51 protein-coding genes are annotated in these 56,467 nt (G+C 69.1%); 30 read left to right on the forward strand and 21 right to left on the reverse strand.

The features are described from left to right. Window positions 1-281: 281 nt before the first annotated feature. Window positions 282-1,106 (reverse strand): purine-nucleoside phosphorylase, encoded by an 825-nt coding sequence (locus ACFQ6S_RS31520; protein ID WP_383417286.1) that lies wholly within the window; start codon window positions 1,104-1,106, stop codon window positions 282-284. 131 nt (window positions 1,107-1,237) lie between these two features. Then, window positions 1,238-1,675 (reverse strand): gamma-glutamylcyclotransferase, encoded by a 438-nt coding sequence (locus ACFQ6S_RS31525; protein WP_383417289.1) that lies wholly within the window; start codon window positions 1,673-1,675, stop codon window positions 1,238-1,240. 96 nt (window positions 1,676-1,771) lie between these two features. Between ACFQ6S_RS31525 and ACFQ6S_RS31530 the strand changes: the two genes are divergently transcribed. Both ACFQ6S_RS31530 and ACFQ6S_RS31535 read left to right on the forward strand, forming a co-directional pair. After that, entirely contained in the window at window positions 1,772-3,220 is a 1,449-nt protein-coding gene (locus ACFQ6S_RS31530) for an NAD(P)H-quinone dehydrogenase (RefSeq protein WP_383417292.1), read from the forward strand. Between the two features lie 166 nt (window positions 3,221-3,386). Continuing rightward, the gene (locus tag ACFQ6S_RS31535) at window positions 3,387-4,346 is read left to right on the forward strand and encodes a DeoR/GlpR family DNA-binding transcription regulator (RefSeq protein ID WP_383417295.1); all 960 of its coding nucleotides are present in this window, start codon (window positions 3,387-3,389) and stop codon (window positions 4,344-4,346) included. Window positions 4,347-4,378: 32 nt separating this feature from the next. On the opposite strand, the gene ACFQ6S_RS31540 is transcribed toward ACFQ6S_RS31535, so the two are convergent. Both ACFQ6S_RS31540 and ACFQ6S_RS31545 read right to left on the reverse strand, forming a co-directional pair. Beyond that, window positions 4,379-4,927 carry a TetR/AcrR family transcriptional regulator gene (locus ACFQ6S_RS31540; RefSeq protein ID WP_383418250.1) on the reverse strand — a complete coding sequence of 183 codons (549 nt, stop codon included), beginning with the start codon at window positions 4,925-4,927 and terminating at the stop codon, window positions 4,379-4,381. 203 nt (window positions 4,928-5,130) lie between these two features. Continuing rightward, entirely contained in the window at window positions 5,131-6,903 is a 1,773-nt protein-coding gene (locus ACFQ6S_RS31545) for an acetyl/propionyl/methylcrotonyl-CoA carboxylase subunit alpha (protein ID WP_383417298.1), read from the reverse strand. A gap of 398 nt (window positions 6,904-7,301) precedes the next feature. On the opposite strand from ACFQ6S_RS31545, the gene ACFQ6S_RS31550 reads away from it, so the two are divergent. After that, window positions 7,302-7,793 (forward strand): hypothetical protein, encoded by a 492-nt coding sequence (locus tag ACFQ6S_RS31550; RefSeq protein ID WP_383417301.1) that lies wholly within the window; start codon window positions 7,302-7,304, stop codon window positions 7,791-7,793. Here ACFQ6S_RS31550 and ACFQ6S_RS31555 read toward each other — a convergent pair. Both ACFQ6S_RS31555 and mmpB read right to left on the reverse strand, forming a co-directional pair. Further along, entirely contained in the window at window positions 7,762-8,382 is a 621-nt protein-coding gene (locus tag ACFQ6S_RS31555; RefSeq protein ID WP_383417304.1) for a Maf family protein, read from the reverse strand. The genes ACFQ6S_RS31550 and ACFQ6S_RS31555 overlap by 32 nt on opposite strands. Before the next feature lie 31 nt (window positions 8,383-8,413). Continuing rightward, window positions 8,414-8,542 carry a morphogenic membrane protein MmpB gene (gene mmpB / locus ACFQ6S_RS31560; protein ID WP_093747104.1) on the reverse strand — a complete coding sequence of 43 codons (129 nt, stop codon included), beginning with the start codon at window positions 8,540-8,542 and terminating at the stop codon, window positions 8,414-8,416. Window positions 8,543-8,662: 120 nt separating this feature from the next. Between mmpB and ACFQ6S_RS31565 the strand changes: the two genes are divergently transcribed. After that, window positions 8,663-9,793 carry an SGNH/GDSL hydrolase family protein gene (locus tag ACFQ6S_RS31565; protein WP_383417307.1) on the forward strand — a complete coding sequence of 377 codons (1,131 nt, stop codon included), beginning with the start codon at window positions 8,663-8,665 and terminating at the stop codon, window positions 9,791-9,793. Here the strand turns inward: ACFQ6S_RS31565 and ACFQ6S_RS31570 are convergent. Beyond that, complete coding sequence (locus ACFQ6S_RS31570) at window positions 9,790-9,999, reverse strand: acyl-CoA carboxylase epsilon subunit (RefSeq protein WP_383417309.1); 210 nt, start codon at window positions 9,997-9,999, stop codon at window positions 9,790-9,792. The genes ACFQ6S_RS31565 and ACFQ6S_RS31570 overlap by 4 nt on opposite strands. A gap of 17 nt (window positions 10,000-10,016) precedes the next feature. Continuing rightward, window positions 10,017-11,639, reverse strand: a complete 1,623-nt coding sequence (locus ACFQ6S_RS31575; RefSeq protein ID WP_383417312.1) for an acyl-CoA carboxylase subunit beta — start codon at window positions 11,637-11,639, stop codon at window positions 10,017-10,019. Window positions 11,640-11,749: 110 nt separating this feature from the next. Between ACFQ6S_RS31575 and ACFQ6S_RS31580 the strand changes: the two genes are divergently transcribed. Together ACFQ6S_RS31580 and ACFQ6S_RS31585 are read left to right on the forward strand one after the other, a co-directional pair. After that, on the forward strand, window positions 11,750-12,610 hold the full coding sequence (locus tag ACFQ6S_RS31580; RefSeq protein ID WP_383417315.1) for a biotin--[acetyl-CoA-carboxylase] ligase: 861 nt from the start codon (window positions 11,750-11,752) through the stop codon (window positions 12,608-12,610). A gap of 158 nt (window positions 12,611-12,768) precedes the next feature. Continuing rightward, entirely contained in the window at window positions 12,769-13,899 is a 1,131-nt protein-coding gene (locus ACFQ6S_RS31585) for an adenylate/guanylate cyclase domain-containing protein (RefSeq protein ID WP_383417318.1), read from the forward strand. Between the two features lie 55 nt (window positions 13,900-13,954). Here the strand turns inward: ACFQ6S_RS31585 and ACFQ6S_RS31590 are convergent, their stop codons facing one another. Then, entirely contained in the window at window positions 13,955-14,545 is a 591-nt protein-coding gene (locus ACFQ6S_RS31590; protein WP_383417321.1) for a hypothetical protein, read from the reverse strand. A gap of 270 nt (window positions 14,546-14,815) precedes the next feature. On the opposite strand from ACFQ6S_RS31590, the gene ACFQ6S_RS31595 reads away from it, so the two are divergent. The 3 genes from ACFQ6S_RS31595 to hutH all read left to right on the forward strand — a co-directional run bounded on the left by ACFQ6S_RS31595 (window position 14,816) and on the right by hutH (window position 18,697). Then, window positions 14,816-15,619, forward strand: a complete 804-nt coding sequence (locus tag ACFQ6S_RS31595; protein ID WP_383417324.1) for an enoyl-CoA hydratase/isomerase family protein — start codon at window positions 14,816-14,818, stop codon at window positions 15,617-15,619. A 278-nt stretch (window positions 15,620-15,897) separates the two neighbouring features. Then, window positions 15,898-17,043 (forward strand): diguanylate cyclase domain-containing protein, encoded by a 1,146-nt coding sequence (locus ACFQ6S_RS31600; RefSeq protein WP_383417327.1) that lies wholly within the window; start codon window positions 15,898-15,900, stop codon window positions 17,041-17,043. A gap of 85 nt (window positions 17,044-17,128) precedes the next feature. Then, on the forward strand, window positions 17,129-18,697 hold the full coding sequence (hutH, locus tag ACFQ6S_RS31605; protein ID WP_383418252.1) for a histidine ammonia-lyase: 1,569 nt from the start codon (window positions 17,129-17,131) through the stop codon (window positions 18,695-18,697). 55 nt (window positions 18,698-18,752) lie between these two features. On the opposite strand, the gene ACFQ6S_RS31610 is transcribed toward hutH, so the two are convergent. Both ACFQ6S_RS31610 and ACFQ6S_RS31615 read right to left on the reverse strand, forming a co-directional pair. Further along, a complete protein-coding gene (locus tag ACFQ6S_RS31610; RefSeq protein WP_383417330.1) occupies window positions 18,753-19,514 on the reverse strand; it encodes a hypothetical protein in 762 nt (253 codons plus the stop codon). A gap of 42 nt (window positions 19,515-19,556) precedes the next feature. Beyond that, window positions 19,557-19,895, reverse strand: coding sequence for a hypothetical protein (locus ACFQ6S_RS31615; RefSeq protein ID WP_383417333.1), 339 nt, complete (start codon window positions 19,893-19,895; stop codon window positions 19,557-19,559). Window positions 19,896-20,004: 109 nt separating this feature from the next. Between ACFQ6S_RS31615 and ACFQ6S_RS31620 the strand changes: the two genes are divergently transcribed. The 7 genes from ACFQ6S_RS31620 (at window position 20,005) to ACFQ6S_RS31650 (ending at window position 29,552) form a co-directional block, all read left to right on the forward strand. Next, the gene (locus ACFQ6S_RS31620; protein WP_383417336.1) at window positions 20,005-20,358 is read left to right on the forward strand and encodes a hypothetical protein; all 354 of its coding nucleotides are present in this window, start codon (window positions 20,005-20,007) and stop codon (window positions 20,356-20,358) included. Between the two features lie 219 nt (window positions 20,359-20,577). Further along, window positions 20,578-21,822, forward strand: coding sequence for an Ig-like domain-containing protein (locus ACFQ6S_RS31625; protein ID WP_383417339.1), 1,245 nt, complete (start codon window positions 20,578-20,580; stop codon window positions 21,820-21,822). Between the two features lie 158 nt (window positions 21,823-21,980). Continuing rightward, window positions 21,981-23,459 (forward strand): ABC transporter permease, encoded by a 1,479-nt coding sequence (locus ACFQ6S_RS31630; protein ID WP_383417342.1) that lies wholly within the window; start codon window positions 21,981-21,983, stop codon window positions 23,457-23,459. Window positions 23,460-23,697: 238 nt separating this feature from the next. After that, the gene (locus tag ACFQ6S_RS31635) at window positions 23,698-24,381 is read left to right on the forward strand and encodes an ABC transporter ATP-binding protein (RefSeq protein ID WP_383417345.1); all 684 of its coding nucleotides are present in this window, start codon (window positions 23,698-23,700) and stop codon (window positions 24,379-24,381) included. A gap of 197 nt (window positions 24,382-24,578) precedes the next feature. Further along, on the forward strand, window positions 24,579-27,887 hold the full coding sequence (locus ACFQ6S_RS31640) for a S8 family serine peptidase (RefSeq protein WP_383417347.1): 3,309 nt from the start codon (window positions 24,579-24,581) through the stop codon (window positions 27,885-27,887). Between the two features lie 306 nt (window positions 27,888-28,193). Next, the gene (locus tag ACFQ6S_RS31645) at window positions 28,194-28,733 is read left to right on the forward strand and encodes a YceI family protein (RefSeq protein WP_383417348.1); all 540 of its coding nucleotides are present in this window, start codon (window positions 28,194-28,196) and stop codon (window positions 28,731-28,733) included. A gap of 48 nt (window positions 28,734-28,781) precedes the next feature. Continuing rightward, complete coding sequence (locus tag ACFQ6S_RS31650; protein WP_383417351.1) at window positions 28,782-29,552, forward strand: group II truncated hemoglobin; 771 nt, start codon at window positions 28,782-28,784, stop codon at window positions 29,550-29,552. A gap of 19 nt (window positions 29,553-29,571) precedes the next feature. On the opposite strand, the gene ACFQ6S_RS31655 is transcribed toward ACFQ6S_RS31650, so the two are convergent. The 3 genes from ACFQ6S_RS31655 to ACFQ6S_RS31665 form a co-directional block, all read right to left on the reverse strand. Continuing rightward, window positions 29,572-30,339, reverse strand: a complete 768-nt coding sequence (locus ACFQ6S_RS31655; RefSeq protein WP_383417353.1) for an SDR family oxidoreductase — start codon at window positions 30,337-30,339, stop codon at window positions 29,572-29,574. Window positions 30,340-30,425: 86 nt separating this feature from the next. Continuing rightward, window positions 30,426-30,809 carry a VOC family protein gene (locus ACFQ6S_RS31660; RefSeq protein WP_383417356.1) on the reverse strand — a complete coding sequence of 128 codons (384 nt, stop codon included), beginning with the start codon at window positions 30,807-30,809 and terminating at the stop codon, window positions 30,426-30,428. 219 nt (window positions 30,810-31,028) lie between these two features. Next, complete coding sequence (locus ACFQ6S_RS31665) at window positions 31,029-32,069, reverse strand: NAD(P)-dependent alcohol dehydrogenase (protein WP_383417358.1); 1,041 nt, start codon at window positions 32,067-32,069, stop codon at window positions 31,029-31,031. 179 nt (window positions 32,070-32,248) lie between these two features. Here ACFQ6S_RS31665 and ACFQ6S_RS31670 point away from each other — a divergent pair, with 179 nt between their 5' ends. After that, window positions 32,249-33,190 (forward strand): helix-turn-helix domain-containing protein, encoded by a 942-nt coding sequence (locus tag ACFQ6S_RS31670; protein WP_383417360.1) that lies wholly within the window; start codon window positions 32,249-32,251, stop codon window positions 33,188-33,190. Window positions 33,191-33,211: 21 nt separating this feature from the next. Here the strand turns inward: ACFQ6S_RS31670 and ACFQ6S_RS31675 are convergent, their stop codons facing one another. Next, window positions 33,212-33,679 (reverse strand): SRPBCC family protein, encoded by a 468-nt coding sequence (locus ACFQ6S_RS31675; protein WP_383417363.1) that lies wholly within the window; start codon window positions 33,677-33,679, stop codon window positions 33,212-33,214. A gap of 126 nt (window positions 33,680-33,805) precedes the next feature. On the opposite strand from ACFQ6S_RS31675, the gene ACFQ6S_RS31680 reads away from it, so the two are divergent. Then, window positions 33,806-34,603, forward strand: coding sequence for a nitrilase-related carbon-nitrogen hydrolase (locus ACFQ6S_RS31680; RefSeq protein ID WP_383417366.1), 798 nt, complete (start codon window positions 33,806-33,808; stop codon window positions 34,601-34,603). Between the two features lie 25 nt (window positions 34,604-34,628). On the opposite strand, the gene ACFQ6S_RS31685 is transcribed toward ACFQ6S_RS31680, so the two are convergent. Further along, a complete protein-coding gene (locus ACFQ6S_RS31685; RefSeq protein WP_383417369.1) occupies window positions 34,629-35,072 on the reverse strand; it encodes a hypothetical protein in 444 nt (147 codons plus the stop codon). 244 nt (window positions 35,073-35,316) lie between these two features. Between ACFQ6S_RS31685 and ACFQ6S_RS31690 the strand changes: the two genes are divergently transcribed. The 5 genes from ACFQ6S_RS31690 (at window position 35,317) to ACFQ6S_RS31710 (ending at window position 40,933) form a co-directional block, all read left to right on the forward strand. Continuing rightward, complete coding sequence (locus ACFQ6S_RS31690; RefSeq protein ID WP_383417370.1) at window positions 35,317-37,275, forward strand: caspase family protein; 1,959 nt, start codon at window positions 35,317-35,319, stop codon at window positions 37,273-37,275. Between the two features lie 10 nt (window positions 37,276-37,285). Next, window positions 37,286-37,552, forward strand: a complete 267-nt coding sequence (locus tag ACFQ6S_RS31695; RefSeq protein WP_383417373.1) for a hypothetical protein — start codon at window positions 37,286-37,288, stop codon at window positions 37,550-37,552. Between the two features lie 194 nt (window positions 37,553-37,746). Continuing rightward, entirely contained in the window at window positions 37,747-38,259 is a 513-nt protein-coding gene (gene msrA / locus ACFQ6S_RS31700; RefSeq protein ID WP_262007061.1) for a peptide-methionine (S)-S-oxide reductase MsrA, read from the forward strand. A 107-nt stretch (window positions 38,260-38,366) separates the two neighbouring features. Continuing rightward, window positions 38,367-39,149 (forward strand): metallophosphoesterase, encoded by a 783-nt coding sequence (locus ACFQ6S_RS31705; protein ID WP_383417376.1) that lies wholly within the window; start codon window positions 38,367-38,369, stop codon window positions 39,147-39,149. Window positions 39,150-39,313: 164 nt separating this feature from the next. Beyond that, entirely contained in the window at window positions 39,314-40,933 is a 1,620-nt protein-coding gene (locus tag ACFQ6S_RS31710; RefSeq protein ID WP_383417379.1) for a phosphodiester glycosidase family protein, read from the forward strand. 29 nt (window positions 40,934-40,962) lie between these two features. Here the strand turns inward: ACFQ6S_RS31710 and ACFQ6S_RS31715 are convergent, their stop codons facing one another. Further along, complete coding sequence (locus ACFQ6S_RS31715) at window positions 40,963-42,081, reverse strand: hypothetical protein (RefSeq protein WP_383417382.1); 1,119 nt, start codon at window positions 42,079-42,081, stop codon at window positions 40,963-40,965. A gap of 142 nt (window positions 42,082-42,223) precedes the next feature. Here ACFQ6S_RS31715 and ACFQ6S_RS31720 point away from each other — a divergent pair, with 142 nt between their 5' ends. Beyond that, a complete protein-coding gene (locus tag ACFQ6S_RS31720; RefSeq protein ID WP_383417384.1) occupies window positions 42,224-43,378 on the forward strand; it encodes a cystathionine gamma-synthase in 1,155 nt (384 codons plus the stop codon). A gap of 16 nt (window positions 43,379-43,394) precedes the next feature. On the opposite strand, the gene ACFQ6S_RS31725 is transcribed toward ACFQ6S_RS31720, so the two are convergent. From ACFQ6S_RS31725 to ACFQ6S_RS31735, 3 genes are all read right to left on the reverse strand, one after another. Further along, window positions 43,395-43,643, reverse strand: coding sequence for a hypothetical protein (locus ACFQ6S_RS31725; protein ID WP_383417387.1), 249 nt, complete (start codon window positions 43,641-43,643; stop codon window positions 43,395-43,397). Next, complete coding sequence (locus ACFQ6S_RS31730) at window positions 43,640-44,152, reverse strand: sigma factor-like helix-turn-helix DNA-binding protein (protein ID WP_383417390.1); 513 nt, start codon at window positions 44,150-44,152, stop codon at window positions 43,640-43,642. Before ACFQ6S_RS31730 ends, ACFQ6S_RS31725 begins: the two co-directional genes overlap by 4 nt. Before the next feature lie 204 nt (window positions 44,153-44,356). Next, window positions 44,357-44,863, reverse strand: a complete 507-nt coding sequence (locus ACFQ6S_RS31735) for a MarR family winged helix-turn-helix transcriptional regulator (protein ID WP_383418254.1) — start codon at window positions 44,861-44,863, stop codon at window positions 44,357-44,359. Between the two features lie 163 nt (window positions 44,864-45,026). Between ACFQ6S_RS31735 and ilvA the strand changes: the two genes are divergently transcribed. The 6 genes from ilvA (at window position 45,027) to ACFQ6S_RS31765 (ending at window position 55,710) form a co-directional block, all read left to right on the forward strand. Next, complete coding sequence (gene ilvA / locus ACFQ6S_RS31740; protein WP_383417393.1) at window positions 45,027-46,256, forward strand: threonine ammonia-lyase; 1,230 nt, start codon at window positions 45,027-45,029, stop codon at window positions 46,254-46,256. A gap of 185 nt (window positions 46,257-46,441) precedes the next feature. Further along, on the forward strand, window positions 46,442-47,422 hold the full coding sequence (locus ACFQ6S_RS31745) for an ATP-binding cassette domain-containing protein (RefSeq protein ID WP_383417396.1): 981 nt from the start codon (window positions 46,442-46,444) through the stop codon (window positions 47,420-47,422). Between the two features lie 145 nt (window positions 47,423-47,567). Beyond that, on the forward strand, window positions 47,568-48,368 hold the full coding sequence (locus tag ACFQ6S_RS31750) for an ABC transporter permease (RefSeq protein WP_383417399.1): 801 nt from the start codon (window positions 47,568-47,570) through the stop codon (window positions 48,366-48,368). A 1,155-nt stretch (window positions 48,369-49,523) separates the two neighbouring features. Then, entirely contained in the window at window positions 49,524-52,754 is a 3,231-nt protein-coding gene (locus ACFQ6S_RS31755; protein ID WP_383418256.1) for an NACHT domain-containing protein, read from the forward strand. Window positions 52,755-53,035: 281 nt separating this feature from the next. Further along, window positions 53,036-55,090: a recombinase family protein gene (locus ACFQ6S_RS31760; RefSeq protein ID WP_383417402.1), complete on the forward strand. Its 2,055-nt coding sequence runs from the start codon at window positions 53,036-53,038 to the stop codon at window positions 55,088-55,090. Continuing rightward, window positions 55,042-55,710 (forward strand): ABC transporter permease, encoded by a 669-nt coding sequence (locus ACFQ6S_RS31765; protein ID WP_383417405.1) that lies wholly within the window; start codon window positions 55,042-55,044, stop codon window positions 55,708-55,710. Before ACFQ6S_RS31760 ends, ACFQ6S_RS31765 begins: the two co-directional genes overlap by 49 nt. Before the next feature lie 80 nt (window positions 55,711-55,790). Here the strand turns inward: ACFQ6S_RS31765 and greA are convergent, their stop codons facing one another. Next, complete coding sequence (gene greA, locus ACFQ6S_RS31770) at window positions 55,791-56,291, reverse strand: transcription elongation factor GreA (protein WP_383417407.1); 501 nt, start codon at window positions 56,289-56,291, stop codon at window positions 55,791-55,793. Window positions 56,292-56,467: the final 176 nt, after the last annotated feature.

The raw sequence follows: 56,467 nt of genomic DNA on the forward strand, positions 1-56,467 counted from the left end.
GCCTGTGCGGGGGCGGTGGGGGTGCCTGTAGCGCCTGCGGGTGCGTTCTGGGTCGGGGCCGGGGTGGGGGGTGTCCGTCCTCGGTCGGGCGGTTGCCGTCGGGCAGGGAGTGGGCGTTTGTTGACGCCCGCCGCTGCGGGCGGACACCCCCCACCCCGGCCCCTTGCCGCCGTACGCGACTGCGAGTCCGTCCACCTCGCGGTGCAGGCGACACAAAACTTGCTGGGGGCGCGGGGAACTGCGCGACCAGCCACGATGGACCCGCAGCTGCGAACGGCCCTCTACAGGCGGTCGAGAACCTGCGCCAGCAGGGAACCCATCCGCGTCGCACTGTCCCGACCGGCCTGGAGGACCTCCTCGTGGTTGAGGGGCTCGCCCGTCATGCCTGCCGCGAGGTTGGTGACCAGGGAGATGCCCAGCACCTCCGCGCCCGCCTCGCGCGCGGCGATCGCCTCGAGGACCGTCGACATGCCCACCAGGTCCGCACCGATCACGCGGGCCATACGGATCTCGGCCGGCGTCTCGTAGTGCGGGCCGGGGAACTGGGCGTAGACGCCCTCCTCCAGCGTGGAGTCGATCTCCTTGCACAGGGCGCGCAGGCGGGGGGAGTAGAGGTCGGTGAGGTCGACGAAGTTGGCGCCGATGATGGGGGAGGTGGCCGTGAGGTTGATGTGGTCGCTGATCAGGACCGGCTGGCCGGGGCGCATGCCCTCGCGCAGGCCGCCGCAGCCGTTGGTCAGGACCATCGTCTTGCAGCCCGCCGCCACGGCCGTGCGGACGCCGTGCGCCACGGCGGCCACTCCGCGGCCCTCGTAGTAGTGGGTGCGCCCGAGGAAGACCAGGGCGCGCTTGTCGCCGATCCGGTAGGAACGGATCTTGCCGCCGTGCCCTTCCACCGCCGGCGGGGGGAACCCGGGCAGCTCGGTGACCTGGAACTCGGCCTCGGGTGCGCCGAGGGCGTCCACGGCCGGAGCCCAGCCGGAGCCCATCACGAGGGCGACGTCGTGGGTCTCGGCGCCGGTGAGTTCGCGCAGGCGCGCGGCGGCGGCGTCGGCGGCGGCGTGGGGGTCGCCCTGGATGTCGTCCGGAAGAAGAGATGCGTTCACGCGACTGAGGGTAGCCGGTTTGGGCCTACGCGCGTAGATGACAGAGCTCACGGGATGGCGATCGTTGTCTTGTCGTTTCCAACGAAAAGAGCGACCGGAGGGGCTGGAGGGGTGCATGAGGCCGGAGGGCCTCAGCAGGGGCGCTTGCGCAGCTCCATCACGTAGTCGTGGGGTGCCCCGGCCGACTCCGCCGCGTCCGCGATCTCGCCCAGGTAGCGAGCCGACGGCAGGCCGCCCTCGTAGGCGTTCAGGACGTACGCCCAGGCCTGCTCCTCGCCCTCCAGCGTGTGCACGCGGACCCGGAGGCGGCGGTATATGCCCAGCCCCACGCCCTCCCAGCGATCGAGGGAGTCCTCGTCCATCGGGGCGACGTCGTACAGGGAGACGAAGACCTGTTCCATCGGGTCCTCGACGAGCGTTGCGAGCGCGCCCTCCCAGCCCAGCTGTTCGCCGCCGAACGTCAGTCGCCATCCGTTCAGCCAGCCGGTGGCGCGCAGCGGCGAGTGCGGGGCGCGGCGGGTCATCAGCCGCGCGTCGAGATTGCCGGCGTACGCGGCGTAGAGCGACATGGGGAGAGGGTACGGCAGTCGAATCGTGTGCCCCTCCCGTAACGGTGGTGTCTCGGGCGGGGCCCCAGGCGGTACCACGGTGAGGCGTGCGGGACAATGGAGTACGTGACTCGGATCGTGATCATCGGTGGCGGACCCGGCGGATACGAGGCGGCCCTGGTGGCCGCCCAGCTCGGCGCGGAGGTGACCGTCGTCGACTGCGACGGTCTGGGCGGGGCGTCGGTGCTCACCGACTGCGTGCCGTCCAAAACCCTCATCGCCACGGCCGAGGTGATGACCACCTTCGACTCCTCCTACGAGGAGCTGGGGATCATCGTCGCCGACGACACTCCGCACATCGACACGCCCGCGCGTGTCGTGGGCGTCGACCTGGGCAAGGTCAACCGGCGTGTGAAGCGGCTCGCGCTCGCGCAGTCGCACGACATCACCGCCTCCGTCACACGTGCCGGCGCCCGGGTCATGCGCGGCCGCGGGCGACTGGAGGGCATGCAGGGCCTCGACGGATCCCGCAAGGTCGTGGTGCGTGCCGCCGACGGGAGCGAGGAGACGCTCAGCGCCGACGCCGTGCTCATCGCCACGGGCGGGCACCCCCGTGAGCTGCCGGACGCCCAGCCCGACGGCGAGCGGATTCTCAACTGGACCCAGGTGTACGACCTCAACGAGCTCCCCGAGGAGCTCATCGTGGTCGGCTCCGGTGTCACCGGAGCCGAGTTCGCCGGTGCCTACCAGGCGCTCGGGTCGCGGGTCACCCTCGTCTCGTCCCGGGACCGGGTGCTGCCGGGTGAGGACCCGGACGCCGCCGCCGTACTGGAGGACGTCTTCCGGCGCCGCGGCATGAACGTCATGGCCCGCTCGCGCGCCGCCGCCGCCAAGCGCGTCGGCGACCGGGTCGAGGTCACCCTCGCCGACGGGCGTGTCATCAGCGGCAGTCACTGCCTCATGGCCGTCGGCGCCATCCCGAACAGCGAGGGCATGGGTCTGGAGGAAGCCGGCGTCAAGCTGCGCGAGTCCGGGCACATCTGGACCGACAAGGTGTCCAGGACGACCGCGCCGGGTGTGTACGCCGCCGGTGACGTCACCGGTGTCTTCGCGCTCGCCTCGGTGGCCGCCATGCAGGGCCGTATCGCCATGTACCACTTCCTGGGCGATGCCGTGGCCCCGCTCAACCTGAAGACCGTGTCCTCCAACGTCTTCACCGACCCCGAGATCGCCACCGTCGGCTACTCCCAGGCCGATGTGGACGGGGGCAAGATCGACGCCCGGGTCGTCAAGCTGCCGCTGCTGCGCAACCCGCGCGCCAAGATGCAGGGCATCCGGGACGGCTTCGTCAAGATCTTCTGCCGGCCGGGTACGGGCATCGTGGTCGGCGGTGTGGTCGTGTCGCCGCGCGCTTCGGAACTGATCCATCCGATCTCGATCGCGGTCGACAACAATCTGACGGTCGAACAGATCGCGAACGCCTTCACCGTGTACCCCTCCCTTTCGGGCTCGATCGCCGAGGTGGCACGGCAGCTGCACACGCGGAAGTCCGGCGGCGAACTCTGACGGCCGGAAGTGACTCCCCGCTGGTCACGGGGAGTTGTCGAGCATGCGTACGGCATAGGCGACGGGACTAGGCCCTATACCACTCCTTGCCCTCGCGTGCGAACAACTTCTGTTATTCGGCGCAAACTGCTGAAACCAGACGGTCGTTGGGGTTACTGTCAGTTTCGTGTTCGCTGCAGAACGTCGCCAATTGATCCTCGAAATGGTGCGAGCGAACGGGGCCGTGTCGCTCCGTGAGCTCGCCCGCGTCGTCCAGACCTCCGAAGTGACCGTACGGCGGGACGTGCGCGCACTGGAGGCAGAAGGACTCCTCGACCGCCGGCACGGCGGTGCGGTATTGCCGGGCGGGTTCACGCGGGAGTCCGGCTTTCCGCAGAAATCACATCTCGCGACCGCCGAGAAGACGGCCATCGCCGACCTCGCCGCGAATTTCGTGGAGGAGGGCGAGGCGATCGTCGTCGGGGCGGGAACCACCACGCAGGAGCTGGCCCGCCGGCTCGCACGGGTGCCCGGACTGACCGTCGTCACCAACTCCCTGCTGGTGGCGCAGGCGTTGGCCCATGCCAACCGGGTCGAGGTCGTGATGACCGGCGGGACGCTCCGCGGGTCGAACTACGCGCTGGTGGGCAGCGGAGCCGAGCAGTCCCTGCAGGGGCTGCGGGTGTCCCGGGCCTTCCTGTCCGGGAGCGGGCTCACCGCCGAGCGTGGGCTCTCCACGTCCAACATGCTCTCCGCGTCCGTCGACCGGGCCCTCGTCCAGGCCGCCGCGGAGGTCGTCGTCCTCGCCGACCACACGAAGCTCGGCACGGACACGATGTTCCAGACCGTGCCCACGGATGTCATCACGCGGCTCGTCACCGACGATCCGCCGGCCCATGACGACCGTGCCCACACCGAGTTGCAGGCCCTTGCCGATCAGGGGGTGCAGATCGCCGTGGCCGGGGCGAGCGGCGCGCCGGGGGGTGACGAGGTCCCGGCGCGGCGGCAGCAGCGTGCGCTGCCGGGACCGAGGCGGGGGCAGGTCCCTCCGGGGGGTGGGCCGGGGTTGCGGACGGCCGCCACGGTGCTCGGGGAGCAGGGGGCTGAGCGGGAGCGGGCTCGCGTCGCGGATCTGCGGCGGCGCTAGATTCGCCGATTCGACGTCGGGGCCCCGCGCCCCTAGGCGGGCTTCAGTCCCCGGAGTGTCAAGTGCAACAGCCTGTCCGCCAGTTCCGGGTCCTCCGGGGTCTCCCCTGCCGCCAGTGCGATGGCGTGGGTCAGCTGAAGAAGATCACCGATCGCCACGTCAGGGCGGACGGACCCCGCCTCCTGAGCACGCGCCAGTAGCGCGCCGCCCGCATCCCTGATCGGGCCGCTGCAACGGGCCAGGGCCGAGGTGTTGTCGTGTGAGACGGACATCAGGGAGCGCGCCAGTCCGCGGTACTCGCCCGCGTGCGTGACCATCTCGCGTAGCCATGTCACCAGTGCCGTGCAGGGCTCGGGGGCGTTCAGGAGTTCCCGGGAGCGGGCCAGCAGGTCGCCGGCCGCGTCCTCGAAGACGGCGCTCAACAGGGCGTCGCGGTTGGGGAAGTGGCGGTAGAGCGTGCCGATGCCCACGCCCGCCCGGCGCGCCACGTCCTCGAGCGATGCGTCCGTGCCGTGCTCGGCGAAGGCGGCACGGGCCTCGGTGAGCAGGCGCTCGTGATTGCGGCGGGCGTCGGCGCGCATGGCGCGCGGCGGGGCCGGCGCTGCCGCCGCGCTCCGGTTCCCCGCGGCCTCGCTCGAAGTCGCGCTCACCATGGCTCTCACCTGCCCTCTCGCCCGCCCGGTGTGCATCCAGAATGCCACTGAGGGAAAAACGAGGCGCCCGGCGGACTGTCTGCTCCAGTCCGCCGGGCGCCCCGGGTGCCGTATGGCTTGTGCCGTGTGCGTCAGTCCTTGATCTCGCAGATCGCCGCACCGGAGGTGAGGGAGGCGCCGACCTCGGCGGACAGGCCCTTGATGGTGCCGGCCTTGTGCGCGTTGAGCGGCTGCTCCATCTTCATCGCTTCGAGTACGACGACGAGGTCGCCTTCCTTGACCTCCTGGCCTTCCTCGACGGCGACCTTGACGATGGTGCCCTGCATCGGGGAGGCGAGGGTGTCGCCGGAGGCGGCCGGGCCGGACTTCTTCGCCGCGCGGCGCTTGGGCTTGGCGCCGGCGGCCAGTCCGGTGCGGGCCAGGGTCATGCCGAGCGAGGCCGGCAGGGAGACCTCCAGGCGCTTGCCGCCGACCTCGACGACGACCGTCTCACGGCCGGTCTCCTCCTCCGCGTCGGCGTCGGCCGGGGCGGCGAAGGGCTTGATCTCGTTGACGAACTCGGTCTCGATCCAACGGGTGTGGACCGTGAACGGGTCGCTGGAGCCGGTCAGCTCCGGACCGAAGGCCGGATCGACGACGACCGCGCGGTGGAAGGGGATGGCGGTGGCCATGCCCTCGACCTGGAACTCCTCCAGCGCACGCGCCGCGCGCTGCAACGCCTGCTCGCGGGTGGCGCCGGTGACGATCAGCTTGGCGAGCAGTGAGTCCCACGCCGGGCCGATCACGCTGCCGGACTCCACCCCCGCGTCCAGGCGGACGCCGGGACCGGTGGGCGGGTTGAAGACGGTCACGGTGCCGGGGGCGGGCAGGAAGCCCCGGCCCGGGTCCTCGCCGTTGATGCGGAACTCGAAGGAGTGGCCGCGCAGGGCGGGGTCGTCGTAGCCGAGTTCCTCGCCGTCGGCGATGCGGAACATCTCGCGGACCAGGTCGATGCCGGTGACCTCTTCGGTGACCGGGTGCTCGACCTGCAGACGGGTGTTGACCTCCAGGAACGAGATCGTGCCGTCGTTGCCGACGAGGAACTCCACCGTGCCCGCGCCGACGTAGCCGGCCTCCTTGAGGATGGCCTTGGACGCGGAGTACAGCTCGGCGACCTGCGCCTCGGACAGGAACGGCGCGGGTGCCTCCTCCACCAGCTTCTGGTGGCGGCGCTGCAGGGAGCAGTCACGGGTGGAGACCACCACGACGTTGCCGTGGGTGTCGGCCAGGCACTGCGTCTCGACATGGCGGGGCTTGTCGAGGTAGCGCTCGACGAAGCACTCCCCGCGCCCGAACGCGGCGACCGCCTCGCGGACCGCGGAGTCATACAGCTCCGGGACCTCTTCGAGGGTGCGGGCGACCTTCAGGCCGCGTCCGCCGCCACCGAAGGCGGCCTTGATCGCGATCGGCAGACCGTGTTCCTCGGCGAACGCGACGACCTCGTCGGCGCCGGAGACCGGGTCGGGGGTGCCGGCGACCAGCGGGGCGCCGGCACGCTGGGCGATGTGCCGGGCGGCGACCTTGTCACCGAGGTCGCGGATGGCCTGCGGCGGCGGGCCGATCCAGACCAGCCCGGCATCGAGTACGGCCTGGGCGAATTCGGCGTTCTCCGACAGGAAGCCGTAGCCCGGATGGATCGCGTCCGCCCCCGACTCGCGTGCCGCCTTCAGTACCTTGTCGATGTCCAGGTAGCTGGTGGCCGGGGTGTCACCGCCCAGGGCGAACGCCTCATCCGCGGCGCGGACATGCAATGCGTCCCGGTCCGGGTCCGCGTAGACGGCCACGCTCGCGATCCCGGCGTCCCGGCAGGCCCGGGCCACGCGGACAGCGATTTCGCCACGGTTGGCGATGAGCACCTTGCGCACGATTGAGGCTCCCTCCTTGAAACAAGCCGAGTTTAGGGACTGCCGACACGACACTTCGACCCGTCCCCAGTGGTGAGCTTGCCCACACGGAGCGTGATTCCAGGCTCGCCCGACCTGCGAAATCCCTTGTCGCGCCACGGTACGCAGGTCTCTCCGGGGAAACCCTAGCTCTCTCCTGTGGTCAAGGTCTCTGTCATCACGTGCTGCGGGCCACTCGGTTTCTTTGTGGAATCCCTACGAATGGCCCAACGCATCTTTGCCATCTCCCGAACCCTTGTCCCGGGGTTTACCCGTTAGTAGCGTTCGCGATGTCTCGAACGTACTTGGGGTAACCGTCGTCGCGCTCGGATTGAGCTGTGGCGGCGCTCGAATAGCTCGGAAGTGGGTGGGGACCGGTGATGCGCAGGCCGGTGGCATGGGTCGTGGCGGTCGTGCTTCTCGTCGAGGCGCTCGGCATCGCGGGCCTGAACTGGTTCCTCGGGGTCGTCGTCGACCGCCAGGACATGTCCCTGGCGGGGCTGGATCCTGACGTGATGTCGCTGTCCTCGAAGATCGGCGGACTCGTCTTCGGCGGCTACTTCGCGCTGTGCGGACTGGTCGCCCTGCTCGTGGCGCTGCGCGATCGCGCCCCGGCCGGCCTCGGCCGCATCCTGCTGATCAGCGCGGCCGTGGTGCACGCCCTGCTGGGCGCGTTCGCCTGGGGCCTGGTGGGCTGGACGGCGTTCCTGTTCATGATGGTCGTCCTCGGCCTGATAGTGCTGCTGCTCATGACCTACGACGGTCAGAGCGCGCCGGAGGAGCCCGTCGACGCGGCTCCCGACGGAGGCAAGGGTGGCTCCCCGGCCGAGGGCTCCCCGATCAGTCCTCCGCCGGCGCCCACAACTCCGTGATGCCGATGCCCAGTTGGCCCAGCAGCCGCCGCACCAGCGGCAGGCTGATGCCGATCACATTGCCGTGGTCGCCGTCGATGCCGTCGATGAACGGGGCCGAGCGGCCGTCGAGGGTGAACGCCCCGGCGACGTAGAGCGGTTCGCCGGAGGCCACGTAGGCGGCGATCTCCTTGTCGGTCGGCTCGCCGAAGCGGACGATCGTGGAGGCGGTGGCGGAGGTGTACCGGCCGGTCGCGGTGTCGTAGACGCAGTGGCCGGTCTGGAGGGTGCCCGCCCGGCCGCGCATCGACTTCCAGCGGGCGGTGGCCTCCTCGGCGTCGGCCGGCTTGCCCAGGGCCTCGCCGTCCAGGTCGAGGACCGAGTCGCAGCCGATCACGATCGCGCCCTTGACCTCGGGCCGCGCCGCCACGACGGAGGCCTTCGCCTCGGCCAGGGCCAGCGCCAGCTCGGCCGGGGTGGGCGCGCTGACGGCGTCCTCGTCGACGCCGCTCACGATGACCTCGGGGGCCAGCCCTGCCTGGCGGAGCAGATTGAGGCGGGCGGGGGACTGGGAGGCGAGGACGAGCCGGCGGCGGGGCTGATCAGTCATGCGGTCAGCGTATCGGCGTGCCCGCCCGGACTCACCTCAGCCCGAGCACGATCATCGTCAGCACCATGGCCAGCGCCATGAGAACGCCCAGCCGCCGCAACATCTCCTGCATGTCGCGCAGTTCTTTGGGCGGCTCGTTCTCGGGGTCGGACCACAGCATGCCTTCCATCGTCGGTCGCGGATTCGGGGCGGCGCCTGAGTACGCATACTCAACTTCTCTCCAAATGGTGCTACGGTTCCATTAGCTAAAGGGATTCTGGTTCTGTTTGGGGGATGCATCATGTTCACCACTTCCTGGACCGCGGCACCTCAGCCGCCGAGCGAGGGCTTCACGCCCAACTGGTCCCGTGAGGGCTTCTGGCGTCAGTCGGTGCGGCAGGTCGTACGGCTGTCGGCGGGCGGTGGCCGGGTGCGGGTGCGGCTCTCCAACGCCTACGGCACCTCGCCGGTCCGGGTGGCGGGCGCGAGCGTGGGGCGTACGGCCGCCGGGGCCGGCGTACGGCCCGGGTCGCTCACGCCGCTGACCTTCGGGGGCGGCGCGCAGGTCGGGATACCCGCGCGCGGGGAGGTCGTCAGCGATGACGTCCGGCTCGCCGTCGCCGCCGGGGAGTCGGTGACCGTCACCCTGTACTTCGACGCCACGACCGGCCCCGCCACCTTCCACGCCCAGGCCTTCACGGCCGGCTACCGCGGCGAGGGCGACCTGACGGCGGAGAGCGCCGGCCCGGGCTTCGACGCCGTGACCGAGTCCTGGTACTTCCTGTCGGCGGTGGAGGTCGACGCCGGCCGCGCGGACGCCGTGGCGCTCTTCGGCGACTCGATCACGGACGGCTTCGGCTCGACGGTCGGCGCGCACCGGCGGTGGTCGGACGCGCTCGCCCGGCGCACGGGGCGGCCCGTGCTCAATGCGGGGATCGGCGGGAACCTGCTGCTCAACGACTCGGCCTGGTACGGCGAGAAGGGCGTCCACCGGCTGCGCCGGGACGTCCTCGACCACCCCGGCGTGGACACCCTCGTGGTCCTGCTCGGCCTCAACGACATCGGCTTCAGCGAGACGGACGAGCAGCCGACGTACAAGCCGGCGCCGGTGCTGGAGGCGGAGGAACTGATCGCCGGGCACCGGGAGTTGATACGACAGGGCAGGGCGGCGGGGCTGAGGATGATCGGCGCGACTCTGCTGCCGTTCGGGGGCTCGGACCACTGGGGCGAGCGCGCGGCCAAGGTGAGCCACGAGCTGAACGAGTGGATCCGGTGCTCGGGGCAGTACGACGCGGTGGTGGACCTGAACCGGGCGCTGGCCGATCCGGCGGATCCGGATCGGCTCAGGCCCTCGTACGACTTCGGCGATCACCTGCACCCGAACGACGCGGGGTACGAGGTGATGGCCGAAGTCGTCTCAGCGCACCTTTAACCAGGCCAGAAGGTACGGGCCCAGGTGGCCGGGCCCGGCTGAGGCAGGCGGTGCGCCGCGATGCGGGACGGGTCCGACCACCCGTCCCGCGGCTCGGGGGTGCCGGCCGGCGCCGCGGCTGCCGCCGCGGCGTGGGCGCGGACCACCGCCAGTGCGGCGGCCAGCTCCTCCGGTGTCGGGTTGCCCCGTAGGACCTTGATGTTCATGGCGGCTCCCAGCAGGCCTAGAGGGGGATGTTGCCGTGCTTCTTCGGAGGCAGGGATTCCCGCTTGGTGCGCAGCTGGCGCAGACCGCGTACGACATGGCGGCGGGTCTCGGACGGCATGATCACCGCGTCGACGTAACCGCGCTCGGCCGCCACATACGGGTTGAGGAGAGCGTCCTCGTACTCCTGGATCAGCCGCGCCCGCACCGCCTCCAGGTCCTCGCCGCTCGCCTCGGCCTCGGCGATGGTCCGCCGGTGCAGGATGTTGACCGCGCCCTGGGCGCCCATGACGGCGATCTGGGCGGTCGGCCAGGCGAGGTTGAGGTCGGCGCCGAGGTGCTTGGAGCCCATGACGTCGTAGGCGCCGCCGAAGGCCTTGCGGGTGATGACCGTGATCAGCGGGACCGTCGCCTCGGCGTAGGCGTAGATCAGCTTGGCGCCGCGGCGGATGATGCCCGTGTGCTCCTGGTCGACGCCCGGCAGGAAGCCGGGGACGTCGACGAAGGTGATCACCGGGACGTTGAAGGCGTCGCAGGTGCGCACGAACCGCGCGGCCTTCTCGCTCGCGTCGATGTCGAGACAGCCGGCGAACTGCATCGGCTGGTTGGCGACGATGCCGACCGGGCGGCCCTCGACCCGGCCGAAGCCGGTGACGATGTTCGGTGCGAACAGCGCCTGCGTCTCGAAGAACTCGGCGTCGTCCAGGATGTGTTCGATCACCGCGTGCATGTCGTACGGCTGGTTCGCGCTGTCCGGCACGATGGTGTCCAGCTCGCGGTCCTCGTCGGTGAGGTCGAGGTCCGCCTCCTCCGGGAACGCCGGGGGCTCGCTGAGGTTGTTGGACGGCAGGTACGACAGCAGCTGCTTGACGTACTCGATGGCGTCCTTCTCGTCCCCGGCCATGTGGTGCGCCACGCCGGAGGTCGAGTTGTGGGTGCGGGCGCCGCCCAGTTCCTCGAAGCCGACGTCCTCACCGGTGACCGTCTTGATGACGTCGGGGCCGGTGATGAACATGTGCGAGGTCTGGTCGACCATGACCGTGAAGTCGGTGATGGCCGGCGAGTAGACCGCGCCGCCCGCACAGGGGCCGACGACCAGGCTGATCTGCGGGATGACACCGGAGGCGTGGGTGTTGCGGCGGAAGATCTCGCCGTACGCGCCCAGCGAGGCCACACCCTCCTGGATGCGGGCGCCGCCGGAGTCGTTGATGCCGATGACCGGGCAGCCGGTCTTCAGCGCGAAGTCCATGACCTTGACGATCTTCTGGCCGTAGACCTCGCCCAGCGCACCGCCGAAGACGGTGAAGTCCTGCGAGAACACCGCGACCGGGCGGCCGTCGACGGTGCCGTACCCGGTGACGACACCGTCGCCGTAGGGACGGTTCTGCTCCAGCCCGAAGTTGGTGGAGCGGTGCCGGGCGAACTCGTCGAGCTCGACGAAGGACCCCTCGTCGAGGAGCAGCTCCACCCGCTCACGGGCCGTCAACTTGCCCTTGGCGTGCTGCTTTTCGACGGCGCGTGCGGAGCCGGCGTGCGTCGCTTCCTCAATGCGGCGCTGGAGATCCGCGAGCTTGCCCGCGGTGGTGTGGATGTCGATCCCAGGGGTCTCTCGGATCTCGTGACGCTCTTCCGGCTCGGACATCGGGATGGCGCTCCCTGCCTGCTCAAAAGGGGGGACGGTTACTCATCCGTAGAGTAGTGGGGGCCCTACCAATCGGCAGTGCGGTGTTTACCACACCTAGGGTGGCTTGCATGACGCCGCGAGATGCATCAGACGACAGTCGCTGGTCCGACCTGGAGCGCCCGCCGCTCAACGCCGCCGCGCTGCGCCGCGGGCTGCTGCGGGAGGGCGGGTTGTGGAGTGCCGTGGAGGTGGTGCAGAGCACCGGCTCCACCAACACCGACCTGGTGGACCTGGCCACCGCGGGCAAGGCCGCCGAGGGCACGGTCCTGGTCGCGGAGGAGCAGACGGCCGGCCGGGGACGGCTGGACCGGAACTGGACGGCACCGCCGCGCTCGGGCCTGTTCTTCTCCGTGCTGCTGAACCCGGCGGAGGTGCCGGTGCCCCGATGGGGCTGGCTGCCGCTGCTCACCGGCGTCGCCGTCGCGACGGGGCTGTCCCGGGCCGCGGGCGTCGACACGGCACTCAAGTGGCCGAACGACCTGCTGGTGACCGTCGGCGGCGAGGAGCGCAAGGCCGGCGGCATCCTCGCCGAGCGCGCCGGGGACGCCGGTGTGGTCATCGGCGTCGGCATCAACGTCACCCTGCGCGCGGACGAGCTGCCGGTGCCCCAGGCGGGCTCGCTGGCGCTGGCCGGGGCGGTGAGCACGGACCGGGACCCCCTGCTGCGGGCCATCCTGCGGTCCCTGGAGGACTGGTACGGACGCTGGCGGGCCGCGGTGGGGGACCCGTTGGTCAGCGGGCTCCAGGAGACGTACGCGGCGGGGTGCGCCACGCTGGGCAGAGTCGTACGGGCCGAGTTGCCGGGCGACCGGGCGATCACCGGCGAGGCGGTCGCCATCGACGGTGACGGGCGGCTGGTGCTGGCGACGCAGGAGGGGGTGCAGGAGCCCGTGGGCGCGGGCGACATCGTGCACCTGAGGCCGGCCTGAGCACATCGGCCCAGCGGACGGGCCATGAAAGGCACCGGACATCGCACCGGTTCCGACAGGGCACGTCGGCTTTCTCTTACGGAGTGAGCTGGCGCACACCTGCCGTAAAGTGAAGGCCGGTCGATTACTGACCGCGGCAGATCGGAAGGGCAGCAGGCGTGACCGTCGACGACACGGGCTCCGGCGCGGGCGCGGACGGCCGGGTGGACCCCCACGCCGCCGACCCCGGCGAGGATCCGCTCGCGCTGCGTCTGGAACAGCTCATCCTCGGCGCCGAGCGGCGCTACACCCCGTTTCAGGCCGCCCGCAGCGCCGGTGTCTCGATGGAGCTGGCGTCCCGCTTCTGGCGGGCCATGGGCTTCGCCGACATCGGGCAGGCCAAGGCGCTGACCGAGGCCGATGTGCTGGCGCTCAGGCGCCTCGCCGGTCTCGTCGAGGCGGGGCTGCTCAGCGAGGCCATGGCCGTGCAGGTGGCCCGGTCCACCGGGCAGACCACCGCCCGGCTCGCCGAGTGGCAGATCGACTCGTTCCTGGAGGGCCTGACCGAGCCTCCCGAGCCCGGGATGACGCGCACCGAGGTGACGTACCCGATCATCGAGCTGCTCCTGCCCGAGCTGGAGGAGTTCCTCGTCTACGTCTGGCGCCGTCAGCTCGCCGCCTCGGCCGGCCGGGTCATCCAGGCCGCCGACGACGAGGAGATGGTCGACCGGCGCCTCGCCGTGGGCTTCGCCGACCTGGTCGGATTCACCCGGCTGACCCGGCGCATGGAGGAGGAGGAACTCGGCGAACTCGTCGAGGCCTTCGAGACCACCGCCGCCGACCTGGTGGCCGCGCGCGGCGGGCGGCTGATCAAGACCCTCGGTGACGAGGTGCTGTACGCGGCCGACGACGCGGGGGTCGCCGCCGAGATCGCGCTGCGGCTCATCGAGACGATGGCCCACGACGAGACGATGCCCGAGCTGCGGGTCGGCATCGCGTTCGGCACGGTGACCACCCGGATGGGCGATGTGTTCGGCACGACCGTGAATCTCGCCTCCCGGCTGACGTCGATAGCTCCGCGTGACGCCGTGCTCGTCGACAGCGCGCTCGCGGAGGAGCTGATCCGAACGGGCGAAGCGCCGGCGTCGGAGGCGGAGGCGGCGGAGGCCGCGGCCGCCGCCGAGAAGGAGGGCGAGGAGCCGCCGGTGTACCGCTTCGCGCTGCAGCCGATGTGGCAGCGGCCGGTGCGAGGACTTGGTGTGGTCGAGCCCTGGCTCTTGACACGGAGGGCGCCCGCCGGGGGCGAGTGAACGCCGGTGGAGTGGCGTTCGACCGCGGTTTCGGGGCGTGGCAGGGCCGGTCGCCTCAGTCGTCCGCGGCCAGGGGGTCCACGCACAGGCCGATGACCGGGATGCAGACGGCGTTCTCGTCCGGGTGGGTCGGCTGGGCCGGCGGGGGGCTCGTCGCGGGCCGGCCGGGCGTCGGCCGTGCGGGCGGCGGGGTCGGCCGAGGCGCGGCGCCGGTCGTGGCCGGTGCGGGGGACGCGGGCGGCGGGGTGTCGGCCGAGGTGGGGATCGCGGAGCTCGGTGGTGGAGTGGCCGCAGTGGTCCCGGTCGGTACGGCGATCGTCGTGGCGGTCGGTGTCGTGCCCAGGCCGCCCATGGCGGAGGTGGCCGTCGGGGTCGCCGTCGGCCGGGTCGTCGGGAAGGTGGCCGCGGCGTTCGTCGCGCGGTCCGGTTCCGAGTTAGTGCCGGGGGCCGGGGCGGGGTCGGACTCCGGTGCGGCGAGGCCGGTGACGCCCGAGTCCGGAGTGAGGCGTACGAGGCTCAGGGCGCCGGCGGCCAGGGCCAGGCCTCCGGCCGCGAGGAGGACCTTGCGCGGACGAGGGCGGCGATGGCGGCCGCGGGCGCCGAAGAGGCGGTTGGTGGGGGCGTCGGGTGCCGGCGGCTCCGTCACCGCGGCTTCTTTTGCCGTCCCTCGTGCCTTCGGCCCGTCCACCGTCATGCTCATCGCGACCCCTCCCCATGCGCTCGCGCCCCCAATGCGCCGTGGTGTCGCGCACGCTATGCGCTGCCGTGGGCGGTAGGGCGGGGGTTGGGCGGGATGTCACTCGAACGGGGTGTCGGGACTGGACTCGGGAACCGGTCGTGGTGGGCCTTTCGCCGGCCGGGTCCGGCTGCGATGATCGGGGCGAATGTTGTTAACCCGCGTTAACCGGAGGGTGTCATGAGTGAGGAGCGGTACGGGGAGTTCGTGCTGGTAAGGCGGCACGGGGACGCCGGGCATGTCGCGGAGCTCGCCCTCGACCGGCCCAAGGCCATGAACGCGGTCTCCACGGAGATGGCCCGCTCGATCGCGCGGGCGTGCGAGGCGCTGGGCGCGGACCGGGACGTACGGGTGGTGGTGCTGACCTCGACGCATGAGCGAGCGTTCTGTGTCGGGGCCGATCTGAAGGAGCGGAACTCCTTCAGCGACGCGGAGCTGGTGCGGCAGCGGCCGGTGGCGCGGGGTGCCTATACCGGGGTGCTGGAGCTGCCGGTGCCGACGATCGCGGCCGTGCACGGCTTCGCGCTGGGCGGTGGCTTCGAGCTGGCGTTGTCGTGCGATGTGATCGTGGCCGACGGCACGGCCGTGGTGGGGCTGCCCGAGGTGTCCGTCGGGGTGATTCCCGGCGGTGGGGGCACGCAGTTGCTGCCCCGGCGGGTGGGGGCGGCCCGTGCGGCGGAGCTGATCTTCACGGCCCGGCGGGTCGAGGCCGCCGAGGCCCGTGCGCTGGGGCTGGTGGATGTGCTGGTGGAGGACGGGCGCGATCGGGAGGAGGCGCTGGCGCTGGGTGCGCGGATGGCGGCGAACTCGCCGGTGGGGCTGCGCGCCGCCAAGCGGGCGTTGCGGGTGGGGCACGGGCTGGATCTGCGGGCCGGGCTGGAGGTCGAGGACGCGGCGTGGCGGTCGGTGGCGTTCTCGGGGGACCGGGCGGAGGGCGTCGCGGCCTTCAACGAGAAGCGGAAGCCGGAGTGGCCGGGGGAGTGAGGCGGGGCTCGTAGGCCGTGTCCGCAAAGTCCCGCCTGCCCCGTGACGCCTGGCACGCACCCCCAGAGGGGGACCCCGCTCGCCGCACCGGGCGAAAGCCCGAATGCGTCCGCTACGAGGGCTCCCGCCCGGCACGCCGAGAGCACGCTCCCTCATCGCCGCTGCGGGGCCCGCCCTCCGGGCGGACGACGGGACTTGCGGACACGGCCCAGCCCGGTGGCCTCCCCGTTCGCCACGCCAGAGTCCCAAATCGGTGCAAACCTCCCTAACCTGGGGTGATGGGTGAGGACGCACGGCTCGCGGCCGTGGTGGCGCTGGCGCAGGGGATGGCGGCGGCGCACACCCCGCGCGAGTCCTGGCGGGCGGCGGCGCTCGGGGCGTGTCGGGCGCTCGCCGGGAGCTTTGCCGCGCTGTCGGTGTGGGAGCGGGAGCTCGGCCGGCTGCGGGTGCTGGTGAACGTGGGGGAGCGCACCCGGGGGGAGGAGGAGTTCCCGGGTGACGAGGCGTATCCCGTGCATCAGTTCCCGGAGATCACCGAGTTCCTGCACGAGCGCTGGGTCGCCGGGGGCGAGCCCGATGCCTGGGTGGAGACGGCCGAGGGGCCCGCCGCCGGGCATCCCGAGTACATCCATCAGCGGGTCGCCGCCCTGCGGCGTCGCGGGCGGGGGTGCTGTGTCGTGGCGCCGGTCATCCTGAACGGGCGGGCCTGGGGGGAGCTGTACGTCGCCAGGTCGGTCGGGGCACCGGTCTTCGACCGGGGGGACGCCGACTTCGCCACCGTGCTCGCCTCCGTCGTGGCCGCCGGACTCGCGCAGAGCGAGCGGCTGGAGGAGGCCCGGCGGCTGGCGTTCACCGACGCGCTCACCGGGCTCGCGAACCGGCGGGCCGTCGATGTGCGGTTGGAGGAGGCGATCGAGCGGCATCGCCGGGACGGTGTCGTCGTCAGCCTCGTCGTCTGTGACCTCAACGGGCTCAAGCGGGTCAATGACACGCGCGGGCATGCCGTGGGGGACCGGCTGCTCGAACGGTTCGGGTCGGTGCTGTCGTTGTGCGGGGCGATGCTGCCCGGGGCGCTCGCGGCGCGGCTCGGCGGTGACGAGTTCTGTCTGCTGGCGGTCGGGTCGCCGGCCGACGAGGTGGTGAAGGCGGCCGACGAACTGTGCCGTCGGGCCGGTGGGTTGGAGCTGGGGGAGGGAGTCGCCTGCGGGGTCGCCTCGACCGAGGACCCGATCGGGGCCGTGCGCTCGGCCCGGCGGTTGTTCCGGCTCGCCGACGCGGCGCAGTACCAGGCCAAGGCGTCCCGGGCCGACCGGCCGGTCGTCGCGGGGCGGGAGGGCCCGGACGATCCGGTGGTGCGGCTCGCCGACGAGCCCTTCGGGGAGGGAACGGCGGAGCGCAGGCGCTTCCGCGGGCGTCCGACGTGACGCCACCCACGCGCGGGGTAAGGGGTGTACTCCCCATCCACTAGTGACATCTTCGTCTTCACTGCGTACGCTCCTGAATATGGATATGCACACTGTGGTGGTGGGGACGTCCGGGGTCACCGCGTCCGACGTCCTTGCCGTGGCGCGTGGCGGTGCGCGCGTCGAGCTGTCGGCCGAGGCGCTCGCGGCCCTTGCCGCGGCCCGGGAGATCGTGGAGGCCCTGGCGGCCAAGCCCGAGCCCGTCTACGGCGTCTCCACCGGGTTCGGCGCCCTGGCGACCCGGCACATCAGCCAGGAGCTGCGGGCCCAGCTGCAGCGCAACATCGTCCGCTCGCACGCCGCGGGGATGGGGCCGCACGTGGAGCGTGAGGTCGTACGGGCGTTGATGTTCCTGCGGCTCAAGACCGTCTGCTCGGGGCACACGGGCGTCCGGCCCGAGGTCGCGCAGACCATGGCCGACGTCCTCAACGCCGGGATCACGCCCGTCGTCCACGAGTACGGCTCCCTCGGCTGCTCCGGCGACCTCGCTCCGCTGTCGCACTGCGCGCTCACCCTGATGGGGGAGGGGGACGCCGAGGGCCCGGACGGTGTCGTGCGGCCCGCCGGCGAGCTGCTCGCCGCGCACGGCATCGCCCCCGTCGAGCTGCGCGAGAAGGAGGGCCTCGCCCTCCTCAACGGCACCGACGGCATGCTCGGCATGCTGGTCATGGCCCTCGCCGACCTCGACACCCTCTACAAGTCGGCCGATGTCACCGCCGCCCTCAGCCTCGAAGCGCTGCTCGGGACCGACAAGGTCCTCGCCCCCGAACTGCACGCCATCCGCCCGCATCCCGGGCAGGGCGCCTCCGCCGCCAACATGCTGGCCGTGCTGAGCGGTTCGGAGCTGACCGGGCATCACCAGGACGACGCCCCCCGCGTGCAGGACGCCTACTCGGTGCGCTGCGCCCCGCAGGTCGCCGGCGCCGGGCGGGACACCATGGCGCACGCGCGGCTCGTCGCCGAGCGGGAGCTCGCGTCCGCCGTCGACAACCCGGTCGTCCTGCCTGGGGGCACCTCCCAGGCTTTTGGCTCTGGGGGAGGACGCGTCGAGTCCAACGGCAACTTCCACGGGGCGCCCGTCGCCTACGTCCTCGACTTCCTCGCCATCGCCGTCGCCGACCTGGCCTCCATCGCCGAGCGCCGCACCGACCGGCTGCTGGACAAGAACCGCAGCCACGGGCTGCCGCCGTTCCTGGCCGACGACGCGGGTGTCGACTCGGGGCTGATGATCGCCCAGTACACGCAGGCGGCGCTGGTGAGCGAGCTGAAGCGGCTGGCCGTCCCCGCCTCCGCGGACTCCATTCCGTCGTCCGCCATGCAGGAGGACCACGTCTCCATGGGCTGGTCCGCCGCCCGCAAGCTGCGCACGGCCGTGGACAACCTCACGCGCGTCCTCGCCGTCGAGCTGTACGCCGCCACGCGCGCCATAGAACTGAGGGAGGGCCTCGCCCCCGCCCCGGCCTCGCAGGCGGTCATCGACGCCGTACGGGCCGCCGGTGTGCAGGGCACGGGACCGGACCGGTTCCTGGCGCCCGACCTCGCCGCGGCCGACGCGTTCGTGCGCGGTGGCGAGCTGGTCACGGCGGCCGAGAAGGTCACCGGCCCGCTCCAGTGACCCGGCAAGGGGCCCTGTCGACTCGACAGGGCCCCGGTACGACGGCGTGGACGGGTTACTTCAGCTTCGCCGCCTGAGCGTCGATGACGGCGGCCGGGACCTTGTACGCCTTGTCCGTCATCATCAGGCCGAGGTTCATCGTGTAGTACGTGGCGATGGTGCTGCCGTGACGCACCACCTCGACGTGCGTGGTGCCGACGTCGCCGTCCTCCAGGTCGCTCTTCACGACGAACGCGATCGACTCGTCACCGGTGCCGGACCCCTTCTCCGGGGTGACCGCGGTGGGCTTCTGGTCCTCGCCCTGCATGACGAGCGGGAAGCCCTCGGAGCAGTTCTTCACCGCGTCCGACACGGACTTGAAGGTCTCCTCGGCGCCGGCACCGTCGTACGAGGAGAGCCCGACGACCGTCAGGGTCATGTCCATCGCGTCGGTGATCGAGTCCTCGATCTCGGACTCGCTCAACTCGTCCACGGGCTTGGAGGCGTTGGCGGTGGGCCGCTTCGTCTCCTGCTTCGCCATCGCGGCCGCGCCGGCGGCGGCGTCCCCCGGCGGCAGACCGCCCATGGCGTAGGCGAGCGGCCGGCACTGCTCGTCGGTGCTCTTGATCTGGTCCTTGGACGGCAGCTGCTTGCCCGACCCGTCCACCTTGTAACCCTCGACATCGCCGTCGGCGATGATCGCCTTCTTCAACTCCGCGGCGCTGAGCGCCTTCGCGTCCGAAGTGCCGGACTCCCCACCGCAACCCGTGACAAGGGCGAGCGACAGCGCGCTCACGGCAACCGTGGCGGCTACACGTACGCCCGATGATCTCTTCATGGGCGGACTATGAAGCGCAGGTCAAAGAGACGTCAAGCCAATTTAGAAGCCCAGGCGTTCGCGGCGGACCGAGTAGGTGATGAAGCCCGCGCCCAGGGTGAGGAACAGCGTTCCGCCGATGACGTACGGAGTGGTGTCGAAGCTTCCGGTGTCGGCGAGCCGGGTGTCGTCCGCCGTGGTGCCGTCCGTACTCTCGGAGGCGGCCCGCGCCTGCTGGGTGACCTGCGTCGTCGGGGTCGCCGCAGGGTCCGTTCTCGCCGGCTCGTCGCCTGTCGCGTTCGCGGAGGGCACGAACCACAGGGCGCCCAGCAGGGCCCCCGCGGCGGTGGCGGTCAGCAGCGATCGGCGAGCGGTGGACGACGATCGGTGAGCGGCGGACACGGAATATCGATCCCCTTGTGGCGCTGGCGAATTGGCCGTGTGGGGCGATGTTAGTGAAAGTCGCGGGTCACGGGAAAGTCACGGGAGAAATGAGCCGTACGCTCCGGGCATGAGTACTCCAGAAACATCACGTTTTGTACGGCTTCGCGTGGAACTCGTCCTCGAAGTGGACGACGCGGACGCCGTGACCAAGGCCGCCCTGCGGCGGATCGCCGACGACAGCACCGTGCCGGTCGACGAGCGGGCCCACGCGGAGAGCGCTGTGACGGAAGACACTGCGGAGGCCGTCGCGTATCTCGTCGATCCGTTCGACCTGGTCAGTGAGGTACCAGGGGTCGAGCTCGCCCAGGCCTCCTGGTCCAGCGAGCGCATCGAGTACGACCCGGATTCGCCGGACTGGGACCTCGACGAGGATGATGGTGAGGAGGACTTCGACGGCGAGGGGGCCGTGCGGGCCGGCTGAGGCGTCTTGGGAGAATCGTGACCCCGGGCGGCAACCACTGCCCGGGGTTTCGTCGTCTCATGGGAAGCGCTGACCGAGATCCGCACCACCTGCCCCGGCGAACGTGGTGTGCCCCACACATCCATGGAATGTGGAACGGGACGAACCGGTCGTAGCGTTGAAGATCTTACGGGGACTCTCGGGCGTTTTGGGGATTCGGGAAAGATGGAGAAGCGTGTGATGACGAACAGTAGGCGGCGCAAGGGCCTGACGGTCGCGTCCGCACTGCTCGGCGGTGTCCTGGTGCTCTCGGCCTGCTCCGGCGGCGACGACGCCTCCGCGAGCGACGGCGACACCTCGCAGGCCAAGGTCGACGAGGCGGCCGCGAAGAAGACCTCCGAGGCCCAGATCAAGATCACGCCAGAGGACGGCACCGACAACGCCTCCATCAACAGCTCCGCCGCCGTCACCGTGAGCAAGGGCTCGCTCACCGAGGTGACGATGACGACCGCCGAGGGCGCCGCGGTCGAGGGCGAGATATCCGCGGACAAGACCAGCTGGAAGCCCAGCGCCCAGCTGGAGCGCTCCACGACCTACAAGATCGCGGTGACCGCGAAGGACTCCAAGGGCCTGGAGGCGCATGAGAACGCCTCCTTCACCACGGTCTCCCCGGACAACAGCTTCCTCGGCTACTTCACGCCGGAGGACGGCTCCACGGTCGGCGTGGGCATGCCGGTCTCGATCAACTTCGACAAGTCGATCAGCAACAAGGCGGCCGTCCAGAAGGGCATCACCGTCTCCAGCACCAGCGGCCAGGAAGTCGTCTGCCACTGGTTCAACGACACCCGCATGGACTGCCGGCCCGACGACTACTGGAAGGAGGGCTCGACCGTCACCATGAAGATGGCCCTGGACGGCGTCGAGGGCTCCAACGGTGTCTACGGCGTCCAGGAGAAGACGGTCACCTTCACGATCGGCCGCAACCAGGTCTCGTACGTCGACGCGAAGACCAAGCAGATGAAGGTCACGCAGGACGGCAAGACGATCAAGACCATCCCGATCTCCGCCGGCTCCCCGGAGAACAAGACCTACGAAGGCACCATGGTCATGTCCGAGAAGTTCAAGGAGACGCGCATGAACGGCGCGACCGTGGGCTTCACGGACGACGACGGCAAGGGCGAGTACGACATCAAGGACGTGCCGCACGCCATCCGGCTGTCCAGCTCCGGCACCTTCATCCACGGCAACTACTGGGGCGCCAAGTCCATCTTCGGCAGCGTGAACACCAGCCACGGCTGTGTGGGCCTGTCCGACACCAAGGGCGCCAACGACAAGGGCGTCGCGGGCTACTGGTTCTACAACAACTCGATCGTCGGTGACGTCGTGGTCGTCCAGAACACCGGCGACAAGACGATCGCGCCGGACAACGGCCTCAACGGCTGGAACATGGACTGGGCGCAGTGGAAGGCCGGTTCGGCCGTCTGACCGACCTCGGGCGCACAGCCGCCCCACAGCTCCCGCATGAGTAACCGATGCCGCCCCCAGGGGCGGCATCGGCGTTTCCGGGGGCCATCCCAGCCTTCTCATCCATCTCTTATTTCGGCCTTATCCCTTCATCACGAGCCGTCCTTAATTTGCGGCCCATGTTCTTCACCTACCTGAGGCGCGAGCTGCGCCGCCGCAGAAAGGCGGCCCTCGTCGTCGCCTCCGGACTCGCGCTGGGCATCGCGCTGGTCATCGTGGTCAACTCCGTGTCCTCCGGCATGAGCCAGGCCCAGGACAAGGTCCTGCAGTCGCTGTACGGCCTGGGCACGGACATGACCGTCACCAAGGCCGCCGAGCCCGCGGCGAGCAGCTCGGAGCGCCCGCGCTTCCAGTTCGACGCGCAGGAGGACGGCTCCGACGAGGAGCAGTCCACCGACCGCGTCATGGTCCAGGGCTTCCAGACGCTGTCGGCCTCGACCGTCACCAGGGTCGGCTCGCAGAGCGGTGTCTCCGACGTAGTCGGCGGGCTGAGCCTCCAGGTCATCAAGGTCAGCGGGCAGTTCACCCGCGGCCAGTTCCAGCAGGACCAGAGCGGCGGCGGCCAGCAGGGCGGGCCCGGGCAGGGCACCGGCGGCACCGGGCAGCCGCAGGGCGAGGTGCGCGGCGGCGGCGCCGACTTCGACGTCAACAACTACTCCGTCTACGGCGCCGACGTCACCAACCCGGCGCTCGGCCCGCTGACCTCCTCGAAGATCACCAGCGGGCGTACGTTCAAGTCGACGGAGACCAACGCCAAGGTCGTCGTCGCCGACACCTCGTACGCCAAGGAGAAGAAGCTCAAGGTCGGCTCGACCGTCACCGTCAAGGGCACCAAGTTCAAGGTGATCGGCATCGCCACGCCCGACAGCGGGGACGCGGCCGCCAATCTCTACATCCCGCTGAAGCAGGCGCAGACGCTCGCCGACGCGAAGGACAAGGTCACCACGATCTACGTCAAGGCGACCGACTCCCAGCGGATCGACTCCGTCAAGTCGGCCATCCAGAAGAACATCTCCGGTACGACGGTGACCACCTCCGCGGACCTCGCGGACACGGTGTCCGGCTCGCTGTCCACGGCGTCGTCGCTGGCGACGAATGTGGGCAAGTGGCTGTCGATCGCGGTGCTCGTGGCCGCGTTCCTGGTCGCCGGTCTGCTCACCTCCTCGGCCGTCTCCCGCCGGGTGCGGGAGTTCGGCACGCTGAAGGCGCTGGGCTGGAAGTCGGGGCGGGTGACCCGCCAGGTGGTCGGCGAGGCGGTCGTCAACGGGCTGCTCGGCGGGGCGCTGGGCATCGCGATCGGCCTCGCGGGCGCCTACGCGGTGACGGCGATCAGCCCGACGCTGGAGGCGCAGCTGGGCGGCGGTAGTGGTGGCGGCGGCCTGGGCGCCGGCCCCGGTGGCGGCGGTTTCGGGGGCGGCGGTCCGGGACGGCAGACGGCCGCCTCGACACTGGACGTGGCCCTGACGGCGCCGGTCAGCCTGACGACGGTTGCGCTCGCGGTGGGGCTCGCGGTCGCCGGTGGCCTGATCGCCGGCGCGTTCGGCGGCTGGCGTGCGTCGAGGCTGCGGCCGGCGGACGCACTGCGCCGTGTCGAGTAGCAGGCGCCGCGCCGGGGCTGGGCGGGGGTGGGTCGCGCGGCCCGGCGCGAACGGGTCGCCGCCCGCGCCCACCCGTGCCGCCCCAGGCGGCACGCCCGCCCGCGGTCTGGGTCCTTGCCAGCCGACGGGACTGCACGCCCTAGGGGCGCGGGGGAATGCGCGATCAGCCCCCACTCACCCGCCGCGAACAACGAATCGGACCACCCCCGAACCCCCTCCCACCCAGGAGCCACCCACCATGTACGAACTCAGAAACGTCACCAAGCGCTACACCCGGGGCAAGGACACCGTCCACGCCCTCGACGGCGTCGACCTCACCATCGCGGACGGCGACCGCCTCGTCATCCAGGGCCCCACCGGCGGCGGCAAGTCCACCCTCCTCCAGATGCTCGGCGGTCTGGACCGTCCGACCTCCGGTGAAGTCGTCCTCGACGGCACCGACTTGGCCAGGCTCTCCGAGACCCGGCTCACCAAGGTCCGCAGCGAGAACATCGGCTTCGTCTTCCAGTCCTTCAACCTGATCCCGACCCTCACCGCACAGGAGAACGTCGAGACCGCCCTCGTCCCCCTCGGCGTCAAGACGAAGGAACGGCGCGAACGGGCCGCCGAGGCCCTGACCTCCGTAGGCCTGGGAGAGCGGCTCGGTCACCTGCCGTCCGAGATGTCCGGAGGACAGCAGCAGCGCGTCGCCATCGCCCGCGCGCTGGTCAAGGAGCCGAAGGTGCTGCTGGCCGACGAACCCACCGGAAACCTCGACGAGTCGATGCGCGACGAGATCATGGACGTACTCGAACGCATGTGGAAGGAGCTCGGGTTGACCTTCATCATGGTCACCCACGACTCGGCGATCGCGAAGAAGGCCCCGCGGCTGGCGACCATCCGCAAGGGACGCATCAGTGTCAAGGAGAACGCGGGGGCGTAACCGCGCGACTGGGTAACGGAGTTCGCGCCGTCGCGTAACAGTCGGCGGGTGTGCTTCTCATCTTCTTCTCATCTATTGAGGCGTCTGATCGCCCCTCGGCATACTGCGTATTCCGGGGGGCGACGCGCATGCGTACGGGACCTCCCCCGGCCGGGTGAACGGGGAAAACTCACCCGGACCATCTGCAAGGGGGAAACTTGCGCAGACAAGTCAAAAGAGTGGGCACGGCCGCTGTCGCCACGGCCGCCGCCGTCGCCCTCGCCGCGGGCATGACCAGCCCGGCGTCGGCGGAACCCGAGCAGCGCCCCTCCGGCGCCGCCTCGTTCACGTCCCCCCACCGCATCACCCTGATCACGGGTGACCGGATCTCCGTCGACTCCAAGGGCCGTGTGGTCGGCCTGGAGCGGGCGAAGGGGCGCGAGCACATACCCGTACAGATACGCAAGGCCCACGGGCACACCCTGGTGATCCCGGCCGACGCGGCCCGGCTGGTCGCCACCGGCAAGGTCGACCAGCGGCTGTTCGACGTCACCGAGCTGAGCAAGTCGGCCACCCGCACCTCCCAGGCCAAGGGCCCCAAGGTCATCGTCGGCTACCAGGGCGCGGCCGCCGGCGCCAAGGCGGACGTCCGGGACGCGGGCCGGCTCCGGCTGACCCTGAAGTCCCTGAACGCGGACGCGGTGCAGACCACGCACCAGGACGCGGCCGAGCTGTGGGACGCGCTCACCAACGGGGACAAGACGGCCTCCGGCATCGCGCACGTCTGGCTCGACGGCGTCCGCAAGGCCAGCCTCGACAAGTCGGTGGCACAGATCGGCGCTCCCAAGGCATGGGCGGCCGGCTACGACGGCAAGGGCGTCAAGATCGCCGTCCTGGACACCGGCGTCGACGCCACCCACCCGGACCTCAAGGACCAGGTGGTCGCGGCCAAGAACTTCAGCCCGGCCGCCGACGCCACCGACAAGGTCGGCCACGGCACACACGTCGCGTCCATCGCGGCGGGCACCGGCGCCAAGTCCGGCGGCAAGTACAAGGGCGTCGCACCGGGCGCCGACCTCCTCAACGGCAAGGTCCTCGACGACGAGGGCTTCGGCGACGACTCCAGCATCGTGGCGGGCATGGAGTGGGCCGCCGAACAGGGCGCCGACGTCATCAACCTCAGCCTCGGCGGGCCGGACACGCCCGAGATCGATCCGATGGAGGCGGCGGTCAACAAGCTGTCCGCCGAGAAGGGCGTCCTCTTCGCCATCGCGGCCGGCAACTCCGGCCCGGAGACGGTCGGTTCGCCCGGCAGTGCCGAGGCCGCGCTCACGGTCGGCGCGGTCGACGACAAGGACGCGCTCGCGCCCTGGTCCAGCACCGGCCCGCGGGTCGGCGACGGCGGCATCAAGCCGGATGTGACCGCTCCGGGTGTGGCCATCACCGCCGCGTCCGCCAAGGGCAGCCTCATCGAGCAGGAGGTCGGCGAGAACCCGCCCGGCTATCTGACGATCGACGGCACGTCCATGGCGACCCCGCATGTCGCGGGCGCCGCGGCGATCCTCAAGCAGCAGCACCCGGACTGGAAGTACACCGAGCTCAAGGGCGCCCTGACCGGTTCCACGAAGGGCGGCAAGTACACGCCCTTCCAGCAGGGTTCGGGCCGGATCCAGGTCGACAAGGCCATCAAGCAGACCGTGATCGCCGACCCGGTGTCGGTGAGCTTCGGCACGCAGGCGTGGCCGCACACCGACGACAAGCCGGCCACCGAGGAGCTGACGTACCGCAACCTCGGTACGAAGGACGTCACGCTCCAGCTCTCCGCGACGGCCACCGACCCCAAGGGCCAGGCGGCCCCGGCGGGCTTCTTCAAGCTCGGCGCGACGAAGGTGACCGTACCGGCGGGCGGCAAGGCCTCCGTCGGCCTCACCGTGAACACCAAGCTGGGCGGCACGCTCGACGGCGCCTACTCCGCGTATGTCACGGCGACGGGCGACGGGCAGAACGTCCGTACCGGCGCCGCGGTGCAGCGTGAGGTGGAGTCGTACGACGTCACCGTCAAGCACATCGACAAGGACGGCAAGCCTGCCCCCGAGTACAACACCGCCTTCCTCGGCTACGCGGGCCTGGCGACGAACCGGGGCTTCCAGGTGCCGGTCGTCGAGTCCGGCGTCACCAAGATGCGGCTGCCCAAGGGCACGTATCTGATGGACGCCTGGATCGCCAAGGACTGGGTGAACCTGGAGGGCGGCCTCGACTGGGTGATCCAGCCGAAGCTCAACCTCACCAAGAACACCTCCGTGACGGTCGACGCCCGGACGGCGAAGTCGGCCGACATCACCGTCCCGGACGCGCAGGCCAAGCCGGTCCTCGTCGGCAGCAACTACTTCTACGAGGCGGCCGGAATCGGCCTGGGCGTCGGTCTCGACTCCTTCGCCAACCTGCGCATGGCGCACCTCGGACCGGAGGTCCCGAGCGGTCTGACCCAGACCTGGAGCGGCCAGTGGACCAAGGGCGCCACGGCCGAGTACGACGTGGCCACGACCGCCAAGGTCAAGAAGATCCAGGGCAAGAAGGTCCGTCACTTCAAGGCGGGCGAGCTCGCCAAGGTGACGAACCACCTGGGTGCCTCGTCCGCCAACAAGACCGGTGGGCTGCTGCCCCTGGGCGTCTTCCCCGAGGACGTCGCGATCGGCATGCCGATCGAGCAGAAGCTGCCGGGCTCGCGGACGCTGTACCTGTCGACGTCCGACAAGATCCAGTGGACGTTCGACTTCGAGCAGTACGGCGGCAAGGACGCGGACGGCTTCCCGATCCCGGACGCGTACTACACGCTGGGCCTTCCGCAGACCTTCAAGGCGGGCCAGAGCTACTCGAAGACCTTCAACACGGCGGTCTTCGGCCCGCACGTCAACAAGGACTTCGGCCTGTTCCGTGAGGGCAACGACATCTACGGCCTGCTGCCGCTGTTCGCCGACGGCAACAAGCACGCCGGCTCGTCCGACTTCACCGCGGTGACCACGAGCCTGTACCGCAACGGCACCCGGCTCGCCACCAACGACGACCCGCTGTTCGGCGAGAAGATGTTCCGGGTCCCGGCCGCCGAGGCCGAGTACAAGCTGACGACCTCGGTCAAGCGCAGCGTCAAGGTCGCGGCCGCCTCCACGCGGGTCGACGCGAGCTGGACCTTCCGCTCCAAGAAGTCGGCCGCCGACCGGGTCACGCTCCCGGCCTCCACGGCCCGCTTCGACGCCAAGACCGGGCTGGACAGCCGGGTCGAGGCCGACAAGAAGGTGACGTTCCCGGTCACCGTCGTCGGTGCGGCGGCGGGCGCCAACCTCAAGTCGCTGCACGTCTACGTGTCGTACGACTACGGCCAGACCTGGAAGAAGCTCGAGGTCAAGGACGGCAGGATCACCGTGAAGAACCCGGCGAAGGGGAAGGGCATCTCCTTCCACGCCAAGATCGCCGACAAGAAGGGCAACAAGTCGACGATCTCGATCTACAACGCCTACTACGGCAAGTAGGAGGCGCTGAGCGAAAGCCCCGCCGGAGGTGGTACCTCCGGCGGGGCTTTCCCGTGCGCGGCCGGTGTCAGCCCGTCGTCCAGGGCCGCAGCTTCTGCCGGTAGGCGACATTGATCAGCTGACGGCGCTCGTTCATGATCGCGTCCAGCTCCGGATCGGTCATGGTGCGGCCCGCTCCCTCGCTCACGACTGCCTTCACCACTTCGACGACGCGGCCCGCCGGAATGTGACGTCGAAAGCCGCGCCTCACATTCCGCGGGCCTGAACCGTCGTACCGGTGAGACGGATGCCAAGGAGTGACCCACCATGACGACCACCACCACGCTCGGCGAGCTGACCGGCGACCACGTCCTCGACAGCGCCCGCACCCGGATCGGCTTCGTGGCCCGGGCCGCGATGATCAGCAAGGTGCGCGGACGGTTCGACGACTTCGAGGGGACCGCACACCTGGACGGCGACGACCCGTCGAGGTCCGGGGTCCGGATCGTGATCCGGGCGGGCAGTATCAGCACCGGCAAGCAGAAGCGCGACGACCATCTGCGCAGCGCCGACTTCCTGGACGTCGGCCGGCACCCGACGATCACCTTCACCTCGACGAAGGTGCGGCAGGTCGGCGAGACCCGGTTCGAGGTCACCGGTGACCTGACCGTCCACGGCGTGACCGGGCCCGCCACCGTGCACTTCGAGCTGACCGGCGCCGGGAACGATCCACACGGCGGCCCCCGCGCCGCTTTCCGGGGCCGCGCGATCATCAACCGCAAGGACTGGGGTGTCAGCTGGGGCGGGCTCCTGATCAGCGAGAAGGTGGCGCTGGAGCTCGACGTCGCGGCGACCCGTCGACGTTGAGTTGCCGGAGGACGAGCGTCCGGTCGGATTTCGTGTTTCCGTGTGGCCATGACGGCTCACACGGTCGAATACATCCGGTACCGCATCCCCGAGCAGAAGTCGGCGGAGTTCCTCGCCGCCTACACCCGAGCCGCGGCCCAGCTTGCCGCGTCGCCCCACTGCGTCGATTACGAACTCGCCCGGTGCGAGGAGGACTTCGAGCACTACGTCCTGCGCATCACCTGGACGTCGACGGAGGATCACCTGGAGGGCTTCCGCAAGTCGGAGCTGTTCGCCGACTTCTTCGCGGAGATCCGCCCGTACGTCACGCACATAGAGGAGATGCGCCACTACAAGCCGACGGTGGTCCGCGGCGCGGGCGCGTCGGTGCCGACGCTGTACGCCTGGGCGGGCGGGGCGGAGGCGTTCTCCCGTCTGACCTCGGTCTTCTACGACAAGGTGGTCAAGGACGACGTGCTCGCCCCGCTGTTCGCGCACCTGGACCCGGACCACGCCGAACACGTGGCGCTCTGGCTCAGCGAGGTCTTCGGCGGCCCGCCCGCCTACTCCGAGACCCAGGGCGGCCACGGCCATATGGTCGCCAAGCATCTGGGCCGCGGGATCACCGAGCCCCAGCGCCGCCGCTGGGTCAACCTCATCCAGGACGCGGCCGACGAGGCGGGCCTGCCGACGGACGCGGAGTTCCGCTCGGCGTTCGTCGCCTATGTGGAGTGGGGCACGCGGCTCGCGGTGTACTTCTCCGGCCCGGACGCGGTGCCGCCGGCGGAGCAGCCGGTGCCGAGGTGGAACTGGGGGTCCGCGCCGCCGTATCAGGGATGACGGGGGAGGGCGGCGGGCCCTAGTGCTTCACCGTCTCCTCGAGGAACTCCTCCCACGTCCGCTTCCCCACCTCGGCCCCCTCCAGCGTGAGGTTCGCCCCCGCCCGGTACGCGCGCCCCGCCCTGCCGGGGATACGGATCGGCAGGGACGGGCGGTGGCGCCTTCCGCTGAGGTCCAGATACGGCCGGACCAGGGAGGGGAGGTCGTAGAGCTTGGGGCCGGTGATGTCGGGGACCAGCCCGGAGGGGGCGCCGAGCGTCAACTCGGCCAGGCGGGCGGCTACTTCACGGGAGTCGACCGGCTGGAGGCGCAGACCGCCGGGTGACGGCAGGACCGGCAGCCTCGTCATCTGCCGCACCGTCTTCAGCGTCAGCTCGTGGAACTGGGCCGCCCGCAGGGTCGTCCACGGGATCCCGGAGTCGGCCACCGTCCGCTCCGCCGCCAGCTTCATCCGGAGCCAGGCCAACGGGACCCGGTCCGCGCCGACGACGGAGATGTACACGAGGTGGCCGACGCCGGCCCGCGCCGCGGCGCGCACCAGGTTGCGTGTCGCCACGTCGTCGCCCTTCGGGCCGCCCGCCAGATGCAGCACCGTCCCGGCTCCCGCGACGGCCGCCTCGACGCCCTCGTCCTTCATCAGGTCGCCGGTGACGTGGGTGAGGCCGGGCTCGGGTGCGCGCTCGCGGCGGCTGAGGACGCGTACCTCATGGCCCGCCGCCCGCAGCAGCGGGACCACGTGGCCGCCCAGGGTGCCCGTACCGCCGGTGACCAGGATCGTCGATGTCATGACCGCTCCGCTTCCATCGTGCTCGGGTGTGCCTGCGCCGGTATGACGCCGGGCGGAGCGCGGATGTGACGGGCGGGCGGGAGCGGTCAGCCGCCGCTGCCGTACGGCCTTGTGAGGATCTCCAGGTTGTGGCCGTTCGGGTCGTCGAAGTACGTGCCGCGGCCGCCGTCGTTGTGGTTGATCTCGCCGGGCCGGCGGTGGTACGGGTCGGCCCAGTACGTCAGACCTGCGTCCCGTATCCGGCCGAAGATCGTGTCGAAGTCGTCCTCCGACACCAGGAACGCGTAGTGCTGCGGGGTGATCGCGCCGGTGGAGTCCAGGTAGTCCAGGGTCACACCGTTGGGGATCTCGACCGGGATGAAGGGGCCGTACTGCGGGCTCACTTCCAGGCCCAGGAGGTCGGCGAGGAAACGGGCCGACTCCTTCTTGTCGTGCGCGGCGACGATGGTGTGGTTGAGCTGGACGGTCATCGGGGCTGCCTCCTCGTGTGCACGGATCGGACGGGCTCCTTCGCCTTTCACGCTAGGCAGCGCCGTCCCGCGGCACATCGGTCGCAGGGAGGGGGTCGGGGTACTCCTCCGGTACTCCGACCTACGGCCGTCGCGCATGCCGAGGGCCCCGGAGCGGGGGTGGCTCCGGGGCCCTCGGTGGTCAGCGACGAGGAATCGCCGTTCCAGGTCCTCGCCGTATCAGATCGTCGAGGTGTCGATCACGAACCGGTACCGCACATCGCTGCTGAGCACCCGCTCGTACGCGTCGTTGATCTGGTCCGCGTCGATCAGCTCGATCTCGGCGCCGATGCCGTGCTCCGCGCAGAAGTCGAGCATCTCCTGGGTCTCCCGGATGCCGCCGATACCGGAGCCGGCGAGGGTCTTGCGACCGGCGATCACGGAGAAGAGGTTGAGGGAGACGGGCTCCTCGGGGGCGCCGACGTTCACGAAGGCACCGTCCGTCTTCAGCAGGGACAGGTACTGGTCCAGGTTCAGCGGGGCCGACACCGTGGACAGGATCAGGTCGAAGCTGCCGTACAGGTCCTTGAAGGTCTGCGGGTCGCTGGTGGCGTAGTAGTGGTCCGCGCCCAGCCTCAGACCGTCGTCCTTCTTGCGCAGGGACTGCGACAGCACGGTCACCTCGGCGCCGAGCGCGTGCGCGATCTTCACGCCCATGTGGCCGAGGCCGCCCATGCCGAGGATCGCGACCTTCTTGCCGGGGCCGGCGTTCCAGTGCCTGAGCGGGGAGTAGGTGGTGATGCCGGCGCAGAGCAGCGGCGCGGCGACGTCCAGGGACAGGCCGTCGGGGATGCGGACGACGAAGCTCTCGTCGACGACGATCTTCTCCGAGTAGCCGCCGTAGGTCGGCTCGCCGTTCTTGTCGAGGGCGTTGTACGTGCCGATCTGGCCCTTGAGGCAGTACTGCTCCAGACCGGCCTTGCAGTTCTCGCACTCACGGCAGGAGTCGACCATGCAGCCGACGCCCACGCGGTCGCCGGCCTTGTACTTCGTCACACCCGGGCCGACCTCGGAGACGACGCCGGCGATCTCGTGGCCGGGGACCATCGGGAAGATCGCCTCGCCCCAGCCCTCACGGGCCTGGTGGATGTCGGAGTGGCAGATACCGGCGAACTCGATGTCGATCAGGACGTCGAACTCGCCGACCGCACGGCGCTCGATGGTGGTGCGCTCCAGCGGAGCCTTGGCGGCGGGTGCTGCGTATGCGGCAACGGTGGTCATGCCGGGGTTCTCCTAGCGGGGGATTCGCGCCCGGCTGCCTTCTGGTCCTGCTCGTCCGGGCACGCATTCAGCCTGCCGATTCGAGCGCCGGTCACCCAGACCTCGGTCGTACGTACGTTCGCTGTGCCTACCACTGGCGGGGACAGGCTCGTACGCGTACGACCGGGAATACTTGAGGCATGGATGAACAGCCCCGATCCATGACAGGACCCACCGCCGACCCGGCCGCCGGGCGGCGGGCCGGGCTGGACCGGCGCGCCGAGCTCAGCGAGTTCCTGCGCACCCGACGGGCCCGGCTGAAGCCGGAGGACGTGGGGTTGCCGGACTTCGGGCGGCACCGCAGGGTGCCGGGGCTGCGGCGCGAGGAGCTGGCGCAGCTGGCCGGGGTGTCCGTGGCCTACTACACGCGCCTGGAGCAGGGCAACGGGCGCAATGTCTCGGCCGAGGTCCTCGACGCCATCGCGCGGGCGCTGCGCCTGAGCGACGCCGAGCACGCGCATCTCATGCATCTGGCGAAGCCGAAGCAGCACAAGAAGAAGCCGGCGGCCCGCACGGAACAGGTGCGGCCGGCGCTGGGGCAGCTGCTGGACTCGATCGAATCCGTCCCGGCGTACGTCTCGGGCCGGCGCTCGGACATCCTCGCCTGGAACCGGATGGCGGCGGCGGTCTTCGGCGACTGGGCGGAGCTGCCGGCGCAGGAGCGGAACTGGGCGCGGCTGGTGTTCCTGCGGCCCGAGTACCGCGATCTGTTCGTGGAGTGGGACCAGAAGGCGTCCGACATGGTCGCCTTCCTGCGCATGGACGCGGGCTGCCACCCGGACGACCCTCGGCTGTCCGCCCTCGTCGGCGAACTCTCCGTCAAGAGCGAGGAGTTCCGCCGGCTGTGGGCCATCCACGACGTCAAGGAGAAGGGCTACGGCGTCAAGCGGCTGCGGCATCCTCTGGTCGGCGAGCTGACCCTGAACTTCGAGTCGTTCCGCCTGACCGACGGCACGGAACAGACCTTGATCACCTACCACCCGGAACCGGGCTCGCCGTCGGCGGAGGCGCTGCGGCTGCTGGCCAGCTGGGGGACGGACGCGACGAAGGCGGGAACGGGGGCGTCGGCGCCGAAGGCGTGACCCGCCCCGCTGTGACCTGCCTCAGCCGCCTTGGCTCCGGCCCTCGACCGCCCGGGCGATGTCGTCCAGGTCCTTGGCGATGGCCTTGGTCACCGCCCGGGTGCCCAGGCCGCCGAGGATCTTCGCGAGCAGCCCCGCGACGCCGCCGGCCACGGCCGTGAACGTCATCCGGACGGTCGACGCCGACGGTCCGTCCGCGCGCACCTGCCACTCCGTGACGTAGTGCGTGCCATGCGACTCGGCCTCCACGACATAGCGCTCGGGCGGCTCGCAGACGGTCACCCACATCTCCTCGGTGGCCTCCTTGCCGAACATCCGCCGGGTCTCCCGCCACCGCGTCCCCACGCCGAAGGCGCCACCCGTGAGCACCTCGACGCGGGTCACCCCGCTGAGCACGCGCTCCATCCCGGCCAGGTCCGTCAGGGCCTCCCAGACCGGCCCCTGACCTGCCGCGACACTCCGCTCCACCACGACACTTTTGCTGGTCATGCCTTCATGAAACCAGCAGCCACCGACAACGGCCCGACGGCTCGGACAGCTCCGACGGCTGAAGCACGGGCCGACAAGTGGCTGCCCGAGCCGGTCTCCCTACGCTGGAGGTGGGAGGTGACAGCCATGCGTGCCTCACTCATCCAGCTGTCCGTCGACGCGTCGGAGACCGCCGAGGAGCGCCGCCACAGAGCGGCCGCGCTGGTCCGCGACCGGGCGGGCGACGATCTCGTGGTGCTGCCGGAGCTGTGGACGGCCGGCGCCTGGTCGTACGACCGCTGGGACGACGACGCCGAGAAGATCGACGGCCCCACCGCCGAGGTCATGTCGGCCGCCGCCCGGCAGGCCGGGACGTGGCTCCACGCCGGATCGATCGTCGAACGGGACGCGGACGGAACCCTGTACAACACCGCGCTCCTCTTCGACCGCACCGGTGACCTGAAAGGCATCTACCGCAAGATCCACCGATACGGCTTCGACACCGGCGAGGCGACCTTGATGGGCGGCGGCCACGACATCGTCACCGTGCCCGCCGACTTCGGCGTGATCGGCCTGGCCATCTGCTACGACCTCCGCTTCCCGGAACTCTTCCGGGGCCTGCTGGACGCGGGCGCGGAACTCATCGCGATCCCCGCCGCCTGGCCCGCGGCCCGCCTCACCCACTGGCAACTCCTCACCCGCACCCGTGCCCTTGAGGAACAGGTCTTCCTCCTCGCCTGCTGCGCGACAGGCACCCACGCCGACATGCACCAGGCGGGCCACAGCGCGATCATCGACCCCTGGGGAACGGTCCTCGCCGAGGCCGCCACCGGCGAGGAGACCCTGACGGCGGACCTGAACATGACCGAGGTCGCCCGGATCCGCGGCGAGCTTCCTGTGCTGCGGGATCGGGTGCTTGCGATCGCGGGGCCCGGGGCGGGGTGAATCCGTTGCCCTCCCGGCCTTCGTCTCAGTCGCCCGAGTGCCCCCAGAAGTGGATCTCTTGAGGGCTGCCCTGCTCGTCGTGCAGTACTGCGCATCGCCCGATCCATCGTGACCGGGGGAAGACGTCGAAGTCCTTGACGTGCGCACGCGTCAGCTTGTCGGTACCCAGCAGCTCGCGCGCTTCCTCGGCGGTCACGGGCTCGACGGTGTTGTAGTCCGGGGTGTCGTCAGGCCCCACCACCCGGAAGATGTCGAGAATCGAGTGCGTACCGGCCTCCTGGACCAACTCGTCCTCCCACAGCGCCTCCAGCGACTGCGGCCGAGGCTCCCGCTCCTCCTCCGGCCGCCAGTCGTCGCCGTTGACCCAGTAGTAGTCGCCGGCCTCGAACACCGCACGCCGCAGCTCCTGAAGCGCGGCGTTCAGGTTCTCCTGGTACGGCACGTAGTAGTCCCACCCCGATGCCCCCACGGCCCACATCCCCTTCCTGCTTTCCTGCTTTCCCATGGACAGCGGAAGCTAGCACCCGCCTCTGACATCCAGGTCATGGGCTTGGGAAACTGTGGTGTGCCAGACCGTGCTTCGTCCTGACCGTTTTTGAACAAAATCGGCTGCAATAAACGGAGTCACGGGTACTCCTTGACGCCTTCTTCGTTTCGCACGATTCTCCTCTCTTGGAGGGATGCCCCGACCTCTCCCAAAGGGGGATGCTGCGGTGAGAAGAGCGAAATCGATCCACTTCGGCCTCAATGCAGTGGACCCCCAGCACTATCAGGGATGGCAGGGTCTGCTGCGTGGGTGCGAAAACGACGCCCGGGACATGGAGCGCCTCGCTCGGAGTGCAGGATTCGACACCCGTACGTTTCTGACGCGGAATGCCACCCGCGCCGCTCTCGCCTCCGCTCTTCAGGAAGCCACACTCACGCTGCGCGCAGGTGACACATTCCTGATGACCATCTCGAGTCACGGCGGCCAGTTGCAGGACATCAGCGGGGAGGAAGCGGACCGGCTCGACGAGACGCAATGCCTCTTCGACGGCGAATGGCGAGACGATGAGACAGTCCTGTACTTGCAGCGTTTCCAGCCGGGTGTGCGGGCCGTCATCATGCTGGACTGCTGCCACAGCGGCACCGGGGCACGCGACTATCGCAACCGCCGGATGCAGCGCAATCCCTCGCAGTATCGAGCAATTCCACAGGACCTGTCGGACGAGATCTACGCCGCGAACAAGTCCTTTTACGACCGCACGGCACGCCGTACTGCCGGTGTACGCCGCGAAGATCTGCGGACGCCGGTCGTCACTCTCTCTGCCTGCAGAGACTCTCAGCTCGCCCGGGACGGAAGCACCAACGGGCTTTTCACTGAATCCGTCCTCAGGGCATGGAACAGCGGGAGCTTCAAGGGGAATTACTCACACTTCCACCGGGCAGTCCAAGTGCTGATTCCGGCACGGTACGACCAGAACCCAGAACTCAACCATTTCGGCGAGGGGAGCGAGGCGCTCCTGAACGAGGCCCCTTTCTCCATCGGAGGACGGACATCCATGTCACAGTCGCCCTCGGGCTCAGCCCCGGCCGTCAATCCTGGACCCACCGTTGGCTCAACCCCCTGGAAGTGGGGCCTCCCCCAGTCCTCGGACAAGGGCACGGGCGCACGGAGCTCGAACGGTCGCCGGCCCGTGGAGCCGGGCCCTCGACGCGCTTACGGATTCGGCTCCCCCGGCAAGCAGGATCGATCCGATCCCGGCCGCGAGCCGGCCATCCCCGGCAGCCTGGTGATCCCCGCCGTCACCCTGACGCTGGAGGAGCTTCTCGCCGACTCGGACGGTACTCGGGGCACGCAGAGCGTCGACGAACTCCTCACCGGTCTCGGAGAGTCCTTCATCGACGGTGACCGAGTCGAATGGACGGCCCCGGCCGATATTCCCGACGAGCTTGCCCGATATTTGAGCGCCTCGGTCCAGGAACTCAACAACAAGCTCCAGGCAGGGCTCTTGGATCTGGCTTCGGACGGAAGCATAGCCTTCTCCGACGAGGCGGTTCTGCCCGAAGGCACGTATGTCACCTCGACGACGAAATCAAATGATCTGTACGTGATCAGCAACCGACGTCGACAGCGTGTCACGCCCGACGTCATCACGCGCGAGGGACTCACGCAGAGCGACATCCAGCAGCTCGACCCCGCCACACTGTTGGCCATTCCTCTCGATACAGCCCCCTTGCGGGCCGTCGGCCAGGAAGTGACCACATATCTCTGGAGCGACCTCCGCGCCGGACACTTCATGCAGAGCTGGGCCTGGCTCCAGGGCACCGCTCTCACGACTCGCACGGTCACAGAAAGCGTCACCTGGTTCGGTGGCTATACCGGCGGCGTCAGGTTCAATCTCTACGACGCCGAGGGCCGGGCGATCCAGCACGAAATCATCCGCTACCGGTACGGCTGCGACGGTCGGGCCTTCGGATCCGGGCGACGGGACGAGACCGAAGTCGTTCAGATCCCGCAGGATGTCGCGGACCGGACTGCCTCCATCCTCGTCTCGCACTACTGGGACCCGAAAGTAAATCTCGTGGACATCCTGATCGATGTCGCGGAGTTCGTCTGGGAAGCGATCAAGAAGATCGCCGAGGCTCAGGAGAACGGCCAGGCGGTCAACGCAGGAAACACAGGAATTTGAGGGGGACGTCATGGCGGAAGTGCAGACCCGATGGTGGGGGCTGGTCGTCTCCCTCGACCGGTCAGAAGGTGATTTCGCGGCCACGGGGATTCCGGTCGCGGGCGAGCTGCTCGTTCTCACCGTTCCCCTCTACGGCCCCCTCATCCTGGCGGCCATCGAGGCACACAAACAGTGGATCGGTTCTCGCCTGGGCACAGAGGGCGTCGACCTCCATCTCAACTGGGCGGGCTTTCTGCACTGGGTGGAGACCCGAGGTGAGCTCAAGGCTGCCGACTGAGGTGACGATCACCGTGTAGCCATCCCGCGTCGTCCAGAGTGCCCGGCCCTCGCCTGCGATCGCAGGGCGAGGGCCGCTGGACGGGCAAGGAATCGCCCGGAGCCCTCATGCGTTGAGCAGGGTGGGCATCGGATGGCGGTGGTGTGCGCGCCGAGTGGCCCTAGTGACCGAGCGACACGTATAGGAGGGCCGCAATGGCTGCGCAGACGCAGAGGGCCGTGCTGGCGGGCGGATGTTTCTGGGGAATGCAGGACCTGATCCGTCGGCTCCCGGGCGTGACGGCGACCCGCGTCGGATACACCGGCGGTGACGTGCCGAACGCGACGTACCGGAATCACGGCACGCACGCGGAGGCCATCGAGATCCTTTTCGACCCTGAGAAGACCGACTTCCGCGCGATCCTGGAGCTCTTCTTCCAGATCCACGACCCCAGCACCAAGAACCGCCAGGGCAACGACATCGGCCTCAGCTACCGCTCGGCGATCTACTACGTGGACGACGAGCAGAAGCGGATCGCCGAGGACACGATCGCGGATGTGGACGCCTCCGGCCTGTGGCCCGGCAAGGTCGTCACCGAGGTGGAGCCGGTCGGCCCCTTCTGGGAGGCCGAGCCCGAGCATCAGGACTACCTGGAGCGTTACCCGGACGGCTACACCTGCCACTTCCCGCGCCCGGGATGGCGGCTGCCCGCCCGCGCGGAGGGCTGACCGAGCGAGGCCATGCCTGCTCCGACGGAGCAGGCGGTGTCCCGCCGCCGGCGAAGGGCGCCGGTGGCGGGACACAGTAGGTGACCTGCGCCCGGATCAGCGCACGGGTGACCAGAGGGCTGTGGTACGCCTTCACCGTCGGATCCGTGCGGGTGATCAGCCTCGCCAACGACGACGTCGCCTACCAGGACGGCGGCAACTCCTATATCCGGGGCTATTCCGGAGGCGCCCAGCGGCGGTGGCTGGAGGCGGAACTCGCACACACCCGGGCCGACCGGGCCATCGACTGGATCGTCGTGGTCATGCACCAGGTCGTCATCTCCACCGCCGACCACCCGGGCAACGGCGCAGACCTCGGCATACGTCAGGAATGGCTGCCGTTGTTCGATCAGTACGGTGTCGACGTGGTCGTTTGCGGTCATGAACACCACTACGAGCGATCGCATCCGATCCGGGGCCGCCAACCCAACGACACGATGACGCCCACTCCGGCGGCCACCCGCACCGACCTCGTCGACACCACCGAGGGCACCGTCCACATGGTCATCGGCGGAGGCGGCACCTCGATCCCGTCCATGGACGTGCTGTTCGACATCCCACAGTGCAACGTCATCACCGGCGTCGGTCCCGCTGGGGCGAACGGCAGGAAGACGCCCGTCTACGTGTCCGAAGCGGCACCCTGGTCGGCGGTCAGAGACCGCGTCAACCCCTATGGCTTCGTCGCCTTCTCCGTCGATCCCGGCACCCATGCCGGCGGAACCACGACGATGTCCGTGACCTACTACGCCGTCACCGGCTCCTACGGCCAGGCCGAGCCGGTCGACGCCTTCACGCTCCGCCGTGCCCGCAACGACGGCAACCACGGCAACCACGGCCCGAGCCCACGCTGACTCAGCACCGCCGTTGTTTCCCGCCCTCTTTCCTGCTCTTCACGTGCCGGAGCCACGGGAGTCGTGGCGGTTGTCTGGGATGGACAGCGCACACGGCCGCCCCCATTGCGCCCACCCGCACATCGCCCCGACGGCCGCCACCGCGCTCCAGCCGTGAGGAAGCCATGGATCACAATGCCCTCGGCAGATCCGCCCGAGGCACCGCGCGCGTCCGCGCGTGCCTCGGCATCGCCGCCGTACTCGCCGTAGCCGTTCCCTCCCTGATGCCGACCCAGGCGCAGGCCGACCCCGCGAGCCACGTGGCGACCACTCAGTGGTCGACCGAGACGCTCGCACCCGGCCTGGAGGTACGGACCGGAACCATCACGCACCCCGACGTCACGCACAGCTGGACGGTCGCCGTTCAGTCCCCGGGCATCAGCCGGCTGACCGGGGCCGCGACCTGGTCCGAGGTCGGCACCCGGAACTGGGCCGACACCACGGCGGCGAAACTGCGCGACGCGGAATTCCAGCCGCGCGTCGAGACCGTCCGGTGGCCCGACTACTCCGACACCCCGCACGGGGTGATGGGACTTCGGGTACGGGTCGGCTCCTTCTCCACCCAGGCCGCCGCCCAGTCCGCGGCGGCGGCGATCACCGCGGCCGGGTTCCGCACCTCGGTCGCCTGGACCGGCTACGACATTCAGCAGCCGGCCGACCGGGAGAACGTGCATGTCGCGGTGATCGACCCGCGGGTCTTCGACGGCACCGTCGAGGGCACCCATGACGGCAGTCTCGCGCAGCGCAGGACCACGTCGTCGGTCGCTGCCCGGCTGCACTCACTGGTCGCCGTCAACGGTGGCTTCTTCGTGACCTCGGACGCCGACGGCGTCCAGGGCACGATGTCCGGCCTGGGCGCCTACGACGGGCGGCTGGGGTCGATGGCGGCCGGCGCGCGGGCCGCGCTGATCCTCGGCGACGACGGCCGCCACATCCGGGTGGCCGACCTGACCACCACGGTCACGGCCCAGGCGAGGAACTCCTCGTATCGGATCCAGGGCATCAACCGGGTGCCGGGGCTGGTGCGCGACTGCGGCCGCCCCGGCGCCACACCCAGCGCCCTGCCCTGGCAGGACGTCACCTGCCGACTGACCGACGACCTGGTCCAGTTCACCCCCGCGTTCGGCGCCGACCTGCCCACCGGGCCAGGCGTCCAGGCGGTGCTGGACGCCTCCGGCCGGGTCGTGACGCTGGGAGTGCGTGGTGGCCGGGTGCCGGCGGGCGGGCGCGTCCTGCAGGCCATCGGCGGCGCTGCCGACTGGCTGACCGCGAACGCCGAGCCCGGTGACCGCATCCGGGTCGGCGAGGTCGTCCGTGACACCGGCGGCCGGCGCATCGAACTCGACGGTGACGACTCCATCGTGAGTGCCGCTCCCACCCTGGTGAAGGACGGCCGGATCGACATCGACGCGGCGGCCGAGGGCGTGGTCGACCCGCAGGACCTGTCCTTCGGATACGCCTGGGCCAACGTGCGCCAGCCGCGCACCATGGCGGGTGTCGACAGCAAGGGGCGGCTGATCCTCGCGACGGTCGACGGGCGGCAGACCGGCGGCAGCGAGGGCTTCACCCTCCACGAGGCAGCCGAGTTCATGCGCTCGCTCGGCGCCGTGCAGGCGCTGAACCTCGACGGCGGCGGCTCCACCGCGATGGCCGTCCGCGGCACCCTGGTCAACCACCCATCGGACGCGACCGGCGAGCGCGCGGTCGGCGACAGCGTGCAGGTGCTTCCGGCGCCCAGCGACTGACAGCGGCCACCGCCCTCCCCCAGGGCCGCTCAGTGCGGCAGCGTCGCCGGGTTTCCGCCGTTCGCCTCGTAGCCCGCCACCGCGAGTGCCCGGTAGACCGCGAACTCCGCGGCCGGGTCGGCCGACAGCGTCCAGGGCAGGGCACCGACATGGCCGTCGACGTGTATCAGCTGGTCCATGGCCTCCGCCCAGCGCTCGCCGCGGACCAGGAAGAAGATCAGCAGGTGGCGCACGTGAGCCAGCATCGGGTCGTCGGGGCGGGCCGCGTGCGCCGCGTACAGCGCGCCGTGGATCGCCTTCGTCACGACCTCGCTCTGGTAGAAGCCGCTGACCAGGTTCACCTCGGGCAGATGCTCGAACACCGCGAAGAGCGGCATGGAGGCCAGGAGGGAGCCCTGCGGGGCGCGGGCCGCCGCCGCTTCCGCGAAGTCGTACGCCAGCTCGCGCGAGCCGTGCCACTTCTCGCACCAGTAGTGCAGGGCCGCCAGGTGTGCGCCCATGTGGGCCGGGGCGCGGTCCAGGATCTTCAGCCAGAGCTGCTCGAACTCCGGGCGGGGGTAGGCGAGTCCACGGGCCACCGACAGCTCGACGATGTACGGGATCGGGTCACCGGGAGCCAGCAGAGCCGCCTCGCCGCACGCCGACCTCGCCTCCTCCATGATGATCCGGAACTCGTCCGTGCCGGGTGTCGCCGTACGCCACGCCTGCTGTACCAGGAACTCCGCATGCACGGCCGCCCCGCCGGCGTCCTTGGGCTGCTCCGTCCGCCAGACCCGCAGCCACTGGCCGCCGGGCGTCTCGCTGACACCGCCCGGTCGCTGCTGCAGCTCCAGCGCCGCGGCCCCGGCGAAGGCCTGCACGCGCTGCCAGCGCAGCTCGCCCTCCGCCTCCGTGCCGGCCAGCAGTTGCGAGGCCGCGCGGTAGTCCTGGGTGCGCTGCACCAGGTCCAGGACGTCCAGCAGGTCCTGGTCGGGGCCCGGCATGCGGATGTCCAGCTCCTCCTGCCGTACGAAGCCGTAGTTCGCCGGGTCCGCGGCGTCCGGGTGGCCCGGCGGGACCTGCTCGATCATGCCCCGCCTGCGCCGCATGAACGGCACCAGCACGAAGCCGATCATGAGCGCTGCGATCAGGACCCAGAGAATTTCCATGCCTCCAGCGTTCCAGACGCTGCCGACAATTGGCCAACGAGGTCGGGGGCCCTGTGGAGAAAGGGTTCTGTGGAGAAAGGGTTCACCTCGGGAAACCCGGTCGTACGGCATCCGCGCCGTTCGCGCACTACGCTCGGTGCCCATGAGCGACAGGCACATCAGTCAGCACTTCGAGACTCTCGCGATCCACGCCGGTAACACCGCGGACCCCCTTACCGGTGCGGTCGTCCCGCCGATCTATCAGGTCTCGACCTACAAGCAGGACGGCGTCGGCGGCCTGCGTGGCGGCTACGAGTACAGCCGTAGCGCCAATCCGACCAGGACCGCCCTGGAGGAGAACCTCGCCGCCCTGGAGGGCGGTCGTCGCGGGCTCGCGTTCGCGTCCGGACTGGCGGCCGAGGACTGCCTGTTGCGTACGCTGCTCAGCCCGGGCGACCACGTGGTGATCCCCAACGACGCGTACGGCGGCACGTTCCGGCTGTTCGCGAAGGTCGTCGCGCGGTGGGGGGTGGAGTGGTCGGTCGCCGACACCAGTGATCCGTCCTCCGTGCGGGCCGCCATCACCCCGAAGACCAAGGTCGTCTGGGTGGAGACCCCCTCCAACCCGCTGCTCGGCATCACCGACATCCCCGCCGTCGCGCAGATCGCCCGGGACGCCGGCGCGAAGCTCGTCGTCGACAACACCTTCGCCACGCCGTACCTCCAGCAGCCGCTGTCGCTGGGCGCGGACGTCGTCGTGCACTCCCTGACCAAGTACATGGGCGGGCACTCGGACGTCGTCGGCGGTGCGCTGATCGTCAGCGACTCGGACCTGGGCGACGAGCTGGCCTTCCACCAGAACGCCATGGGCGCCGTCGCCGGCCCCTTCGACTCCTGGCTGGTGCTGCGCGGCACGAAGACGCTGTCGGTGCGCATGGACCGGCACAGCGAGAACGCCACGAAGATCGCCGACATGCTGACCCGGCACGCGCGCGTGACGCGCGTTCTGTACCCGGGTCTGCCCGAGCACCCCGGGCACGAGGTCGCCGCCAAGCAGATGAAGACGTTCGGCGGCATGGTCTCCTTCCGGGTCGAGGGCGGCGAGGAGGCGGCCGTCGACGTCTGCAACCGCGCCAAGATCTTCACGCTCGGCGAATCCCTCGGCGGCGTCGAGTCCCTCATCGAGCACCCGGGACGGATGACCCACGCCTCGGTGACCGGCTCGGCTCTGGAGGTGCCCGCCGATCTCGTCCGGCTCTCCGTCGGTATCGAGAACGTCGACGACCTACTCGAGGACCTGCAGCAGGCGCTCGGCTAGACCCCGGTGGAAGGGCTCACCAGCCCGTCAGCGGTGGAGTCGTCTCCGACGGCGGCTCCACCCACGGGTGGGCCGTCAGCGCCCACACCGTGAACGCCACCGTCGCCGCGAACAGCAGCAGCCACGTCAGCCCCACGGCGATCTTCCGGTGGCGCAGCATGCGGCCGCCGCGCCGCACGACCTCCGGGTACAGATCCGGCGGCACGGGCGGCGGGGTGCGCTCCATGATCCGGCGTGCGGCCGCTTCCCGCTGGACGCGGTTCATGGCGACACCACCTTCGCTCCCAGCACCGTCGGCGCGGGCTCCCGGGGCGGATGCAGCAGGGTCGCCGTCGCCCGGTCGCAGATCGCGTGGACGCGCTCCCTCGGCAGGCCCAGCAGGGCCGCCACCTGCTCCTCGGCCACCCCCTCGTACAGCCGCAGCACCAGGATCAGCCGTTCCTGCGGGGAGAGCCGGGCCAGCGGGCCTGCGGCGTGCGGGCGGACCCGGCCGAGGACGCCCAGGCCGCCGTACTGGTGCCAGGCGGCCCGGGAGAAGCGGGTGGCCAGGTACTGGCGGGTGCGGTCGTACGGGTCCTCGCCGTGCAGGCGGTCCCAGCATGCGTACGTGTGCGCGAGGGACAGCGTCAGCAGGCGCTTCGCGCGCGGATTGTCGTCCCGCGGCTCGGCCGTGAGCAGCGTGGCGGCATGCAGCAGCCGCCCGGCCGCGCCCGAGACGAACGCCTCGAACTCCCGGTCCCGGCGGGCGTCCTGGACCGCCCTGCGTCGTCCCACCGCCCCTCCCGCCTCGCCGCGTCCTACAGGAACCGGTCCGTCCCCCGCACGTGAAGCGCCGGTCGCGCACGAGGAGGACCCGGTTTCATATGAGGCCAGCGACGGCCCGGGGTCAAGAGTCGGGAGCGGATCACGCGCGCACGCGCGCGAGCAGGTCGCGAGCCGGGGAACGGCGAACGCAGGGGGGGTGACCCTTCGGAAGGGTCAGGAGGCCGTGTTCGTCTCCGTGCCCGAGATCCCCTGGGCCGCCATGCGGGTGGAGAGCGCGGTGTTGAAGCGGGTGAGCAGCGTGCAGAACGACTCACGCTCCTCGGGTGCCCAGTCGTGCGTCAGCTCGGCCATCAACTGACGCCGGGACGAGCGCACTTCCTCCAGCCGGGACTGCCCGCGCGGCGACAGCTGGAGCACCACCGCCCGGCCGTCCTCGGGATGCGAGGTCCGCTTGACGAGCCCCGTGTCGACCAGCGGTGCCACCTGCCGGGTGACCGTCGACGAGTCGATTCCCATGCTTGCCGCGAGCGCCTTGACGCCCATGGGGCCTTCCTTGTCGAGGCGGTTGAGCAGCAGGTATGCGGCGCGGTCCATGGAGTTGCGCACCTGCCCGACCCCACCGAGCCGGGTCTGTTCGGCACGACGGGCGAACACCGCCACCTCGTGCTGAAGCGTGTCGAGAAGACCGCTGTCAGCGACGGTCGTCATGTCCATCGACATGTCAGGTGTTGTGGGCATGGCCGGAGGCTCACTTCATGAAGGGGGTGCTGGGTTGGGGGACAGGGTACGCGGCCGGGAGGCGGGGTGTACCGGCGCTGCGCAAACCCATGTCGGTGCTTGGTCACACCAGGGCGTCGCGCCTGTGAACTGCGAGACTTGTGTCATGAGCTACAGCAAGGCTGACTCCTTGCCTCCCGTCACGCTCGACGACGTACGCGGCGCCCAGAAGATGCTGACGGGCGTGGCGCGGGTGACGGCGATGGAGGGCAGCAGGCACCTGTCCCAGCTGGTGGGCGCGCCGGTGCACCTCAAGTGCGAGAACCTCCAGCGGACCGGATCGTTCAAGCTGCGCGGCGCCTACGTCCGTATCGCCGGGCTGATCCCGGAGGAGCGCGCGGCGGGGGTCGTGGCGGCCAGCGCCGGCAACCACGCGCAGGGTGTCGCGCTGGCGTCGTCGCTGCTCGGAGTGCGCTCGACGGTGTTCATGCCGAAGGGCGCGCCGCTGCCGAAGATCAGCGCGACCCAGGATTACGGCGCCGAGGTGCGCCTGCACGGACAGGTGGTCGACGAGACGCTCGCCGCGGCCCAGGAGTACGCGGACGAGACGGGCGCGGTGTTCATCCACCCCTTCGACCACCCCGACATCATCGCAGGTCAGGGCACGGTCGGACTGGAGATCCTCGAACAGTGCCCGGAGGTGCGCACGATCGTCGTCGGCATCGGCGGGGGAGGGCTCGCGGCGGGTATCGCGATGGCGGTGAAGTCGCTGCGCCCCGATGTGCGGATCGTGGGCGTGCAGGCGGAGGGCGCGGCGGCGTACCCGCCCTCGCTGGCGGCCGGGCGCCCGCTCGCGGTCGACAACCCGGCGACGATGGCCGACGGCATCAAGGTCGGCCGGCCCGGTGACGTGCCGTTCCGGATCATCGGCGACCTGGTGGACGAGGTCCGCACGGTTTCCGAGGACGAGCTGGCCACGGCCCTGCTGCTGTGTCTGGAGCGGGCCAAGCTGGTCGTCGAGCCGGCCGGGGCGAGCCCGGTCGCGGCGCTGCTGAGCGACCCGGACGCCTTCGAGGGCCCGGTCGTCGCGGTGCTGTCCGGCGGGAACGTCGACCCGGTGCTGCTCGAGCGCGTCCTGCGGCACGGCATGGCCGCGCAGGGCCGCTACCTGGCCGTACGGCTGCGGCTCACCGACCGGCCGGGTGCGCTCGCCACGCTTCTCGGGGCGTTGTCAGTGGTGGACGCTAACGTGCTCGATGTGAGTCACGTACGGACCGACCCCCGGCTCGGGCTCGCGGAGGCGGAGGTCGAGCTGCACCTGGAGACGAAGGGCCGTGCGCACTGCGTCGAGGTCGGCCAGGCCCTGCGCGAGGCGGGCTACACCGTCATCGGCTGAGCCGCGAAGGGGGCGCTGGGCGGGCTGAAGCCCAGGTCGGAGGCTCTTTGTCACTCATTCGGGTAAGTCCATTGAGAGACGCGATACATCGCGTTATGGTGTGTCGCGTAAATCCACTGCTCAGACGAATGAAAAGTGCCAACCTAGTTTTTTTCCGAAGCTTCCCCGATGACGTGGAGACTCATATGCCAGGCGCCATCTATGCCGAAGGCCTGGTGAAGACCTTCGGCGACGTAAGGGCTCTGGACGGCGTGGACCTCGATGTCCCCGAAGGCACCGTCCTGGGTCTGCTCGGGCCGAATGGCGCGGGCAAGACGACGGCCGTCCGCTGTCTGACGACCCTGTTGCGGCCGGACAGCGGCTCGGCGGTCGTCGCCGGCATCGATGTTCTGAAGAATCCCGACGCCGTCCGCCGCTCCATCGGTCTGTCCGGCCAGTTCGCCGCGGTCGACGAGTACCTCACCGGCCGCGAGAACCTCCAGATGGTCGGCCAGCTCTACCAGATGAAGGCCAAGGCGGCGAAGGCCCGCGCGGGCGAGCTGCTGGAGCAGTTCGATCTCGCCGACGCCGCGGACCGGCCCACGAAGACCTACTCCGGAGGCATGCGCCGCCGTCTCGACCTCGCGGCGGCCCTGGTGGTCTCACCGCCCGTGATGTTCATGGACGAACCCACCACCGGCCTCGACCCGCGCAACCGCCAGCTGCTGTGGGAGGTCATCAAGCAGCTGGTCTCGGGCGGTACGACGCTGCTGCTGACCACCCAGTACCTGGAGGAGGCCGACCACCTGGCCCATGACATCGCCGTCGTCGACCACGGCCATGTCATCGCCACGGGCACCTCCGACCAGCTCAAGGCCCGCACCGGCGGCGAGCGCGTCGAGGTCGTGGTGCACGAGCGCGACGACATACAGACCGCTTCGGAGGTGCTGCGCGGCTTCGGCAAGGGCGACACCACCGTCGAGGACCACATGCGCAAGCTCACCGTGCCCGTGACCGGCGGCGCCAAGCTGCTCGCCGAGGTCATCCGCGAGCTCGACACCCGCGGCATCGAGATCGACGACATCGGGCTGCGCCGCCCCACCCTCGACGATGTGTTCCTGTCCCTGACGGGCCACATCGCGGAGGTCAAGAACGAGGAGAACGACAAGAAGGAGGCCGCGAAGTGAGCGCCGTCACCGACGCCGTGCGGGTCGCGCCGGCCACGAACCCGTTCAGCCAGTCCGTCCGGGACTCTCTTCGCGCGTATCGGCCAGGATCCGTCTCGCCGCACATCAGAGACCGACGGACTGACGCCTTGAAGGAGCAGGTGAAGTGAGCGCCATCAACGATTCCGCGGTGATCGCCCGCAGGAACTTGATTCGTATGGGCCGGATTCCAGAGATGCTCATTTTTGGGCTGATCCAGCCAATTATGTTCGTCGTGCTGTTCACCTACGTGTTCGGTGGCTCAATCCAGGTTGGCTCGTCCAGCTCCACCCAGGCCTACCGCGAGTTCTTGATGGCCGGCATCTTCGCCCAAACTGTCACGTTCGCTACGGCGGGCGCGGGTGCGGGCATCGCCGACGACATGCACAAGGGCCTCATCGACCGCTTCCGCTCCCTGCCGATGGCACGCGGCGCGGTGCTGACCGGGCGCACCTTCGCCGACCTGGTGCAGACGGCGCTCACCCTTGTCGTCCTGGCGGTCGTGGCCATGATCGTCGGCTGGCGCACACACGAGAACATCGGCAAGGTGCTCGCCGGCTTCGGGCTGCTCCTGCTTCTCGGATACGCCTTCTCGTGGATCGGTGCGCTCATCGGCCTGTCCGTACGCACTCCTGAAGCAGCGACCTCGGGCGGCCTGATCTGGCTGTTTCCGCTGACGTTCATCTCGAACGCCTTCGTGGATGCCAACCAGATGCCCACCTTCCTGCGGCACATCGCGGAGTGGAACCCGTTCAGTGCCACCGTGCAGGCCTGCCGAGAGCTGTTCGGCAACCTTCCCCCAGGCTTCAAGACGCCCGACGCCTGGCCCATGCAACATCCCGTGTGGGCCTCGCTGATCTGGTCGGTCCTGATCATCCTGCTCTTCCGCACACTCGCGGTCCGCAAGTACCGCCGAGCGACCGGCTGACGGCTTCCGGATCCTGTTCGTCGGTGGGCTGGCGTGCATGCTGCTCTGGGCAAGGAAGCGACCCGCAACGAAGGCTCCTCCACGCGGAGGGGCCTTCTTGCTGCGCGTATGAGCCGTTGGGCGGCCGTGCCATCGCCTGCGTAATCGTTGTGGCACCTGAAGTGGCATGCGACTCGGAGCGGTATCGGCCGAGGCAGTTCGCCTGCTCGCTACCTGGTCGCCGATATTGGGCATTGCGGTGTGCATCGACCTTCGTGGGCACGAGCTGTGGGCTCGCAGTCGAGATCCGGGGCGAAGAGATCATGGGCGAAAGCCAGACTGCCGCGCGTTCGCCGTCGCGGCTTGCTTTGACGGATGTCGTCTACGGGGCACGTGGCCCACTGGACGACGCCGCGATTCAACCGTTCACCAGGTCTTCCCGAACCAGTCCCAAATGCGTCATAGGCGCTCCGCCACAGGCCAGCCCGGCAACCAGCCATGTACAAGCCGAGCCTCCCAAGCTGAGGACCCACCAAGGCACCAAAGTTGCTCATCCCTACGGCGAGGCCGGCCGTCAGTCGTGATGGTCTCGGCAATGGCGAGTGTCGCCCGGACGGCTTCGCGCTGGAACCCTTGATGTCGATGGTCTTGTGTCTTGCGAACTGTTTGTCGAGGTACGCGAGGATCACTCGCAGTCGTCGTGTGTCAGGCGGCTTCGGACGTAGGCCGAAGAGGTCTCAAAACGGTCAACTGTGCTGCTCCGAGGGCCCCTGCACGATTGGCTGGTGTGATCGGAGCTTGGCACCGGCATCGCGTCGGCAAGATCCAAGCCGGTTGGTTTGCTCAGGGGGGACAGCAAGGGTGCGGAGCGTACTCCGAGTCATGGGCGGGGCAGGGCTGCTGGTCACGGGCGGAATGGCTACGAATCAAGTCTTGTCCGACAAAGGCCTTAGCTGGACATGGCTGTATGCATCCTTTGGGATTGCGGTGCTGATGCTCCTGTACACGGAGGTCTGGGCGGCTCCTGGTGGTGACGAAACAGCGGGAGGCGCCGGGGCCAACGGTGCACGAAACACGGCGCGGGGTGGACGTGCTGTGTACCTGCGACAGCTGCGGGCGACCGTACGGGATATGGAGACTGTAGGCGTCGCCACGCAAGGCGAGTTTGTGCTCCGAATGCACCAGGTATACGTAGATGTCAGCCTGGCACCGCAGGTATTGCATGCCGTTGCTGGAGAGCCACATCTGGGCGCTGTGTCTGGCGGTGAGGCTGGAGGACTGGCCCGACGCCGCAGCCTGGAATCCGTGCTGAGAGATGTTGAGCGAAACGCTGCTGCTCGAGTTCTTGCGGTGATCGGCGGACCAGGATCAGGGAAGACGACGCTGGCCCGCAATACGGCCCTCGCACTGTGCGAGCACCGCTGGTGGCCCTGGAGGCGGCGGCTTCCAGTCTTGCTCTACTTGCGTGACCATTCCGCCAGGCTCCTCGCCGGTGAGGCACCCACGCTTGGGGAAGTTGCGGTCTCGTCTGGCTGGTTAGAGGGGAAGGTCTCGGAGGGCTGGTTGGAGCGAAGGCTCGATCGCGGCGGCTGCGTGGTGCTACTGGACGGGCTGGATGAGGTAGCCGACCCTACCGAGCGAAGTCGAGTTGTGGCCTGGGTCGTGCGGCAGACGGAGCGACATCCTCGCAATGTCTATGTGGTGACCTCGCGGCCGCACGGCTATCAATCGAACCCGCTGCCCGGTGCCGAGGTGTTGCAAGTGCGGCGCTTCACGGGGGAGCAGATTTCTCAATTCCTGCATCAGTGGTCATACGCCATCGAAAGCCGAGCCCGGGCGCATACAAGGCGCGAGGTTCACGCGGCCACAGACAACTTCGTTGTGCGGCTGCGGACTCGGGCAAGCAGTCGGCATGAGCTGCGGACTGCTGGCGCCAGAAACGCAGAGGATCTGATGGCCCGGCTTCGGAACCAGCCAGCGCTGTACGACCTGGCAGCCAATCCACTACTACTAACAATGATCGCGAACGTGCATCGCTACCGCGGGCAGCTCCCGGGGAGCCGTGCGGAACTCTATGCCGAGATGTGTGACGTGCTGCTGCACCGACGCTACGAGGCTCGCGGTCTTTCGGACGCCACCGGCTTGAGCGGTCAGCATAAGCAGCACGTCACCCAACATCTCGCCCTGGTCATGATGCAGGCCAAGGTGCGTGACTGGCCGGTGGACGACGCGGCTCGAGCGATTCACCAGCCACTGCAGCAAGTGCCCGGCAACGTCACCTCCGAAGTCTTTCTCGAAGAGGCTCGAAAGAGCGGCCTTCTCGTCGAACGCGAACACGGCTTCCACGGTTTCGCCCACCTGACGCTGCAGGAGTACCTGGCAGCTGCTCAGCTCAGCACCCCTCGTGCTGATACGACAATCTTGACGGGGAGTGTCGATGACCCATGGTGGCGCGAGGCGATCCTGCTGTGGGCCGCAGGCAACGATGCAACCGGGGTCATCAGTGCCTGCCTAGATTGCGGCACCGTGCGTGCCCTGGCCCTGGCCTTCGACTGCGCTGACCAGGCACAGATCGTCGACCCTGCCGTCCGGAGTCGACTGGAGGCCTTGCTCACTGAGTCTGTCCGCAGTCAGGTTGCAGATCCAGCCCTACAGCGTGTCTTAGCTGGAGTCATGGCTACTCGCACTCTGCGCGAGACCGTACAACTCAACGATTCCGCTGCCTTGTGCGCGCGACCCATACCTCAAGCGCTGTACAACATGTTCATTCGTGAGGAAAGAACTAGCGGGCGGCATCACCCAGATATTGCCAGTAGTAGCAACAGTGCAGCAGCAGTAGGAATGCATGCTGGTGATGCCGAACGCTTCACTGTTTGGCTCAACGGAATCACAAGCGAAGCAACGTATCGTCTACCCACGCCCAGCGAACTTATGGAACAGCCGGCAGCGATTGCGACCGTTCTGAGGGGTCACACTGTTTGGGCCCAAGAGGGCACCCGCACTGTCCTGTATCAGCCACCGCAAGTGCCATGGCCGTACACGCCAGTGCCTGTCACCATGCGGTCCCGCACAGCTCCCACTAGGTCCTCCGTTGCAAACGACCGCCAACAAATCACCAGCTATCTGCGAATGCTGGCCACCTCCGCCGGGCAACGCAGGCAAGTGTTGGCCTGGGCCAGAGTGCTCAGTGTTGCCTTCATGCGTACTTCTGAATTCCGCCATGGCCCTAATCTCGACTCGCTGAATCTCGTCCTTGACCTCACGTTCGACCTCACCCTCGACCTCTCACTAAGCCTCGTCCTAACTGACGCATTTGGTGGTTACGGCTACACCGATGAAATGCACCCTAACGTCTACTATCGGCCCAGAAATCGCACTCAAGCTGTCAATCATGCCCGAGCTATCGACCGTGCTCGTGCACTCTCTGACGTTCTTAACCGCGACCATTTTCACGACCACGTTGACATCGGCACGCTTGACTCCGTCGGCGCAGCGCTGGCTCTCGACCCGGCCCTCGACACCATCCGTGATCAGTTCACCTACGGCTCCGCACGAGAGCCGGGTGATGGCCCGAGCCGTGCTCATGCTCTCAGACAAGCCCTCTGTCTCTCCGTGAATCACACCCTCAGCCACGCGGAGGGGCTCACTCTGCCCCTCAATAGTGACCTCGTGGACGCCCTCAACCGCCTTCGTTCCCTCAATAGCCCTGACGCAAGTCGCCTTCACGTCGCTGGAACTGCCGAAGTCATCGCCGACGCTCTTACCTTCGCTTTTACCCGCGCGCGCAATCTTGATCCCGACATCGGTGTCGACCTTGACATCAACGTCGACAGCGTCGAGTTCCCAGATTCGCTCAGCCTCCATCTCAGTACCCCTGAGAGGTTGACTCTGGCCGTCGATATCGCCCTTGATCAATTTTCCTTTCCGGGAGTCCCTAAAGCTGCCCTCGCCGCGTGCCAGTCACTAGTCGCGACCTGGGAATCACCTGCCGATATGGAGCTGAACTCAGCTCTCACGAATTTGGACGATTTCCTGGTAGGTGTTGCGGGTGAAGCGTCTGCCGCTGAGAGAGGTCCAGAAGATCCACTGAATGCCGTGCGTAATGTAAGCGATTCGCTGTTGACTGGTGCGAGTAGCGCGTCGATACCCCTTCACGTACGACGCTCTGCAGAGAGCGCATTGGAACTACTGAACGCAATGCGCGACCGGAGGCTTCCTTCCACCGACCTGACTCTGGCTTGTGCCCGCACGGGCCTCCTGGCCATGGCCGCTTCCCTACAAGCATCGGATCAACACGACGCAGCCCAAGCCCTGTGTCGGGCATTGCAGAGCCTCATCGCGCAAGACCGATCTTCTCCGAACCGGCAGGAGTCCAATCAGATTCTTCTCGTCACTCGCACTCAGTAGAGGCACGCACATGCCTCCAAGCTGTGGGACCGGTTCGTCATCGACGTAAGGCGGCGTCTCGCCTCCTAGGTCGGCCTTGTGCAGTCCCGCACAGTGTCTAGACGACCTTTGTTTGGGCATTTCATAAACGGCCGTAAAAACAGGGGTAGTTGTCAGAGACCGACTGTCGAGTAGCAGATAGGGCGGCTAATCTGGAGGCAACACATGGAGACCCCAGGGGGTTGCCGCCCCCTGGGGTCAGGCCGGTCGTGGACCAGCCTGCCAGTCACGGAGGGACTGACATGGGGAAGGGTACCGTCATGCGCGGGCGCCGGAGTGCGGGCGTTGTCCGCGTTGCTATCTACCTGCGCGTCTCTACGATGCAGCAGTTGGAAGGGTACGGCCTTAAGGTTCAGGAAGATCAATGCCGGGCCTGGCTTGCATACGCTCTGCGCGGACAGGAACACGTCGTTGTCGATGTGTACGTGGATGGTGGCGTTTCCGGAAAGCTTGCCAAGCGTGACGATCTTGACCGTCTGACCGCCGACATCATGGGCGGGAAGTTGGACTTGGTCGTCTTCGGCAAGCTCGACCGCATCGGCCGCACGATGAAGAACATCCACCGTTGGGTCTACGACGTCACTGACTACGGCGTTCGCGTCGCCACTGCTGACGGCCGTATCGACTCCGACGACGAGATGTTCGGCATCCAACTCTCTCTCCTCGCCTACATGGCCGAGGTCGAGCACGCCCTGATTCTGGAGCGCACCATGGGCGGTCGGATGCAGAAGGCTGCCGCTGGGGGTTGGCCGCTGGGGGAGCCGCCCTTTGGCATCATGCTGGACGCCGACGGAAACCCCGTGCTCAACCCTGATGAGGTCAGGCAGATCGAGGCGTACGCCGACTTCATGATTGACTCGCCCGAACCTGTGACGCAGGAGGACGGAGCCCGTCACCTCAACGCCCTGGGTTACACCCAGCGCAATGGCAGACCGTGGGTCGGTGGCAATCTCGGCCGGCGGATCGAGGCCAGTCTTCGCGGCTATGTGGAGTTCGTTTTCGCGGGCGAGAACGAGGACGGCGATCCGATAACGACGACCTTCCGAATCGACGTTCCGAAGCCACTGCCTGACGATCGCGTCGAGCAATTGCGCGCTGCCATCAACCGGGGCAAGCGCATCAAGGGCAAGCACTCGCGATACCTGCTGTCCAACCGTCTCATCAGCTCGTGCGGAGCTCACCGGACCGGCGGCAGTACCGCCACCGGCCGCTATTACCGCTGTATGGGAGGTCGCGTCGGAAGGGGTACGCCTGGGAGTCATGAGGATTGCTGGGAGCTCCCGGTTGAGGATGTCGACGCGGCTGTCTGGTCCGAGATCGACGGCCTGTTGGAAGACAAGACGAAGCTGCACGGCCTTATTGCCAAGTGGCTGGGCACCGTTCCGGAGAGGGCTGCCTCCTACCGGCGCCGACTGGCCGAGCTGGACGAGCAGCTTGAGAAGAAGCGGTCGAGCCGCAAGAGCAAGATCGCATTGCTTCTGGCTTCCGCCGAGGACGATGACCATGACGTTGCCCTGATTGAAGAGCTGAAGGCGGAGCTGAGGCAGCAAGAGCAGGAGCTGCTTCAGGAGCGCAGTCGGGTCGCTGATTGGCTGGCCGATGCCGAGGCTCAGGAGGAGCGGGCGAGGGAGCTGCTCCACGCGGTGGACAGCATCGACACGTCGGCGGAGAACTTCACCCTGGAGCAGAAGTTGGATCTTCTGGAGCTGCTCGACGTGCAGGTCCAGATCATGGACAAGGGGGTCCCTCGGCACAAGGGGCTGGTTGACCCCATCACCGAGTGGCACCGAGAGAACGACGTCCCGGTCCCGGCTCAGCTGACGGACGAGATGTGGGACAAGGCCAAGGACCTCCTGTCGGGCACCCGGCAGTGGAAGGACGTGCGCGGTGCGTTCGACGTGATGTTGGAGAAGCTACGCACGGGGAAACCGTGGAACGAGTACAGCGGATGCGAGCGAATCGGGGGACGGGCCTATGCGTCGCTGTATCGGCGCGTCCATCACTGGTTCGATTCTGAGGAGTATCAGGCCGTACTGAAGGCTCTGAGGGCCTATCCAGCGGTTCGTGTGCCGCCCTCGTACGTGCTGCCTCGGATGCTGGTCATGGGTGCGGTTGCCCCGAAGTTCACCGCTGCTCAGGTCGCGACCGAGCACGACCATGTCTGCGACGGCAGTGGGGTGGGGGAAGCGGGAGGCACCCCGAGTTGCAACCTCGCCTGGAGAGGCGAACAAGCGTCTTCGGCGGATCGATGCAGATCGGCAACAGCACCAGCGCCGCCGACTACAAGAACTTCCTGATGGCGGGCATCTTCGCGCAGACCGTCACCTTCGCCACCGCCAGCTCCGGCGCGGGCATCGCCGACGACATGCACAAGGGACTCATCGACCGCTTCCGCTCGCTGCCCATGGCGCGCGGCGCGGTGCTGACCGGGCGTACCTTCGCCGACTCCGTCCAGACAGCGCTGACGCTTGTCGTGCTGGCGGCAGTCGCCCTGATGGTCGGCTGGCGGGTGGGCTCGAACGGCGACACGAACGCGGGCAGGGTCCTGGGCGCCTTCGGTCTGCTGCTCCTGCTCGGCTATGCGTTCACCTGGATCGGCGCCCTGATCGGTATGTCCGTGAAGACCCCCGAGGCGGCCACGTCCAGCGGACTGATCTGGCTCTTCCCGGTCACCTTCATCTCGAACGCGTTCGTGGACACCAGCCATATGACCCCGTGGCTGCGGCACATCGCCGAGTGGAATCCCTTCAGCGCCACCGTGCAGGCCTGCCGAGTGCTGTTCGCCAACCCCGGGCAGTCGCAGTCGGACGCCTGGCCCATGCAGCACCCGGTGTGGGCCTCGCTGATCTACTCGGTCCTGATCATCATTGTCTTCCGCACGCTGGCGGTTCGGAAGTACCGCTCCGCGACCGCATGACAGAACCCCCGGCGCCGAGGGGCGGCCGGGGGTTCGTCACAAAAGGGCGGGCTCGCTGACCTGCCGGTCCGACGGTGAGGTCAGCCGTTGTAGGGCTCGGCCTTCAGGATCTTCACCGAGGCCGTCTTGCCGTTGGGCAGCTCGTACTCGGCGTCCTCGCCGACCTTGTGGCCGATCACACCGGAGCCCAGCGGGGACTGGGGCGAGTAGGTCTCGATGTCCGAGCTCGCGTACTCGCGCGAGGCGAGCAGGAAGGTCGTGGTGTCGTCCTCGTCACCGTCGAAGGCGATCGTCACGACCATGCCGGGAGCCACCGCACCGTCCGCCGACGCCGGCGCCTCGCCGACCTTGGCGTTCTCCAGGAGCTGGGTCAGCTGGCGCACACGGAGCTCCTGCTTGCCCTGCTCCTCCTTGGCCGCGTGGTACCCGCCGTTCTCGCGCAGGTCGCCCTCCTCGCGCGCGGCCGCGATCTTGGCGGCGATCTCCGTGCGCGCAGGACCAGACAGGTGCTCCAGCTCGGCCCTGAGCTGGTTGTACGCCTCCTGGGTCAGCCAGGTGACGTTCTCGCTGGTCTGGGTCACAGGTGCTCCTCGTAGGTACTGGGAATACAAAGCATCGCCCTACCCAGAAGGATGTTCCTTCATGGATGGGCGAAACCACGAGCCTAACAATTCAATGGCCGAAGGGGGAGGACATAAGCCATCAGAATCTCATCAACGCAGGTCAGCGCCTACGTATTCAGGACCCATTCGGTCTC

The organism is Streptomyces sp. NPDC056479, from assembly GCF_042795335.1.
Taxonomy (GTDB): domain Bacteria; phylum Actinomycetota; class Actinomycetes; order Streptomycetales; family Streptomycetaceae; genus Streptomyces.

Coding starts and splice junctions, on each gene's coding strand:
- ACFQ6S_RS31525 (WP_383417289.1), bottom strand. CDS start 1,675: ATGTCGCTCTACGCCGCGTACGCCGGCAATCTCGACGCGCGGCTGATG.
- ACFQ6S_RS31530 (WP_383417292.1), top strand. CDS start 1,772: ATGGAGTACGTGACTCGGATCGTGATCATCGGTGGCGGACCCGGCGGA.
- ACFQ6S_RS31540 (WP_383418250.1), bottom strand. CDS start 4,927: ATGCGCGCCGACGCCCGCCGCAATCACGAGCGCCTGCTCACCGAGGCC.
- ACFQ6S_RS31550 (WP_383417301.1), top strand. CDS start 7,302: ATGCGCAGGCCGGTGGCATGGGTCGTGGCGGTCGTGCTTCTCGTCGAG.
- ACFQ6S_RS31555 (WP_383417304.1), bottom strand. CDS start 8,382: ATGACTGATCAGCCCCGCCGCCGGCTCGTCCTCGCCTCCCAGTCCCCC.
- mmpB (WP_093747104.1), bottom strand. CDS start 8,542: ATGCTGTGGTCCGACCCCGAGAACGAGCCGCCCAAAGAACTGCGCGAC.
- ACFQ6S_RS31565 (WP_383417307.1), top strand. CDS start 8,663: ATGTTCACCACTTCCTGGACCGCGGCACCTCAGCCGCCGAGCGAGGGC.
- ACFQ6S_RS31570 (WP_383417309.1), bottom strand. CDS start 9,999: ATGAACATCAAGGTCCTACGGGGCAACCCGACACCGGAGGAGCTGGCC.
- ACFQ6S_RS31575 (WP_383417312.1), bottom strand. CDS start 11,639: ATGTCCGAGCCGGAAGAGCGTCACGAGATCCGAGAGACCCCTGGGATC.
- ACFQ6S_RS31580 (WP_383417315.1), top strand. CDS start 11,750: ATGACGCCGCGAGATGCATCAGACGACAGTCGCTGGTCCGACCTGGAG.
- ACFQ6S_RS31595 (WP_383417324.1), top strand. CDS start 14,816: ATGAGTGAGGAGCGGTACGGGGAGTTCGTGCTGGTAAGGCGGCACGGG.
- ACFQ6S_RS31600 (WP_383417327.1), top strand. CDS start 15,898: ATGGGTGAGGACGCACGGCTCGCGGCCGTGGTGGCGCTGGCGCAGGGG.
- hutH (WP_383418252.1), top strand. CDS start 17,129: ATGCACACTGTGGTGGTGGGGACGTCCGGGGTCACCGCGTCCGACGTC.
- ACFQ6S_RS31610 (WP_383417330.1), bottom strand. CDS start 19,514: ATGAAGAGATCATCGGGCGTACGTGTAGCCGCCACGGTTGCCGTGAGC.
- ACFQ6S_RS31620 (WP_383417336.1), top strand. CDS start 20,005: ATGAGTACTCCAGAAACATCACGTTTTGTACGGCTTCGCGTGGAACTC.
- ACFQ6S_RS31625 (WP_383417339.1), top strand. CDS start 20,578: ATGACGAACAGTAGGCGGCGCAAGGGCCTGACGGTCGCGTCCGCACTG.
- ACFQ6S_RS31630 (WP_383417342.1), top strand. CDS start 21,981: ATGTTCTTCACCTACCTGAGGCGCGAGCTGCGCCGCCGCAGAAAGGCG.
- ACFQ6S_RS31635 (WP_383417345.1), top strand. CDS start 23,698: ATGTACGAACTCAGAAACGTCACCAAGCGCTACACCCGGGGCAAGGAC.
- ACFQ6S_RS31645 (WP_383417348.1), top strand. CDS start 28,194: ATGACGACCACCACCACGCTCGGCGAGCTGACCGGCGACCACGTCCTC.
- ACFQ6S_RS31650 (WP_383417351.1), top strand. CDS start 28,782: ATGACGGCTCACACGGTCGAATACATCCGGTACCGCATCCCCGAGCAG.
- ACFQ6S_RS31655 (WP_383417353.1), bottom strand. CDS start 30,339: ATGACATCGACGATCCTGGTCACCGGCGGTACGGGCACCCTGGGCGGC.
- ACFQ6S_RS31660 (WP_383417356.1), bottom strand. CDS start 30,809: ATGACCGTCCAGCTCAACCACACCATCGTCGCCGCGCACGACAAGAAG.
- ACFQ6S_RS31665 (WP_383417358.1), bottom strand. CDS start 32,069: ATGACCACCGTTGCCGCATACGCAGCACCCGCCGCCAAGGCTCCGCTG.
- ACFQ6S_RS31670 (WP_383417360.1), top strand. CDS start 32,249: ATGGATGAACAGCCCCGATCCATGACAGGACCCACCGCCGACCCGGCC.
- ACFQ6S_RS31675 (WP_383417363.1), bottom strand. CDS start 33,679: ATGACCAGCAAAAGTGTCGTGGTGGAGCGGAGTGTCGCGGCAGGTCAG.
- ACFQ6S_RS31680 (WP_383417366.1), top strand. CDS start 33,806: ATGCGTGCCTCACTCATCCAGCTGTCCGTCGACGCGTCGGAGACCGCC.
- ACFQ6S_RS31695 (WP_383417373.1), top strand. CDS start 37,286: ATGGCGGAAGTGCAGACCCGATGGTGGGGGCTGGTCGTCTCCCTCGAC.
- msrA (WP_262007061.1), top strand. CDS start 37,747: ATGGCTGCGCAGACGCAGAGGGCCGTGCTGGCGGGCGGATGTTTCTGG.
- ACFQ6S_RS31710 (WP_383417379.1), top strand. CDS start 39,314: ATGGATCACAATGCCCTCGGCAGATCCGCCCGAGGCACCGCGCGCGTC.
- ACFQ6S_RS31715 (WP_383417382.1), bottom strand. CDS start 42,081: ATGGAAATTCTCTGGGTCCTGATCGCAGCGCTCATGATCGGCTTCGTG.
- ACFQ6S_RS31720 (WP_383417384.1), top strand. CDS start 42,224: ATGAGCGACAGGCACATCAGTCAGCACTTCGAGACTCTCGCGATCCAC.
- ACFQ6S_RS31725 (WP_383417387.1), bottom strand. CDS start 43,643: ATGAACCGCGTCCAGCGGGAAGCGGCCGCACGCCGGATCATGGAGCGC.
- ACFQ6S_RS31735 (WP_383418254.1), bottom strand. CDS start 44,863: ATGTCGATGGACATGACGACCGTCGCTGACAGCGGTCTTCTCGACACG.
- ilvA (WP_383417393.1), top strand. CDS start 45,027: ATGAGCTACAGCAAGGCTGACTCCTTGCCTCCCGTCACGCTCGACGAC.
- ACFQ6S_RS31745 (WP_383417396.1), top strand. CDS start 46,442: ATGCCAGGCGCCATCTATGCCGAAGGCCTGGTGAAGACCTTCGGCGAC.
- ACFQ6S_RS31755 (WP_383418256.1), top strand. CDS start 49,524: ATGCACCAGGTATACGTAGATGTCAGCCTGGCACCGCAGGTATTGCAT.
- ACFQ6S_RS31760 (WP_383417402.1), top strand. CDS start 53,036: ATGGGGAAGGGTACCGTCATGCGCGGGCGCCGGAGTGCGGGCGTTGTC.
- ACFQ6S_RS31765 (WP_383417405.1), top strand. CDS start 55,042: ATGCAGATCGGCAACAGCACCAGCGCCGCCGACTACAAGAACTTCCTG.